Origin of the sequence: Bacillus manliponensis, assembly GCF_000712595.1 — a bacterium.
Classification (GTDB): Bacteria; Bacillota; Bacilli; order Bacillales; family Bacillaceae_G; genus Bacillus_A; species Bacillus_A manliponensis.
Map to the genome: position 1 here is coordinate 1 of NZ_JOTN01000006.1, position 57,671 is coordinate 57,671.

The window sequence follows — 57,671 nt, forward strand, 5'->3', positions numbered from 1 at the left end:
ACTTCAAACAGTCCGTAAGGGTGTTAAGTGGGGGGGAGTTCAAGCAAATAAGAAATATAAAAGAAGAAGATTATATACATATTCACGCTGTTATTAACGATTGGTGGGGCGGAAGAAATATGGCAAATATGCTCCCGAAATTGTTTTTTGTCCATTTTCAAGATACAGGCTTCATTGTAGAACGAGATGGTGAGATTGCAGGGTTTTTATGTGGATTTCTTTCGCAAACTTACAAAGATGAAGCATATGTACATTTCATAGGGGTGAATCCAAAATACCGGAGAGAAGGGATTGCTCAGCTATTGTATGCAAGATTTTTTGAAGTTGCACAGCAAAATAAACGAAGTATCGTAAAAGCAATTACCTCGCCAGTGAATAAAACATCGATTCAGTTTCATACGAGTATTGGATTTGAAGTTGAAATAGGCGATGATGATATAGAGAGTGTATCTGTACATACAAATTATGATGGTGAAGGTGGAAGCCGGGTGTTGTTTGTAAAGTATTTATAAGAATACAGCAGTATGTTCTATATACAGGTCTATAGAAAAAACACCTTTCCATAAAACGGAAAGGTGTTTTTTCTATTAATGAATATCACGTTTGTTGAAGTTTCCGCCCTTTACTTCTGCTACGTCATACACTGTAACAAAGGCTTTTTCATCAATGTCTTGAATGATTTCTTTCATTTTGCTTTCTTCTAAACGGTTAATAACACAAGTAATTTCTTTAAATTGTTCCTTTGAATAGCCACCATACACTTCATTATATGTTGCACTTCGGCCTAGACGCTCTCGAATTGTCTCGACCATTAATTCAGGTTCCTTTGTAATAATTTTAAACGTTTTAGAACCACTTAAACCAACTTCGACGATATGAATGACTTTAGAAGCGATAAAGTAAGCAAGCGCCGAAAGGATTGCTCCTTGAAAACCAAATACTGTTGCAACAAAGATAAAGACAAACGTATTTAAAAACAAGATGAGATCACTTGTTCCAAACGGTAACTTACGAGAAAGTAATACAGCTAACATATCAATTCCGTCTAATGCACCACCATTACGTAGTGCGAGTCCCATACCAAAACCGATAATAATACCACCAACAACGGTAACTAGTAATGTATCACCTTCAATAATAGTGGGTACTTCGTGCATAAGGACAGTACCAATCGCTAGTGAAGCAATACCAATAACGGAATAAATCGCAAAGGATTTACCGATTTGTTTATATCCTAACCAAACAAATGGGATATTCATAATAGCAATGAGAACACCTAACGGCAATCCAAGTAGCTGTGAGGTAACGATACTTACACCTGTTACTCCACCGTCAGATACATTGTTTGGGATTAAGACTGACTCTAGTCCATACGCTGTTATAAATGCACCAATGATAATCATCAATGCCCGTAACACGATTTTTAGTGTATTAGGTTTTTGTTGTTTATTTGTAACCATACATACTCCTTACTTTAAAATATTTTTTCATTTCATCACGATACATATGTAATGAGTTAGATTTATTTCCAGTCACTATTCTAACATATTATCGTTAGGATGGTTATTAGAAATATTTTTTGGAGATCTTTAAGTGGCTATACAAACTCCTTTGCCATCTCTACAAGTTTTAGAACATATTGATTATCTTGGGTTACAGGTTGTTGCGTAATATATATTTGTCTATAGTGTTTCCCTGGAAGGGAATGGAGCTTGATATCATCAAACGATTGTAAAAATAGTTTTGGACCAATGGAGATACCGAGTTGTAAATCAATCATTTTTCCAATTGTATTGCAGTCGCTAATGTAAGAATGTACATGATAGTTTATTTTGTTTGTATGAAAAAAGGATTCAATCTGTTTTCGATATGGCGCTGTTGGCATAATGATTTTATTTGTTTCGAAAAATTGATTTAAAGAAGAAGCATTGAATTCAGCTTCCATCTGGTTAGAGGTTGCAACCATCAGTTCATCTTGTAAAAAGGGTTTACATATAAATGTTGGATGTTCATTAACGGTAAAGCCGATATCGATTACGCCTTCTATCACCCACGCATCTATTTCATCATACGTTCCTTCAAAAACAACAATTTTCACAAATGGATATAAAGCGTTAAATTGCTGAATTACTTTAGGTAACAGGTGCTTACTAATACTTGCGAAAGCGCCAACTTTAATTGTTGTTGGTAAGTTTGACGGGTTTGTAAAATCTATGTTTAAAAGCTTCCGGTTTAATACGAGAATTTCATAAATATATTCATAGGCTTTCGCTCCGCTTTTTGTTAGTTGAATACTACGGGGTTCACGTATGAATAAAGTAATCCCTAACTCCTTTTCTAAGCTAGCGATGGCGCGACTCACAGCCGATTGTGTCATATTTAATTGTTCAGCAGCTTTTGTGAAGCTTCCTGTTTTTATAACTTCTTCAAATACTTCATATTTAATGATACTCATGAGTTTTTTTCATCCTTTGCATGAATATTATTCGTTTTATTTCGTTATGTTGTTTTCATATACTAACAGTAACATCGATGGGAAAAAGAAGTTGTCGTTTAACTTTGAAGGATATTAATAATATTTTAGCATTATATAAAAACATATTGCTAATATTTAAGAGGTGTATGATGAGAAATGTTATATTACTAGCAATTGGAATGTTTGCTTTAGGATTGGATGCTTATGTTGTGGCAGGGTTAGTACCTGGAATAAGTGAAACGTATCAAAAAAGTGCTTCGCAAGTAGGGCAGGCGGTAAGTATATTTACGTTGTTTTACGCAATATCTGCTCCTTTATTTGCGTCTATACTTTCCGGAAAATCAATAAAGAAAGTATTGTTAGTTTCTATGTTCATTTTTGGTGTTGCTAACGCTATAAGTGCAGTAGCACCTGATTTTTCTATATTTCTTATTTCAAGGGCGATTGCGGGAGTAGGGGCAGGTTTGTTCTCGCCGTTAGCAGTTGCAGGATCCACTTTATTAGTCCCAGGAAATAAGAAGGGAAGAGCGCTTAGTGTAACAATTGGAGGTATGAGCATGGGAACGGTGCTAGGTGTACCGGTTGGCTTGTACATTGCAACAGTTTTAAATTGGCAAGCTGTTATGTGGGGAATTGCTGTACTGAGCTGTATTGCGTTTGTCACTATTTATAAGATGTTACCGAAAATACCTGTAACGGCACCACCTACGATGAAAGAAAGACTAGCAATGTTTGTTGATAAAAAGGTTACTGTAACAGTATCTATAACATTTTTTGCAAGTATTGCAAGCTTAGGATTATATACATATATTTCGCCGTTTTTAGAAGAATTTACTGCTGCACAAGATGTAACGATATACTTATGGGCTTGGGGGCTAGGTGGACTATTTGGAAGTTTTATAATCGGATACGTTATTGATTACTTTAAGAAACTAAAAATCATTACATTAAGTATTTTAATTATATTAACAGTTGCAGTTGCTTGTATTCCTCTTGCAATATACATACCAATTATTCAATATATGCCTTTCTTTGTTTGGGGAGCAATGGGGTGGGCTGCACAAGCACCGCAGCAACAAATTTTAATGGAATATCAGCCGAATCAAGGAAGTGCAGCAGTTGCTTTAAATAGTTCAGTAAACTATTTAGGGAGTTCGGTAGGTGCGATGTTAGGTGGAGTAGTATTATCGCTTGGGAAAGGATCCTTGTTATTAATTTACTTTGCGATTTTGGCCATGGTGGTTTCATTAGTTTTGCAGTTGTATAGTATGAGAAGTAGCTTTGTTGTTTCAAAAACTTCTGGGATTCAGAAATGAAAAACAGCCTCCATACTTCTCCTACTTATCAAGATCTAAGATAAAAGTCTTTACATTCAAACCTAGTAACATATTAGATGTATCTAATATGTTACTAGGTTTTTCTTTCTATTACCTAAAACATTTTATCAGTTCTTTCAAACGCTGTAGCAGCCTTTTATAATTTTTTTAGATAAAAAGTAAAATGATGAAGCATGGTATAATGATAAAGAAAAGAATGATTTGAAACGCAAAGGTTTATTTAAGAGAGGAGCTTCACAATGTATTCTAATCTAGAACAATTAACAAAGCATCCTGTATTTTATCATTTTGCAGAAATTTCAAAGATTCCAAGAGGATCTGGAAATGAAAAAGAAATTAGTGATTTCTTAGTGGGATTTGCAAAAAATCGTAATTTAGAAGTAGTGCAAGATGAAGCTTTAAACGTAATTATTAAAAAACCAGCAACTGACGGTTATGAAAATGTTCCAGCAATTATTATCCAAGGTCATATGGATATGGTTTGTGAAAAGAATCAAGCAACCGTACATGATTTTGAAAAGGATCCAATCGAGTTACGAATTGTTGGGGACATGCTGTATGCAAATCAAACGACTTTAGGTGCAGATAATGGTATTGCGGTTGCATATGCATTAGCACTATTAGATTCGGCTGATATTCCGCATCCAGCTCTTGAAGTTGTAATTACAACAGAAGAAGAAACGACGATGGGCGGGGCTTTTGCAGTTGATGCAAAGCACTTTGACGGGAAAATATTTATTAATATCGACTCTGAAGAAGATCATAAATTATTAGTGAGCAGTGCAGGCGGAGCGAAAGCAGTTGAAACGATTTCTGTAGTTTGGGAAGAAGCTCCTGCTGAATTAGAAGCATACCGTTTATATGTTGGAGGACTAAAAGGTGGTCATTCTGGTATGGAAATTGATAAACAGCGGGGAAATGCTAATAAAGCTTTAGGGCGTATTCTGCATGATTTATCAAATGACATCTCTTTTAGCATAAGTGATATTCATGGTGGATTAAAAACCAATGCAATTCCGCGTGAAAGTGTTGCAACAATTTTATTGTCGGTAAATGATGTACAAAAGGTAGAAGAAAAAGTCGTAGAATGGACACGTATTTTCCAAGAAGAACTACGTGCTGTAGATCCTGATGTACATATTTCTCTTACAAAATTAGAAGAAAAAGTAGAAAAAGTATTTGCTAAAACAACACAAAGTCAGCTTATTTCTTCTTTATTCCTAATTCCAAACGGTATTCAAAGCATGAGCATGGATATTAAAGGGCTAGTAGAAACTTCAACAAATTTAGGCGTTATTGAAACACTACATAATGAAATTAAATTACGAAATGAAGTAAGAAGTTCTGTAAGTAGTTTAAAACAGCACATTATAAATGAGATTAAGCATATTGCAGAATTGGTTGGAGCAGAGTTCGAGAGGGAATCAGAGTATCCAGAATGGCCGTATAATCCGAACTCACCAATTCGTGATTTATTTGAAAAAGTGCATAAAGAAAAATATAACAAAGACGTTGAAATCTTTGCAGTACACGCCGGTATTGAATGTAGTGTATTTGTTCAAAAAATGCCTGAGTTAGATGCGATTTCATTTGGACCCGATATTTTCAACGTTCATACACCAGATGAGCACATTAGTATTTCATCAGTTATAAATAACTGGGGATTCTTTGTTGATGTAATGAGTGAAACGAAATCATTAGCTCAGTAAATATTTGTATAAAAACAGTCGTAAACCACCATTCAAACCACGTATATAAAAAAGCAGCACCTCTTAGTATGATAAACATACCCATTTAAGGAGGTGCTGTTTTTTATATGCCACCACAAAAGTTAACAATTGTCCTCGTTATATTACACGTCGAAAACTTTCTAAAAAAATGCATTATTTAATGGTTCTTCTTTTTTGTTGCCTCTGTCACTTTGAAATAAAGTCGTACCGTTAATGCCGATTGGTTTAACTAACAATTAGTGGGGATGGAGAAAACCCCCACTGATTGAAGTTTCACTTTATTAGAGAGTAATGAGGCTGTTTTTACCTATCTTTTTTTTGCTTTTTTCTGATATGCATACAATTTATTCACTTCACTTTTAAATTTTTTTAAAAGTGAAGTATTCTCCTCATTTGCATACCTTGTAGCATGATAGGTATCTACAAGAATATCCCAATTAATATCGGTATCTTCATATTGCTGCAGACGATCCATCCATGCTTCAAAAGTTTCACCACGTTCCCGGTTAAACGGTGGCTTTAACTTTTTCTCTAACTTAAAAATTTCTTTTCGGATTGCATTGTTAGGTGGCCCAAGTAAACGATTTCGTTTTTGCATAGTCGTATATTCTGGTGCTACAGTCGCTTCAGAAAAAACAAAAGGACTAAATTTGATCGAAGGGCGTTTTTTGTATAGTTTCCAAATGATATACGCAGTGATTAGAAATATGATAATGATTGTAATTACTTGTAATACGAGTGGATTATATTCCTTTTGATCAGGAAGTGGAGGGGTTTCACCATATCCAAGTTTACTTACGTATTCATCTGCCTTAGAACGATCCATTCCTAGTAAAATTTCTAAAATAGGATTTAGCACATAACCAAAACCAAATGCAACCCAATAGAGAATATACGAAAGAATTGTTCGCATGTATGGTAATAACGGTATGATTAGGAAACTAGCTACTCCAATTGCCGTAATAGAAATAACACGTAGCATTTGCTGGTTGCGGTTAAGGCTTGTAATCCATAATGTAAGCAAAATATGTAATGCAAATAGACCAGCTTCAAATAATGACGGGAATTTTGAATTAAGAAAAATAGAAAAGCAAAACCATATAAACCCTCCGCCAAGTTTTTGATATGGTGATGTATCTTCTTTTATATATAGTAGTAAGAAGAAAAATGGCAGCAACACCGAGCCGATTGTTGAAAATAGTGATAGTGTAAAGCAAGCAAATATTTGCAGTGCAAATAATAGTACGATATATAGTTTCTTATTTTGTTTTGCTTTCTGCATTGGTATGAAACAGATGTAGCTCGCAATTAAAAATAAGAAAATGTTAATTGTTTCTCCTTTTTCTGTTATGAGACAGAGAAAAAGAAGAAGTACGAAATCATTAACGTAACGTAGCCATGTTTTCAAGTCGTTCCACCATCCCTTCGTCGCGGACGAGATAAGTCGGCTGCATCGTATTTGGAAGTTCTTCTTTCGGAACGCCAACAAACAACATCGTTGAAGAACGTTCTCGTTGTCTCATTACGTAATGAAGAAAACTTTCCCGAGGTAACAACGTACTATCTTCTGAAATACGCGCTAGCTCTTCTAGTGCTTGTGTGTATTGCATTGTTCCATCATTTAAAGACAAATGCAGAGGACCACTTTCTGAAAAGACGCTAATAAATAGTTCAAACGGAATTTTCTTTTCTGTTGCGATTTGACATATATGCGTCGTATAAGAAATCATATCTTCAACGTTTTCCCTCCAGCCAAATCCTTTATTTGCTGCGAGTGATAAACAAATCGTCCAGCTATAATTTTTTACAGCTTCATATTGTTTTGCTTGCAGTGTTTGCATTTTTGCTGACGCTTTCCAATGAATAGAACGAAATGATTCTCTTTCGTATTGTTTCACACCAACAATAGATGTTTCATCATGAAAAAAAGAGAAGTTTGTTCTATAGGAACCAATTTGTAACTGCTGTATTTCTTGTAAGCCAACGACTTGTTTTGGAGAAGGGTAGACGATAATTTCTGATTTTAATTTGTGTATAACAGGTAAATGAACTTGAACGATATTAAAAGGGTCACTAATCACACATTCAAATTGTTCAAGCTGAAAGACGCCTCGTTTTGCTGCTGTAAATGTAAAATCCCACTTTTGTCTTGAACGAGCTTGTTGCATGAATGGAAAAGAAACGAAAGTTTTAGAGATTTGATCTATACCCGTCATTTTATGCATCGTTAAACTTGGATTTGTATGAAAAAAACATTGCCCATTTACAAGTGGCAATTTCGCATCGTTTTGTAGCGAAATTGATAACTTACCATCTTCTTCTGGAAATAAACGCGTCGTTTTCTTTTCGTTTATAATGTGAAAGTTCTCCTCGATGTAAGTAACGTAACGAAAAATAAAGAAAGCAAGCATATAATAAACAAGCAACGGATATAACAGAAGTGGTTGCGGCATGTAAAATGTAAATAATAATGCAACTGGAATTGTTAGTTTAATAATATGATTCTCAAATATTAATGGCACAGATACGATTCGTTGACTGTTCATGCTTGTTCAATCTCCACCGGTACATCAACAGTTGTTAAAATTGTTCCCATCAAGTCCCTTTTTGTTGTTCGAAGCGCACCTTCCATCGATAAAATAATGCGATGTGTCCATATGTAAGGGAGTAAAAATTGCACATCTTCAGGCGTACAAAAATTACGACCGCGCAGCAAGGCAAGAGCTTGAATGGCACGAATTAATGCTAACGTACCACGCGGACTAACTCCGTTTGCGATATAGTCATGGTTACGAGTTGCGTTTGCAAGCTGGATCACATATTCTTCTAATGCTTCTGAAACGTAAATGTTTTTTACATGTTGCTGAGTTTCCAGGATGTCATCTAGTGAAATGACTGCTTTTAGTTCATCTAACGGCCTATCTTTTCGAAAACGCCTCATCATTTGCAATTCTTCTTCCGGAGACGGATAACCAATAGCAATCGTCATTAAAAAGCGGTCGAGCTGTGCATCAGGAAGTGGGAAAGTACCTTGTGACTCAATTGGATTTTGCGTTGCGATGACAAAGAATGGCTTCGGTAATGGTGTTGATTGTTTTTCTAATGTCACTTGTCTTTCTTCCATCGCTTCTAATAAACTTGACTGTGTACGTGGCATCGCCCGGTTAATTTCATCAGCTAACAATAAATTTGTCATAACAGGTCCAAGGCGTAGTTCAAACTCACTTGTCTTTGGATTAAAGTATTCAATACCAGTTATATCACTAGGCAGTACATCTGGTGTAAATTGGACACGAGAAAATTGTCCGCCAATACTTTTCGCAATCGTTTTTGCAAGCAATGTTTTTCCTGTTCCAGGGACATCTTCTAGTAATACGTGTCCATCTGCTAAAAGAGACACTAATAGAAGGTCAACTACATTTTCTTTTCCAACAAAAACAGAAGCTATATTTTCTTTTAATTTATGTATCATATGAACCTTCCTCTCTAGGAAAACAGTATATCTCTATATTTTAGCAAAATATTTCGAAAAATTTAATTAATTTTACCTTAATTTTGGAAATGGAGATTAGAAAAGGCTATAACATAACAAAAACGGTTATCAAAGACGATGACCGTTTTTGTTTTAGAGCTATTACGAAAAAGATTGATTTTGAGCGGGTTTAATAAATTGCTCTGGATTTTCAACGAGTCCGCATGCACCGCATTGTACACGATATGTAGGACCTTGATAAGCTAAGTGAAACGCACTCAAATTATCATTTGTATATTCTTCTTCAACTTGACCTGATTGAGGATTTAGTTTCACTGGTTTCGCATTTTGCTCAATAATGTTAAAGCGCGTTCGATTTGTTTTACAGCTTGGACAAAGCATGGGTTCCATTATGACACACCTCCATTTGTAGCATTTGTGAAGAGAAGAAATTTTATTCAGTAAAGGAATAAAAGGGAAAAAGCATTCTCTTATTGAAATATATTAGGATATTGTATGGAAAAGGGAGAGGTATCGTATGGAGAAATTTCCAACATTAGAAACAGAACGTTTACAGTTACAAGAAATTACATTGTTAGATGCGGAATCAATGTTTCATTATTTTTCAAAAGACTCCGTACTTCGCTATTTTGGAATGGAACCATTTCATCATGTGGAAGAAGTAGAAAATATCATTCGTCACTTTCATACGAAATATGAAGAAGGTGCTACGTTTCGCTGGGGTATCGTTTTAAAGGGGACGAATACATTTATCGGATCATGTGGCTTTCATCTTATTAATTCCCGTCATAAAAAGGCTGAAATTGGCTACGAATTAGACGATGCATATTGGGGAAAAGGTTATGCAGCAGAAGCACTGCAAGCAATTTTAACGTATGGATTTGAAACGCTCGATTTTGAAAGAGTCGCAGCAATTGTTTACACAGAAAATGAAGCTTCACACAAATTGCTGAAAAAGTTTGGATTCCAAGAAGAAGGGTTGCTTCGAAAAAATATGATTCAAAGTGGTATCGCGTATGACACGGTTTTACATGCGTTGTTAAAAGAAGAGTGGAGGGAGAGAGCTTAGAGAGTTTCTAAGCTCTTTTTCAATGTTCATACTGTTGTAGTATTACCTTCTCCCATCGATTACAAGATTTACCCTTTCATTCGGCCGATGTTCTTTTACATACATATCTTCAGCAACCATCCAGTTGTCTACCCACATAGAACGTGCTTCTTCGCCATCTCTTTCTAATCCTCTTAACAGTCGTATATTTCTTGGACAATCGACCCAAATTGTAAAATCATAGTAGTTGGCTAGTTCGTTTCGGGTGGCATAGATACCTTCGATAACGACAATTCCACCTGTTTTGACAGTATGATATTCAGCTAAAGTATCGGTTTCCCAATCGTATCTTGCATAGTAACCATCCTGTTCATTATGAAGTGGTTCAATCACTTGGGAAAGTAGACGTTGCCAATCAAAATCTGCACCAATTAGTTTTTCAGCTGGAGGTACTGGCTTAATTTGTGAAGAGGGTAAATAGAAATCATCCATATGTACAATTGTTACATCTTCACAACAGTGTTGTAACTGCTTAGCAATCGTACTTTTTCCAGAGCCGCCACAACCATCTATACCAATAAGTAAAGTAGACTGCTTTCTTGGAGTGTTTTCGATAGATTTTATAAATTGTGCGAGCGTTTGATTCATAATGGCACCACCTTCTTGTTTGTTACGTCATAGTTCTATTTTAGAAGAGAAGAGTCCTTTTTGGTTATAAAATTCTAAAAATATTGAATTTTATATTTTATAAATATAGAATGAAAATAAAGATATGTGAAGGAGTGATGAAATGGATGTTTTGAATATAACAAGTAGGAAAAGAGAGTCATACAAAGTGCAAATCAAGTATTCGTTACTATGGGAATGTGCACTAGGTATCGCAGCAATTACAAATAAGAGGTTCATTACTACACTTGAAAAGCAACAAGCGGAGTGGGAAGAAATAAGGGAATCTTTTGATGGGGATATGTTGGAGCAATTGAACTTGGTGGAGAAACATAATACGTGGAAAGCGCTATTACAGTTGTTGTATGAGAAAGACTTTGCAGAGTTGTCTCATTTTATTCGTTATATACGTGAGCTTTCAGGAAGCCAATTGAAATATATTTGCATTCCTTATACTGGGGTTCAGCAACAAGAGATAAGAAGAAGGGCAGCAGATGGAGAAGAAGATGCGATTGAGCAGTTGAAGGAGATAACAAATAATAATCCTTTTTTTCCTACTTACATTGAGTATATATGTAAAATTCATGAAAATGATTTAAAAGAACACTTAATCGCGGTAATGTCGGGTTGGTATAAGGTAGTGATTGAGTCAGAAGCTGAAATGTTATGTGAAATTTTAAAAGTAGATTATGAAACAAAGGAGAAAATGAAAGACAAAATGGCCCCTGAAGAGTTTGTAGAATGGGTAACGGGTGGTATCTCCTATATGCCAGAACCGAGTGTGCACAGTGTATTGCTTATTCCGCAGTATACATATCGGCCATGGAATATTGAAGCGGATATTGAAGGGACGAAAGTGTTTCATTATCCAGTAGCAAATGAAAGTATAGCGCCCAATGACCCTTATAAGCCAAATTACTTTGTCGTGCAAAAATATAAAGCGCTAGGAGACGAAGTGAGACTTCGGATTGTGAAACTATTATATGAACAGGACCGAACATTGCAACAACTAACAGACAAGCTAGATGTTGGAAAATCAACAATTCATCATCATTTAAAAATTTTAAGGGCAGCAAAATTAGTTGATATTGGGGAATCAAAATACATATTGAAAAAGAAAGCGTTACAGTCTTTAGGGAAAGAATTAGATCTTTTTATTAATAGATAAATTGGATGTAAAGCGCACCATAGAGAAGCATAGGGAAAATAAAAGAGAAGTTGGTGCTACAGTGAATGAAACAGTACTAAAAAACCGTTCTTTTCTATTCATGTGGATTGGAAGTGCAATCTCAGAATTAGGTGGTGCGTTCGGAACTTTTTGTAATTCAATTCTCATATATCAACTTACAGGATCGAAGCTAGCACTAAGTAGTATGTGGTTACTATATTTCATCCCGTCACTTATTTTACAGTTAGTTGCAGGACCTTTTATTGATAGATGGAGTAGAAAGTGGATTATGATTGTTTCCCAATGGACACGAGGCTTCGTTTTTTTGCTACCGCTTATTATGTTAATTACAGATAATATGCAGACGTATTACATTTTTATCGTCCAGATAATTGTCGGTCTTATTACACCATTTTATGTACCAGCTAATCAAGCCATTTTGCCAACAGTTGTGCCGAAAGAGCAATTGCAAGAAGCAAATGCTTATGTAGACGGCACAGTTCGCCTCATGATGTTTCTTGCCCCCGTTTTAGGCGGGATGATGATAGAACTAGCAGGAGTTCCATTTACTTTGTCTCTTGTTTGTGTATTTCTATTTGTAAGTGGAAGTTTACTTCTATTTATAAAGGAAAATAGAATGGTAGAAACAATTCGGAAAAGCTGGTTACATCAGTTTATGGAAGGTTGGGCGTACTTTTTTAAGCAGCCAATCATTGTTTGGCTCGGTTTCTTTCTAGCATTTGTCCAATTTGGAGTAGGAGTAACGATGGTTACTAATTTACCTTACGTACAAGATGAATTAGGTGCAAGTTATGCAGCATATGGATATTTCATGGCTGGATTTCCGCTTGGTTATGTAATTGGATCTATCATTGTAGGGAAAATGCAATATGAAAGCCGGCGCACTATCATGCTTGGTGCGTTAGTAATCGGCGGTTTGACATATATTTCATTAGGGTTAAATGAGAATATTTATATAGCAATTTTCATAGAAATAATCGCTGGAATCTCTTTAGTTTTTTTCAATGTTCATAGCATGACAATCCACCAGCAAATAGTTCCAAATGAATTGATGGGAAAAATATTTTCAGTACGCTTGTTCATTATAAGAAGTTCGATGCCTCTAGGTATATTAATTGGAGGTATATGTAGTGAGCAGTTTGGGGTTAGGGTGTTATATATGATAATTGGAATTATCATTTGTACTGTTTCCGTGTTAGGTATCGTATTACCATATTTTAAATTTCTTGATCAACCCGTTCAAAATAATTTCGAAAAAACAAAATTTTAATTGAAAATAATTATCATATTCATTTATAATGAAAGACAAGTAGAATAACTTGCGACTAAGGGGAGTTGAAATAGATGTTCATTGAAACAAAAACATTTACAGTAAAAGAAGGTACTTCTGATCTTGTTGTACAACATTTCACAGGTGAAGGAATCATTGAAAAGTTTGATGGATTTATTGACTTAAGTGTTCTTGTGAAGAAAGTAAGAAGAGGCGATGAAGAAGTTATCGTTATGATTCGCTGGGAGTCAGAACAAGACTGGAAAAACTGGGAGACAAGCGAAGAGCACTTAGCTGGTCATAGAGCGAGCAGAGGAAAACCAACTCCAGATCATATTATCAACGTAACGCACGGTGTTTATTATGTGAAATCTTCAAAAGGTGCTTATCAAAAATCATAAATAAATAGAATCTGCGGGACAGTCATCCAGTTGGATTTTTAAATTAACTGTAACTAAACGGGTCATCTTTTTTGTATGCACAAAAGATGACCCGTTTTATTTTAAATTCATCGTAAAAAACGGTTGTTTTTGATAGAATATAATGGTTGGTTTTTTTCAGGTATAAAAAATATATAAGTCTATAATGTATCCGTGTTAGAAAACAGAAGGTGAAGATTAATCCAAAGGGTGTGAAGCAGTCAATTGTTTGCAGTATTATTTTTTATTATTAGTGTTTCAGCAATATTTTTTACGATAGTACTATCATTTGTACAGCTATTCAATAAAAAAGAACAAGAGTGGAAGGCATTTTATCAATCACTTCCAATTCTTTCATTCTTACTAGTTATGTATATATTTAACGTGTTGTTTGGGCAAGGTGAAACTATAGTTTACATACTTTTAGCGATGCTAGTAGTCCCAGCTTTTTATATGATACACGCCGTTCTCGGGATAATTGGTTTGTGTATCTCTATAAAGAAAGGGAATGTATTATCAATGAAAGAAGGATATCCGTTACTATTTGTCACTTCAGTATTAACATTTGTATCATTTATAGTACCTATTGTGATATTCCTTTCATTCTTACTATCCTGTTCAATAATAGTAATGAACAAAATGAAAGCGAAAGCAAAATGAAGACCAAAAGAGCAAGAAAGAATGCTCTTTTGGTCTTCATTTTATTATTATTTATTAATTAAAGGAAAGGGAGTTTAGAATCAGCCTTCTTAATTTTCTTTATTTCTAATGTCATTATATAACTCCAATCCCTCTTTCACATTATAACTCTTCTTTACAATACTATGGATCGCTTGAATCATCGCAGCTGGGTGTTCGGATTGCCAAATGTTTCGGCCCATATCAACGCCAATCGCACCTTCTTGCATCGCTTGATACGTAATCGTTAGCGCATCTTCAATGGAGTCTAGCTTTGGTCCACCAGCAATGACGATAGGGGCAGGGCATGTGCTTGTGACTTTTTCAAAGTTTTCACAGTAATAGGTCTTCACAATATCAGCACCCATTTCAACACAGACGCGTGAGGCAAGTGCTAAAAAGCGGGCTTCTCGTTTTTGTAATTCTTTCGCGACTGCAGTAATGCCGAGTACTGGTAATCCGTAGTCATGTGCTTCGGATACGACATTTGCGAGGTTTGATATCGTTTGTGTTTCATAGTTAGAACCAACAAATACAGAAACACCAACGCCAACAACATTATGTCTAATTGCTTCTTTAATAGGAGTAACAATTGTTTCATTGGCAAGGTCGGCACCAACAACTGTTGGTCCGCCAGATACACGGAGAACCATCGGTGTTTTGCAATCTTCTGGAATACATGACTGCAAAACACCGCGCGTTAAATAGAGAGAATCTGTATAGGGAAGTAAGTGCTTCACTGTTTCACCTGGCTTTTCTAATCCGTGAATGGGCCCTAAAAAGTAACCGTGATCAATGGCTAACATAACCGCTTTTCCATCTGGTAAAATCGTATTTAATCGATTTTGAAATCCCCAACTCATTATCTATCACTCCTTATTTGGATTTTCTGTTTGCACCGTATCTTTTTTTTGTAAGTGTGGTGACTTAATAAATAACGCTTTAAAGATTTTATTAGAACGATTAATGAGGTAATGAGATTCATGTGGACGCACTTGTAATACATCACCTTGTTTAATCGGAACTCTTTCGTTGTTAACATAAAAATCAATTTCACCTTCTAACGCATAAAAAACTTCTTCACAAGTTGTATGGTAATGGTTTTGAAAGTCTTGACCAGGTTTAATGACAACGACACCAACATCAACGTTAGGTCCTTGTATTAAATACTTTGGTCCATTGTCACCAAAACGATAGGAAAAGTCATTTTCATTCACTTTTAACATTATTTCACTCCTTTCTATGTAACAAGTTACAGTGCACCAGGAGCAATCCACATATGTGATGTGAATCTGTTATCGGCTAATGCTAGTTGTTTTTCATATACAATGCGCCAGTTTTCATATAGTTGCTTATAAGTGTTATAGTTTTCTCGATTTGGTACATAAGTTGTTTCCCACTGTACAAATTCTTCGGCAGCTTCTTCCATTGAGTGAAAGAGACCAGCGCCAACTCCAGCTATAATAGCTGTTCCTAATGCAGCAGCTTCTTTCACAACAGGGACTTTTACTGGTACACCGAGAACATCGGCAACAATTTGTGACCAAAGTGTCCCTTTTGAAGCACCGCCAGCAAAGACAACTTCTGAAGGGAATGTTCCGGTTAATTCTTCAATTAACTTCAAATTTCCTAAAGTTACAAACGCTGCGTTTTCTTCAATTGCTCGAAATAACTCTTTCTTTCCACATTTCTCAGCATCTAAGCTTAAGTTTAAAAAAGAAGGTGCAGCGTGTCGCCATGATATATAGTTCATCGTATTTGAAAAGGTTGGGATAATTCCATATGATCCGGCAGGGACATGTTTTGCTTGTTCTTCTAACAGCGTATATGCATCTGTTCCAAGTTTTTTTGCTAACTGTTTTTCTTCTTGGCAAAACGCATCGCGAAACCAACGCATAACAAGACCGGGGAAGAAAGCGATTGTTTCATATTGCCAAAGGCTTGGAACTACGTGGCAGTTTACGCGAATTTTTGCGCTTGGATCCGTTTTTGGCGTTGTAACATTTACTTCTTGCTGCCAAAAGCTCCCGCCTGAAATAAAAGTTTGCCCACCTTTCACGATTCCAGATCCAAGCGAAGCCATTTGCGCGTCACCACCGCCAGTAATGACAGGGGTTCCCTCATATAAGCCAGTTTCTTCGCTCGCCTTTTTTGTTATAGAGCCAATGACTGTCCCGGCTTCATTGACTTTCGGTGAAAATGGAACGTATAAGTTACATTGTTTTGCAAGTTCTCCGTCCCACTGGCGCTTATTTAAATTGAAAATACCTGCCGTACAGCCGTTAGACGGATCAATTTGTAACTCTCCGCACAGTTTATATAAAATCCAATCGTTTAACATCGTCATGTAACGCGTTTTTTCATAAATATGAGGTTTATGTTTTTGAATCCAAAGTAACCGTGGTAATGCTCCTAGCGCAAATGTTTGCCCTGAAGTGCTATATAAATCTTTCTCAAGGTTTTCCCGTATTTGTTTTAGTTCGCTTACTTCAGCTGAAGCGCGTCCATCAACATTGGCGCATGCCCATAGTTCTTGTTTGTTTTTATCATATAAAACGAAACCTTCGCGCATGCTTGTTGCACTAATTCCTTTAATCGCCGATGATGTGAGGTTGCTTATTTGAAGAACTTCTTTTGTACACTCTTGTATAAGTTTCCAGTTTTGCATTACATCAAAATTCATAGAGCCAGGGTAACGAGAGTCTGTTTGATGAATCCATTCTCTTTGACTTACAGCGAGCTGATTTCCATTCAAGTCAAAGAGGACAGCCCGAATACTACCAGTACCAGCATCGTAAGCTAATAGTGCACTCAATTATGTGTCACCTTCCTTTCTTAATAACGAAAGTGCGGTTATTTCGTCTGTAATTAACGTATGAATGTAGCCACCTTTAAGAGCTCCATATATTGCGTCTACTTTTTCCAATCCTCCAGCAACGCCAACAACATGTTTCATACTTTGCAAGGATGAAAGTGAAATGCCGATTAACCGGTCGTGATGGGGGATGTGTAACTTGTTGCCGCTTTCATTGTAAAACTGTCCAAGAATGTCACCGGCTCCAGATTGACTACGAATGTAAGTCATTTCGCCGAGCGTCATTTTTTCTTCTTTTATAATGGTTGCTTCTTCTGACAAGCCACCAATTCCAACAACCGCAATATTTGCGAGTGAAGCGAGATGAAGCATTTCTTTAACGGATGGTTCCGCATGAATACTATCAGCCATTTCGGTTGTAGAGGTTAAAAAAGGTGCGGGAATAATGTGTAGTTGTCCTTGTACATGATTTAAATAGCTTTGTTTCGTAGGGAAATAATGATTAACTCCCCCAGTGAGCGTTGCGACAGAAATTTGCATAGAAGGATCGAGATTTAAGTTTTCTAGTACTTTTGAAATTGTTTCGCCCCAGCCAATTCCAAGCAGCTCTCCTTGTTTTAAATGAGATTGTAAATACTGAGCAGCTGCTTTCCCTAATGAATCGGAAAAACTTGTTTTTGGAGTAGGAATAATAAAGGAGTCCATGAGGTGAAAGGCTTTTATTAATTCACGTTCAATACTTAAACAATGGAGACCAGCTCCTTTAATATGAAAGGAAACAATCCCTTCAGCACGAGCTTTATCTAATAAACGGACAACTTTATTTCGTGAAATATGAAGCAATGAAGCAATTTCTTGCTGCGTTAGTTGATCTTTATAGTAATACCAAGCAACTTTTGTTAATAAATTTTCTTCAAAATTGAGCTGTACCATGCTCTTCATTCCTTTCAACATTTGACCGTTGCTTAAACATATGTGTACATTTTTTTCTTTATGCTGTAATTTTGTTGAGAAAAATCAGTTCTAGATATGAAAAAAGAGATATACAATGCTACAAAACAAGTAGAACAAAAAATCAATTCTTGAAAATTTGTTCCGAAAAGAGAGGTGATCGCATATGGAAGCACCGCTACTGCAAGTGAAAGGGATAACAAAATCATTCTCAAAGCAGCCTGTATTAAAAGGAATTTCGCTTTGTGTAGAAGCGGGTGAAGTCTTTGCATTAGTAGGAGGGAACGGTGCAGGAAAGTCCACGCTTATGAAAATTTTAATGGGGCTATATATGTACGATGAAGGTGAAATGCTTGTAAAAGGAAACCCAGTTCGGTTTTCCAAACCAGTAGAGGCGCACCGACAAGGGATTTATTTAATTCCACAAGAGCCGCTTATTTTTGCAAATATGACAATTGAAGAAAACGTATGCATTGGAATCAAAAAGAATAAACAAGAACTTCGATTAAAGCTTCGTGATTTAATAGAAGAGCTTGGATGGGACTTACAACTGCATATACGAGCGAGTACTTTATCGATCGCCCAGCAACAGTTAGTGGAAATATTAAGAGGACTTATAAGAGAAGCAGAGATTCTTATTTTAGATGAACCGACATCGACATTGACGGCGCATGAAATTAAGAGTCTCTTTACTGTGATAGAAAAGTTAAAAGAAAAAGGAATAGGCATGATTTATATTACTCATCGTTTTTCGGAGATTTTTACAATTGCGGATACAGTGGCAGTGTTGAGAGATGGCATTATTTCAAGTCAAGGAAATGTGAGTGATTATACGTATGACATGTTAGTCGCCGGGTTATTACCACAAGGGTATGAACAACCAATGTATAAAAAAAGCGAGCATACTGAATCCTTCACCCACAAAAGAATACTAGCGGTAAATGGATTATCTAGTCATCTCTTTCAAGATGTTTCACTCCATGTGCAAAGCGGGGAAGTAGTTGGGCTTGCTGGTGTTATTGGAGCTGGCCGAACAGAAGTAGCCGAAGTGTTATATGGGATGATGAATGCAGAGAAGGGAAACGTACAATTAGAAGAAGAGGATATTACGAATTGGTCGATAAAAAAGAGGGTGGACGCAGGAGTTGTTTACGTACCAGAGGACCGAGCTGGGCACGGTATATTTTCCATTGCCTCTGTTATGCAAAATATAAGCTCTGTTTCTTTATATAAACTTAGTACATTCTTTTTAAGTAAGAAAAAAGAAAGCGCTTTAATAGATGAATATATAAAGAGATTTTCGATTGTTGTTCACAATCCAAACGATGAAATCTCTTCTTTATCAGGTGGAAATCAACAAAAAGTTGTATTAGGAAAGTACCTTGCTAGCAATCCGAAGTTTATCATTCTCGATGAGCCAACGCGCGGCATTGATGCAAAAGCGAGATTGGAAGTGTATGAAGTAATCGAGGAGTTAAAACGAGCAGGATTAGCGATTTTACTGATTTCTTCTGATACAGAAGAAGTGATTCGGCTCGCAGATCGTATATATGTGATGAGAAATGGTAACATTGTATCGCATTTAGAAGGGGAGCAAATGACTCTTGATAAAATTACACGTCTTGCGTACGACGGTGAAGAGGGAGAAGAGATATGAAATACATTACATACATCCTAAAAGTGCGCGAGTTTTCTATTATTGGCCTACTCATTCTTTATATGTTATTTGTCAGTACGATAAACCCAGCCTTTTTCAAGTTTGATTCTCTTGCTCTCATTATGAAATCGAGCTTAATATTAGTTATTTTAGCAATTGGCCAATCTTTCGTTTTATTTACAAGAAATATTGATGTATCAGTCGGATCTACGATGGGGTTAAGTGCAGCTGTTTGCGGAATGCTTTTAACTGAGCAATATAGTGTAGCGAGTACGATTATTTTTGTGCTGCTAGTAGGCGCTGGAATTGGATTGATTAATGGAATAGGTGTAACGAAATTTCGTGTACCTTCTATTATTATGACACTTGGTATGTTAGGTGTTATTAGAGGCCTTATGCTTATTTATACAGATGGGAAGTGGATTGAAGATATTCCGAATTCTTATAAGAAACTATCATCCGTTACTTTATTTGGATTACCAGTAATGGTGTGGATTGTAATTATCATATTATTCATTGCTTATTGTGTCCTTACAAAAGTACCGTTTGGCCGATATTTTTATGCAGTAGGAGATAATGAGGATGGTGCTAGGTTAATCGGTATACCAGTAAATAGAGTGAAGATATTAGCATTTATCCTCTCTGGTGTAAGCGGGGCAATTGCAGGTTGCCTGTTTGTTATGAATGTTGGCTTTGTTCCAAATCAGACAGGAACAGGAATTGAACTGCAAGTTATCGCAGCTGCTGTTCTTGGTGGTATTCATTTGAAAGGTGGCGTTGGTTCTGTTTTTGGGGCAGCTCTTGGTGCGATCTTTTTAGAAACGATTAGTAGTTCACTAGTGTATTTAAAAGTACCTGCGTTTTGGAACAGTGCGATATCAGGATTTTTACTACTTCTTATTATTATATTAGATAGTTCTTTACAAAAGTGGAACGAGCGAGAGCGCTTGAAGCAGCGGGGGGTGAAAGGATGAAGCATGCGAGCATTTTATTTCGGTGGGAAGGTGTATTGCTCTTATTACTAATAATAGAATTTTTCTTATTCAGTTTTTTGAATCCGGATTTTTTTAATATCGAAAATATATTGTTTAGTATGAATGACTTTATTTTTATTACAATCGCTGCTATTCCGATGACACTTGTCATTGTAACAGGCGGAATTGATGTTTCCGTTGGTTCTATTATGGGACTCACTTCTATTATTATCGGTGTACTTTGGATGAACGGGATTCCTATATTGTTAGCTGTTATTATCGCGTTGTGTATGAGTACATTAGCAGGTCTTTTAAATGGACTTATTATTCAATTAACCGGTGTGGAAGCACTCGTTGTAACGCTTGGCACGATGTTTTTATATGCCGGAGTAGCTCTCGTTATTTCAGGGGGATCTAATGCAACAGGATATGAAGGGATTAGCGGATTACCAGACTCGTTTGTACAGCTCGCAAATGGAACGTTTTTAGGGGTTCCGAATTTACTTTGGATCCTTGTTGTATTAACGGTATTATTTTCTATTTTATTACACCAAACAAAATACGGAAGATATGTCATGTTAACTGGTGTCAATGAAAAAGCAGCGAAATATTCCGGCATTGGAACGAAAAAAGTAATTGTATTGGCGTATGTACTTTCTGGGTTAGGAGGTGGATTAGGGGGAACGTTTTTAACCGCGTACTTTGGTTCGGCGCGGTCGGACTTAGGAAATGAAGCAATCTTACCAGTTATTACAGCAGTTGTGTTAGGTGGAGCGCTCATTACAGGTGGAAAAGGGAGCATTATTGGAACGGTTCTTGCGAGTATTTTTATTGGAATTATGCAGTATGGACTGCAAATGTCGGGACTTACAAATGAACAATCAAACGTAGCGGTAGGTGTTGTTTTAATCCTTTCTGTCATTATGAGACATGTAAAGTTAGGGGATAGATTTGAAAGAAGAAAATGGGGACTATATGAGGGGGAAAAGCAATGAAGAGAAAATTGAGTATCGTAATTGTAATGCTGATGTGCCTTGTATCGTTCATGGCCTGCTCGAATAAGGAAAGTTCAAAAGAGAAAGAAGCAAAAGAAGCAAAATTTGCATTTATTCCAAAATTAACGGGAGTTGGTTTCTTTACATCAGGTGGTGAGGGAGCAACTGAAATGGGCAATAAACTTGGCGTAAAAGTAAAATATGACGGTCCTTCAGAAGCAAGTGTATCCGGGCAAGTAAAATATATTAATAACTTTATTAACCAAAACTATGATGCAATTATGGTATCATCAACTTCCGTTGATGGACTATCACAATCGTTACAGCGTGCGAAGAAAAAAGGAATTACCGTATTAACGTGGGATTCTGACGTAAACCCGAAAGACCGTTCGTTTTATATTAGTCAAGGAACACCAGATCAACTTGCAAATTTATTAATTGAGATGACATCTTCACAAATTGGTGACACTGGTAAAGTGGCATTCTTCTATTCTAGCCCAACTGTAACAGATCAAAATCAATGGGTAACAAAAGCAAAAGAGATTATCGCAAAGAAATATCCAGGATGGGAAATTGTGACGACGCAGTACGGGGAAAATAATGCCCAAAAGTCATTGTCAGTTGGAGAGAGTATTTTAAAAACATATCCAGACATTGACGCTGTCATTTGTCCAGATGCAACAGCCTTACCAGCAATGGCGCAAGCTGCTGAAAACTTAGGCGTAAATCAAAAAGTTGTTGTAACAGGATTTTCAACGCCAAATGTGATGCGTGATTACGTGAAGCGTGGTACGGTAGAGCAATTTGGATTATGGGATGTGAAACAACAAGGGGCACTTGCGACATATGTAGCAAACGAAATGGTTGTAAAAGGGAAGAAACTAAAGGTTGGCGATAGCTTTGAAGTGCCAGGAATCGGGCAAGTAAAAGTAGAGCCAAACGCAATTCAAGGCTATGACTATGAAGCAGAAGGAAATGGAATTATCGTTTTACCAGAGCGCGTTGTCTTCACGAAAGACAATATTGATAATTACGATTTTTAATACTTTTTGATTGAACTCGTCTATGATGTAGGCGAGTTTTTGTTTTATAATTTTTAGTACAAAGATAAGAAAGAGGGTATTGATATATGATTTACCGTAGAAAAACGTATAAAGTGGATCATAGCATTGTGGCTGAATTTAATCGGCATTTTAACGAAAACTTATTGCCAACACAAGTAAAGTACGGGGCAAGATTAGTAGGAAGATGGATGAGAAAAGAAAGCGATGAAGTAACTGAGATTTTTGCAATGTGGGAATATGACAGTCATGAACAGTATGAAGAAATTGAAGCGAAAGTTAGGAGTGATGAAGCACATATGAAACGTGTGCAAGCTTGGTATGAGAAAATCGGTAGAGGAAATATAAAACATCTTTTTAAGGAAATAAAAAAAGAAGAGTTTTTTGAGAATACAGTGATACGAAAGTAGTATATGTATGTCATTCTTTCTATAGAGGTACAGTACCTCTTTCTTTCATATAATAAGTTTAATATTATATATGAAAGGTAGATGGGAAATGCTATTTCACTATCATTTTTGGACTCCTTATGTAGAAGAGACAGAAGGATTTTATAAAAGCTGTGGATTTCATACTTCAAAAAGAATTGGAAAATATAACGGAGAATTTCAAACGTTTCATCCACCGCTAACGTGGGATGACTTTCGGGATAAGAATATTGTATTTCGTATCATTGAAGTAAGAAAAGGAAATGTAAATATTACGTTTGGTTATGGAAAACGTGTTAAGTTTGATCACATTGGCTTCCTAATTTCAAAAGAAGAATATCACAGTATTTGTGAACGGGCGGGACAATTGCAGTGGAAAGTCAACATCGGTGAGCGAAGAACTTTTATTCAGACTGCTTACGGTTTTCGTATTGAACTGCAAACACATTTTGATGTGATAGATGATAATGAAGATATAACAAAATTACACCAGCTTGTGATCGTAACAAAGAAAACAGGATTAAAAGATGACCTTACATTATTATTTGAGAAGGAAATTCCGGAGATTCAACATAGACTTGGTGATAAAGTGACGATTAAACAGGCAACCTTAAATAAAGATGCTACCACTTTTATAACGGATCCTAATGAAGTGGCAGTATTTTTATAATCAAAATAGATGAAAGATTCCTATTTTTGTAATAAAATAAATCTGAATAATCAGTCTTGTTTGAGGGGGAATTTGCATGCTAACGAAATCTGCAATATCAACTCTATTTCGTAACTTTTCAGTTAGGGAATGTAAAGGATCTAGTGAGTTATATGAGCATTTGGCGCTGAAAATTTCAGAAGATGAGACATTACTTCAGTTAGCCTCTTATTCGAAACCGGGACAACCAGCACCAAATCTACTATTTGGTGCGGTACATTATTTGTTATTGAAAGGACATGATCATCCGTTAAATAGATATTATGAGAGTGTTACAGAAAATGCGGAGAAAAATATGAACGATACTTTCGAACATTTTAAAGATTTTTGTCAAATTCATCGAAGTGAAATCATTACGATTTTGCAGACAAAGTTAGTACAAACAAATGAAGTGAGGCGCTGTGCTTATTTGTATCCGAGCTTTTGTTACATATACAGCAAAGTAAAAAGGCCGCTAGCTTTAATTGAAATCGGGACAAGTGCTGGTTTACAGCTGTTTTGGGACGAATATCATTATTCATATGGAACGGAGGAAATGTATGGCAATAAGGATGGAAATGTTCATTTACAAAGTGAAGTAAAAGGGGAAGAAATGCCATCATTTTCACAAACAATCCCACCTGTTATCGAGCGAATTGGACTTGATTTACACGTTAATGATTTACGCGACGAAGAAGATTACTTTTGGTTACGTTCGCTCATTTGGCCAGAGCATAAAGAAAGATTGCAGATGTTTGATCGTGCTGCAGCACATGTAAAAGATAAGGAGTTTACGTTAGTAGAAGGTGATGGTGTTGCTTTGCTTCCGGAAGTCGCAAAACATATTCCAACAGAAGCGGTTATTTGCATTTTCCATACACATGTCGCTAATCAAATCCCCGAAGATGTAAAACAAAAGTTAGTAGAACAAGTAAAGGCAATTGGTGCGCAGCGTGATGTATGCCACTTATATAATAATATGTGGGATAGAGATCTCCATCTTGATTCCTTTATAGATGGGCAGGAATATAACGAAACAGTTGCAGAAACAGATGGCCATGCGCGTTGGTTCCATTGGAAGGTAGCAGGGGAATCATTCTGTTAAATAGAGGACATTCGGAAATGAATGTCCTTTTTCATGAAAAGTGAGGGGGAACAATGTTGTTTCAATCAGGAAAAATAAGTGTGCAACATGTAACACTTCAAGATGCTGAGAGGCTATCAAACTGGTTAACAAATCCTGAAGTGTTAGCATTTTATGAAGGGCGAGATAAACCGCAGTCTTTAGAGCAAGTTCGTGCGCATTACATACATGATGATAAGAGTCATGAGCATAGATGTATTGTAGAGTACGAAGGAAATGCAATTGGCTATATACAACTGTATCCAGTTGATGAAGAGTGGAAAGCATTGTATGGATACGAAAAGGAAGAACATGTATGGGGAATGGATCAATTCATCGGTGACGTAACGTATTGGAATAAAGGGATTGGTACAAAACTTGTGGAAGCGACTATTACGTATGTAATAGAAGAGATAGGTGCAGAAGCAATTGCGATGGATCCGAGAGTGAGCAATGAACGGGCGATTCGTTGCTATGAAAAGTGTGGGTTTCAAAAGATAAAAATATTAAAAGAACACGAGCTGCATGAAGGGACGTTAGAAGATTGTTGGATGATGGAATATCGGAAGAGGTGACGTATGAAAGCGCTACTCGTTTTAGATATGCAAAAAGGTTTGTTAAATCAAAAGGAGGGAGTATGAAATGAAAAAAGCACTTATCGTGATTGATGTACAAGAAGCGATGTACACATTCCCAGTATATAATGGAGAAGTTTTACTTGAAAATTTGCAATATGCAATTGAGCAATGCCGAACGCATAATATTCCAGTTATATTTGTTCAGCATAATGGAGAAGAAGGACATCCGCTTGAAAAAGGAACAGACGGGTGGGAAATTCATCCTCGTATTGCTCCTTTACAAAATGAAACAATTGTGGAAAAAACAACGCCAGATTCTTTCCGTAAAACAAGTCTTGGAGATGTATTACGTGAACAAGAGATTGAACATCTTATCATTTGCGGTATGCAAACAGAGTACTGCGTAGATACAACAGTTCGCAGAGCGTTTAGTGAAGGATTTAAAGTCACGCTTATTCGTGATGGACATAGTACATTTGACGGTGATCATCTGCAAGCGGGTGATATTGTGGCACATCATAATAGAGTGCTAGCTTCGTTTGCGGATACAGAAAATGTAAAAGAGGTACAGTTTCGTTAATATATCGGGGAATGAAGCGGAAGTAAAAAGAGCATTTGCAAAGGATTATTTTATTCATACACCAGAAGCACTATTTCGTGAATGGTTTTCCATAAATGGTGGGGAAACATTTGGGTATAGTAGATTAGGCTACTATATAGGTGATTTGTTATTTCAACATGAAGTAGAGCGTGTTGGAGGAAAGAATGCAATCATCGCATGGAAGAATGGTGGTTTTGAAGCACGTGCTATGGATTAGTTATACGATAGTGAACATGCATTTAGAGGAGGCTAATGATGAAGTCATTCAGCATATGGTCATTAAGGTGTATTGCTTTAGGGACACTTCTCTTTGGAGTGAATTGGATAATAGAGGGATATGTTGAACCCATTGTTTTTATTGGGATTATTTGTTTGGTAGCAGGGAGCATATTGAGTTTTATCGCAATCGCCAAACAGGAAGAAGGAAGGTTAAAGTTTGTTTCACCCTTATTTTTTTTCCTTGCTCTGTTTTTTATAACTTGGTATGAACCTTTCCAAATCATTCGCATTGTGACTTGGCTTAAAAATCTAGGTTGAATTCATAGCTGTAATCATGAACAATAAAGGGTTTCACAAGCAAGAGGTCCTTTGTATTGACAAAAGCTTGGAGCGTTTCTCCAAGCTTTTGTTATGTCAAAGAAGAAATTTATTTTATCCTCTTGTTCATTCCACTTACTTCTCATCTTTTTCGTCTTTTTTAATATGCTGCTCTTCCGCAAACTCTGTTCCGTAAGCTAATTTTTGCTTAAATAGTATTTGCTTTCTTGCATTTGTATGTCTCATGAAAAGTTGGGTTAGTACATAGCGATGAACAAAAACTTCAGCTAATGTGAAAATCATTGCCGATAAAATACTGCCCCAAGCAATTTGCATATAATTGTTTAGAAGAATGTTTCCGAAAATCCATACGCTTGAGTATGTGAGTAGGAAGTCAACCATTAAAGCTGTTCTCATCCCTGTTCGAGGTAAAACGACGCGGTCTACAAGCATATAAGAGACAACCGTGACAAATAAGCTGAAGGAAAATACTTGTGTAATTGTCGCGTCAAAAAATAAATCTAGTCCAACTGCAAAGGCAATTAAAGCAGCTACAAATTTCGTTAAAAATATCAAGATGTTGTTCATGGTCAAAACCTCTTTTTTCTATTTAGTGTAAACAAGAAAAAAGAAATATATACATAGGCGCGGGATAAGTAAGGCAGTTTCTCAATTTCATATCTGATGTCTAAAAATTAAAAAAATGTTATAGTAGTAAGTGAATAACTTACATTTTTAGGTAAGGAGGGCTTGGAATGTGGATCACTTCAGAAGTAGAAGTACCAGATGAACTATTTGATAAGCTAGAGCAGAGAAAACTTGTACTATTTGTCGGTGCTGGAGTGTCTATGCAAGGGAATTCGAACTTACCAAACTTTGATGATTTAGTAGATGGTATTGCACATACTTTATATGTAGAAAAACGCGATATAACAGAACCGCATGATTATTATCTCGGGAAAATAGCGAAGGTGAAGGATGTACATCAAGCTGCAAAAGATTTTGTTGATGTGGAAAGTTCGAAGCCAAATCCGTTGCATCGTTCCGTTATTGAATTGTTTTCGAATGATAATGATATACGTGTTGTGACAACGAACTTTGATAAACATTTTACAACGTTGCTTCAAGATATAGAGAAAGATGTAAATATATATTACGCCCCGGCACTTCCAACGGGTAGAGCATTTAAAGGATTAGCGTATATACATGGAAATGTAGAACAGGAAAAAGAGCACCTTATTTTAACTGACGGTGATTTTGGAAGGGCTTACTTAACGGAAGGATGGGCAAGGAGATTTTTAGTCGATTTATTTTCTAACTATACCGTTTTATTTATTGGATATAGTCATAATGACCCAGTTATGAAATATTTAGCAACGGGTTTACCACCAAGCACGCAACGCTATGCGTTTGTAGCAGAGGGGGATAATACATATCATTGGGAGCACTTAGGAATTAAACCGATTGTATATCCAAATAAAACAAAAAACCACCATTCATTGGCAAAAGCGATGGAAAGATGGGCGGAACTTATGGGAGATAATTATATTACGAAACGGACACGTATTCGTGATATTGTTACCGCACCACCATCTTTAGAGCAAGAGCAACTTTCGTATATTAAACAGTCTGTGAAAAAAATTGAAACCCTTCGTTATTTCGTTGAATTTGCAAAAGATTATGAGTGGGTAGAATGGCTTGAGAAAGATGGGCAACTGCGCAGTTTGTTTGTAACAAATTATGAACATAATGAAAAGGAACAAATATTGGCTGATTGGCTTGTTACACATTTTTTAATCACCCATCAAAAAGAGTTTTTTCAACTTATTTATAAAAATAACTCTCATCTATCCCCCTTGTTATGGCATACGATTTGTGCATATGTAACGGACTTAGATGAATCAATGAAAGATGATACGTTTGCAAAGTGGGCGTTATTATTATTGGAAACGGCTGAAAAAACAGCTCCTTTTATTGAAAAGCTTTCAAAGTTACTGAGTCAGTGTATGTATCCGAAACATAAAGAGATTAGTATATTACTATTAAATTTTATTGTAGATGGAAAGTTAAAGCTGAGAAAAATTCGAAGATGGGAAAATGATCGTCAAGACGCGGTGGAGCTTGAAGAAATGAGTTATATATCTCCTGACATGTTTGCCTATGTGCAAAATGTTTGGGAGCAAAATATGAAACCATATCTTTCTTATTTTGCTCTTCCTATTTTGCAAATGGGGTTAGAGAAATTAAACATATTTATGATGAAACAACGTATTTTACGAAAGAAAAGTGAATATACGTCCTCTGATTATATGCGCAATAAACATGAGATTGGCTTATTGATGGGGATTGTAAAAGACTGCCTTGCTTATATATGCGCACATGATGAACAACAAGCAAATTATTATATTTCTAGCCTCATCCATTTTGACGAACCATTGCACAAACAGCTTGCGGTATATGGGATGAACCAGAGTTGTTTTACGAAAGTGTATGTGAAGTACGAATGGTTAATGAAGCATCGTTTATTCTTTGATCAATCATGTAAGTATGAAGTGTTTCAACTGGTGCAAAATCATTATAAAACATTAGCAGAAGCCGAAAAAGAAACGATTGTTCAGTATGTGTTAAAGCAACTAGACACGGAAGATGATGAAGTTTGTTATGTATTAGAATGGATGCATAAGTGTGATGAACATAGTGCATGTACAAAAGAAGCATATATGATGATGAAAGAAAGGTGTCCGCAATTTTCTTCAGAGCAATATAATTCATCTGGAGAGAAACAAGCGATGCATCATATTATATGTGATGTAACACCCGATGGGTTGTTACATATGAAGGAAGAAGCAGTATTGCAACAAATTTTAACATATACAAAAGAAAATATGGCTGAGAAAGATCACTTTTTAGAGATGCTTACGAAAGCTTGTAAAACAAATATAGATTGGAGTATTTCTCTCGCATATGAGTGTATGAAATATAGTGAGGTAAATAAAGAAGTGTGGTTTGTTTTTATTCGGCAATGGCGTAATAATCGGCAGTTAACAAGTGAACAGTTACAGAAAGTTTTACCGTTATTACAGCAGTTTGTAAGAGTACCGTCCTATCACTGGTTATTAAGCACATTCCTTTACGAAGTTAGCAATCGCATCGAAGAGTTTACAGCGGAAGTGATTCGAGCAGTAAAACTGCTTAGTTTTTCTGTATTCCCAAACATTATGAAAACTGAGGAGGGAAATCGTGAAGAGCAGATGGATTACTATACCGAAGCGATGGGGCACTCAGTGGGGAAAATTACATCTGCTTTATTAAAGCTGCTAGCATACGATCATTTATATGACCGTAACATTCATGCGTATTTATATTTGTTTGATGAGCAAATGAAAAAAAAGTCTTATTATACGAATCTACTAATTGCACGGCTTACGGCGGATTTAACGTTCTTATATCATATTGAAAAACAATGGTGTAGAAAACATTTGCTTCCGCATTTAGATTTGCAAAAAGGAACAGACGAAATGAAATATGCGTGGTCAGGATTTGTGCACACGCAAATTAATTTACCGTTATTTATGCAAACGAAGCACTATATTGCTTATGCAGTGCAGCATTTGTCATTATTACATGACCATACGAAAACAATATTTTTAAAGTGGGCTAGTTTCCTCTTTTTAAAATGTATTTTATATTGGGAGAAAGAAACAGGCTGGGTATATCCTTTGTTTGTAGCAGATAATGAAGAGGATAAACTTACTTTTATGACATGTATACGTGATTATGGAAAAACGTTAAGTGAAAGAGAACAGCATAAACTTTGGAGGGATTGGCTGGCGGAATTTTTAATTGAACGACCGAAAATAGGAGCTGTATCTGGAAAAGAATACATGATGTTTCTTCGTTTTGTTTTTTGTATGAAGGCCATTACATTAGACGGAATTCAATTGATATTAGAGTATTTACCATTACAAGTTATGCAAGTAGAGCAGGAAGATATTAAGCAGTTATTTACTGATATATTATATAAAAAAGATGAATTCCCTGACCATAGCAAAGTTTATGCAAGGTTACTTTTAATGTTATTAACAACTTTACAGGATGGTCGTTTTTACGAGGAAGAAGTTGTTACATTAAAACAACTGTTATATGAATATAATTTGGAGAGTGGCATGTTAGAAGCAATTCAAAACGAAATGATTCGTATTGGAATTGTAACTTCTCATTCAAGTGAAACAAATTAATTTTTTGTTGGAATTAAAATTCTGAAATTTCTAAAGAAAACAATTGACATTTTTTAACGGAGCATTTTATAATACAAATCATATTAAGGGAAATGCAGAGAAGGGATCACAGTAGTATTTTTTCTTCTGTATACAGAGAGCTGATGGTTGGTGTGAATCAGCACAAGAAGAAATACGAATTTCAATCCTGGAGCACCTTTTTCGAACGGTTTTGTAGGAAAAGGCGGTCATATGATCGTTAACAAAAAGAGAGGTAGACATATATGTCTGCAACTAGGGTGGTACCGCGATACTTATCGTCCCTACTGATTCGATCAGTAGGGACTTTTTGTATATATAGGGCAATGAACAGAGAACTGGTAAGGTGTGAGAGCCAGTATACAAATGAGAAATCGTTACCATATTTTCAAGAAAGAACAAAGGGGGATTATGGAAAATGGCGAATCACGAGTTAGATCAATTACGAAAACAAGTAGATGACATTAACTTGCAGTTATTACAATTATTAAATAAGCGTGCAAAAGTGGTGCAACAAATTGGAGAACAAAAGAAGCTGCAAGGAACAAAACGATTTGATCCTGTGCGTGAACGTGAAGTGTTAAATATGATTGCAGACAATAATGAAGGACCATTTGAAACATCAACGCTGCAGTATATTTTCAAAACGATTTTTAAAGCGAGCTTAGAATTGCAAGAAGATGATCACCGAAAAGCATTGTTAGTCTCTCGTAAAAAGAAACAGGAAAATACAGTTGTTGAAGTAAAAGGGGAGTTGTTAGGAAACGGTGTACAAACGTTTATTATGGGGCCTTGTGCAGTAGAAAGTTTAGAACAAGTTCGCCAAGTTGCAGAGGCGATGAAAAAACAAGGTTTAAAACTAATGCGAGGCGGAGCATTTAAACCGAGAACATCTCCGTATGATTTCCAAGGGCTAGGTGTGGAAGGGTTACACATTTTAAGGCAAGTAGCTGATGAACTTGACTTAGCTGTTATTAGTGAAATTTTAAATCCAAATGATGTGGAAATGGCACTTGATTATGTTGATGTCATTCAAATAGGTGCGCGCAATATGCAAAACTTTGAATTATTACGTGCCGTTGGAAAAGTAAACAAACCAGTGTTATTAAAGCGTGGATTATCAGCAACGATTGAAGAGTTTATGAATGCAGCAGAATACATTATTGCACAGGGCAATGATCAAATTATTTTATGTGAGCGCGGTATTCGCACATATGAAAAAGCGACGCGTAATACGCTAGATATTTCAGCAGTACCGATTTTAAAGAAAGAAACACATTTACCAGTTGTTGTTGATGTCACGCATTCAACAGGGCGCCGGGATTTATTATTACCAACTGCAAAAGCAGCACTTGCAATTGGAGCAGATGCAGTCATGGCAGAAGTGCATCCAGACCCAGCAGTTGCTTTATCAGATTCGGCGCAGCAAATGGATATCCCACAGTTCCATGCATTTATGGAGGAATTGAAAGCTTTTACAAATAAGGTGAAATTATAATATGTGTGAGAAATGGTTTATATTTATTGTCCCTGCTGGTAAAACCAGTGGGGATTTTTATTGAAGGCACATGAAGTAAGACTAAAAGTGATTAGAAATATTTGCCGAAGGAGAGCCTTTAAGGTTATTATAGACATATTAAGTCTTTAATTAAAGTGACCCGCATATCATAAAGTATGCAAAATTTGCAATTAGGGGGTTAGTGAGTATGGTAAATACATGGCATGAACGTTTTAAGTGTAAAGAATATTGGTATGGCGAGGAAGCGAATATTTTCATTCAGCAACAAGCTTCTCAATTAGAAAAATCCCAAAATGTAATTGCCTTTGCAGAAGGAGAAGGAAGAAATGCTGTTTTTCTAGCAACACGAGGTCATGAGGTAACAGCAATTGATTATGCAGAAAGTGGTTTGCAAAAAACAAAAACGTTAGCGCAAAAGCATGACGTCGACGTGCATACAAAAAAGATCGATTTGTTAGCGGATAACGTACCACATGAAGAATATGAAGCAGCAATAATGGTGTTTGGACATTTTCATAAAGATGACCAAAAAACGGTTTTCGATAAGATGAAGCATGCTGTAAAGCCTGGTGGAATGATTATGCTTGAAGTGTACTCTGAAAATCAAATGGATTACGGTACAGGTGGCCCAAAAGATATTGATATGCTTTATGATCCAAGCGACATTCTTACTTGGTGTGAAGGGCATAAAGTAATCCATTTCTTCTACGGAGAACAAGAGCGAGTGGAAGGAAAAGGACACACTGGATTAGCTCATGTTATTCAGCTTGTGTTAACGAAATAAAGTCTTCTGCACCATAGATAGAAAAAGAACTAGCAAAAGTAACGTGTTTGGTTCAGAGGAAGAAAATATTAAATAGCAACACAATGGGAGGTAAAGATCGTAAATGATTTGGTACCTCCTTTTTTATTGTTATATCAATGTTTCTTTCGCTTTAGCCTTGGAATTAGCATATAAATTCGTACATCAATTAGCAAAAGTACAAAAATTATGTGCCTTTGCTAATTTTTGTGCTAAATGCAGTACTAATTGGCTGGACAGTATTTAGTTAACAGGATTTGATAAGGAATAATAAGTGGGGAACAATATTCGGAAATGTAAATAAGAGGTGAACTTATTGGTTAAACATTATTTTATCTTAGTTGGATTTTTATTATCTGTTATTACTCCTTTCCAAACAGTTAGCGCAGAAAAGGTTTCAAAATGGGAAGATTGGTATGTAACAACAGAGAATATCGTTTCAGATATTGTATTTCCTGCCATTGATAAAAGGGTAATAGAAGAATATGGAGGAAAAGAATCTTCTGGTTTTGGTTGGCGTTGGGAAAGAATAGTTGGTATCACTTATAATAGTAATCATTCTTATGATGTTGCTGTAAAAATCCAAGTTTCTTCTGATAATAAATCATTTAGCTATGCAGAGGACTTAGTGAAAGTAAGAGTGTATCCATCTTGTGACAGCCCTAAAATTGGTTGCAAACACGATTTTAAAGTAGAAATATTAGATTACAAGCATTTGTCTCAATAAGAGATTTTTTGAAATATACGATACCTATATGATAAAAGGGTAGCTAAATCGCTATCCCTTTGGTTTACTATTTGTTTTACTTTTTGCTGTTTTCTCTCTATCAATTGAACCTGTTATTAGAAAAGGTGAGTTCTTTTTGTTTGTTGTAAACTATAAAAGTTTGAATTTTTCATGTATTTAGATTATGTGTGATATAGTAAGTATGATATATACGGTTTTGAAAAGGTTTATAGGGGGAAGAGGAAATGACGGTCATTCGTTTAGCAGAAGCGCATTATAAAGAAGCAGTCCATTTATCTGAATATGCGTTTCAGAATAAAGTCTCAGCAGAAGAGGTTGAAAGACGCAAGGAACATTATAAAAAATATCATGAGCTGTTTGGAATATTAGATGAACAGAAGCTTGCGGCGAAGTTACATCTCGTTCCGCTAGAAGTATATATTGGGGAACAAAAGTATAAAATGGGCGGAATTGCAGGAGTTGCAACATATCCAGAGTATAGAAGAAAAGGATATGTAAAAGAACTATTACAACATACACTGAAAACGATGAAAGATGAAGGTTACAGTATGTCCATGCTGTATCCATTTTCTGTATCATTTTACCGTAAGTACGGCTGGGAGCTATATACAGATCGCCACGTATACACGCTAACAAAACATGATTTAATGAAACATGCAGATGTAAAAGGAACAGTGAGACGTTTTCAAAAAGAAACACATCACGAAGACATTGAGCTTGTATATGAACAGTTTGCAAAGCGCTATGAAGGAATGTTAGTACGAAGTAAAGATTGGTGGATGCATTCAGTATATGATGATCTTCACGCAGCAATTTATTATACAAAGCAAAATGAACCAATTGGTTACATATTATATGAAATAAAAGACTACAAAATGAAAGTAGAGGAATTTGTACCATTAAGTCGTGAAGCAAGAAGTGGATTATGGAACTTTATATGTCAACACGACTCTATGCTAAATGAAGTAGAGATGATTGTTCATGAAAAGGAACCATTACCATATACATTACAAGAGCCGCGTATTAAAGCAGAAAAGAAGCCATACTTCATGGCACGTATTGTTGATGTAGAGAGGTTTTTACAGCAATATTCCTTCGAAAGTGGAAGTGAAGGAACAGAAGTGATTTTACATATTACAGATTCATTTGCAGACTGGAACAACAAAACAGTTATATGTAAAAACGGAGAAGTTGTTGTGTTACATGAAGACGAAGCCAAGCAGTTACAAGATAAAGGGTTACATGTAAACATTAATACATTATCAACAATGCTGCTTGGCTACAAACGCCCGTTAGAACTTTATGAAATTGGAGCTATTGTAGGGGAAGAGGAAATTGTTCAACAGTTAGAGAGTCTTATTGCGCTGCGTCAGCCGTTTTTATATGACTTCTTTTAAAACGAGAGAGACCTTTATTCGAAGGTCTCTCTTATTTTATGTATTTTTCTTTCGGTAAAACTGTTTTGCTCGTATGAAAGTGTTTGAGAAATATATAATCTAAGGTTGTTTTAGTCTTGAGTTTTGTTTATCGAAATATAATAGAGATGGAACAACGAAGTAAATAAGGAATGATTAATGACGTGTGAATGACGATATTTAAAGGGGATGTTCATGTGCACTCATATGTAGTTCGTTTTAAAGAAATCGATAAAACAAAGCTCATCGAAGTTGGTGGGAAAGGTTTAAACTTAGGAGAATTATCGAGAGTTGAAGGAATAGCGGTACCAGATGGGTTTTGTGTCACTACTCATGCATACAAAAGTGTGATTAAGGATAACGAGGCGTTTCATATATTGCTGGAGGAGCTCTTACATCTAAAGGTGGAAGAGCGAGAGCGTATCAGTGAAATTAGTAGCAAAATTCGTAATGTAATTGAAGCGGTAGAAATTGATCCACATATTGCGGAAGAGGTCTCTTCTTATCACTCGCAGCTTGGTGAGCATCATGCTTATGCTGTACGTTCCAGCGCCACAGCTGAGGATTTACCGCAAGCTTCTTTTGCTGGTCAACAGGATACGTATTTGAATATTATCGGAAAAGAGGCGATTTTACATCATATCCGTAAATGCTGGGCATCGCTATTTACAGATAGAGCCGTCATCTATCGTATACAAAACGGATTTGATCATAGGCATGTATACTTGTCTGTTGTCATCCAGCGCATGGTATTTCCACAAGCTTCTGGAATCATGTTTACTGCCGATCCGGTTACCTCCAACAGAAAGACATTGTCCATCGATGCTAGCTTTGGACTAGGAGAGGCACTCGTCTCTGGCTTAGTGTCTGCTGATAACTATAAGGTGCGAGAAGGAAACATTGTGAATAAAACAATTTCTACTAAGAGGATAGCCATCTATGCATTACAAGCAGGTGGTACAGAGGAACGGGAAGTGGCGCCAAATCAGCAAACGAAGCAGACCTTAACGGAGGAGCAGATTTTGGAGCTGGAGCAAATGGGGAGAAAGATCGAGAAGTTTTTTTCCTATCCTCAAGACATTGAATGGTGTCTTGTTGATGATACACTTTATATTGTGCAGAGCCGTCCAATCACTACTTTATTTCCAATTCCGAATGCATACGACGATAAGAATCGTATCTATGCATCTTTAGGTCATCAGCAGATGATGATAGAGCCTATTAGGCCGTTAGGGATGTCATTCTTTCAGGCTTTATCAGGTGAAATTCCACTTTATAAAGCCGGTGGAAGGCTGTTTATTGATTACACACATGATTTGGCTACACCTGTTAGTCGGAAAATTTTGCTCAATACGATAGGGAAGAGCGATCCTTTAATGCAGAATGCTTTCAAGAGTTTAATAGAGCGAAAGGATTTTATAAGATTTTTGCCACGTGGTAAGAAAGTGCTTAGTATGCGTAAAGAAGGGCTATCTTGGGGAATATTTTTTCAGGCTATCAAGATTTGTTACAAAAACGATCCAACAATCGTTCAGCAATTCATTTCTCGCCACGAGACTTCTATAAGGGATATGAAGCAAAATATTGCCAAGGTAGCTGGTGATGAGGTGTTTACCTTTATTGTAGAGGACATAAAGCAATTAAAAAAAGACATATTTGATTCGCGTGGCATGGGATCAATTATGGCAGGGATATATGCAAGGAGCTGGATTAACAAGAAAATGGAAAAATGGTTGGGTGAAAAGAATGCAGCTGACGTGCTTTCCCAATCAGTAGAAAACAACGTCACATCTGAAATGGGGCTTGCGCTTCTTGATGTCGCAGATGTAGTTCGGCAATATCCAGAGGTAATAGAATATTTTCATAATGTCCAGTCTGAGAATGTAAAGCATGAGGATTTTTTTGAGAAGTTAGTTCAATTGGAAGGCGGCAATGCTGTTAGTAGCGCTATAGAGATGTACCTTGAGAAATATGGCATGCGCTGTACAGGAGAGATTGATATTACTAGAACGCGGTGGAGCGAACAGCCGACTGTACTTATTCCTATGATTCTCAGTAATATTAAAAATTTTGAACCTCATGCAAGTAGCATGAAATTTGAACAAGGACGTCAAGAGGCAGAGGAAATGGAACAGAAGCTTTTAAACCGGTTGCAGCAATTACGAGGAGGCTTACGAAAGGTCAAAAAAACAAAGAAGATGATTAGCGTCTTACGTAATTTTATCGGATATCGAGAATATCCGAAATATGCCTTCATTAATCGGTACTACATTTATAAGCAAGCCTTACTGAAAGAGGCTGAAGGGCTTGTGCAAAAGGGTATCATACGGGAGAAGGAAGATATTTATTATCTCACCTTTGAAGAGCTTCAAGAGGTCGTATGTACAAATAAGTTGAATAACAGTATCATTACGGAGCGAAAAGAGGAATATGAGGTTTATGAGAAGTTGACCCCGCCGCGGGTAATAACATCAGAGGGAGAGTGCGTTGTTGGAAAAGTCAATACCGACAATTTCCCTCCAGGTTCCTTAGCAGGTATTGCAGTTTCATCCGGCATTGTCGAGGGCCGCGCACGTGTCATTTCAAAAATGGAGGAAGCTAACTTAGAAGAAGGGGATATCCTAGTTACTGCTTTCACCGATCCTAGCTGGACACCGCTATTTGTATCTATTAAAGGTTTAATAACAGAAGTTGGAGGTGTAATGACGCACGGAGCTGTTATCGCCCGGGAATATGGCCTTCCAGCAGTTGTTGGTGTGGATCATGCAACGAAAGAGATTAAAGATGGGCAGCGGATTCGAGTGAATGGTACGGAAGGGTATATTGAGATATTATGAGATTTCTATACTAAATAAATTATGAATCAACCTAAATTTCAGGTGATAATATAGAAGTACGAGAGGGAGAGGTATATGAGAAACCGTGATGAAAATGATAATTTGATTGATCAGATCATCAAAAATTCTAATATCGATGAAGAAATAAAGAAAAACCCTGGATACGGAAAACCACTTCCGAAAAATCTCTTTAACGGAGATGTATATAGTAATTTTTTAAACACAGCCAAAGATGCAGGTTATTTACCCATTTGGATAAGTTTACAAAAGGAAATACGGGAGAAAATTTCTTTAACATTGAAAATGATTGAGAAAGGTATTATAGCATCCAATATAAAAAGCTCAATTGATGAAATAAATGAGAAAATAAAAAAATATAATGGTTCTTGTCCACCAAATATGCAGCGAAGCAAGGTAAGTTTAGAAAATATCAGGGGACAATATAAATTTTGGGAATAGAGGGATTGTTATGGATTTATTCATCGGTATTGCATTAGTTCTTATCATTTTCTTTTCAACTCATATGATTGAAAAACATTTGAAAAGTATAAAAGAGCAAAACGATACAATTATAAAGTTGTTAACAGAAATTAACAAAAAGAAAAGTTAGTTATTGGATAAAAAACCCTACCTAGTATAGGCGGGGTTTTTTATCTATTATATCCTTCGGCACTTCTCGCTCACCCACCACATCAGCTTTGACTTCTCCGTTTTCCATATAAATACGCTCAATGATGGGGATCGTGACTGTATCGTTCTTCTCTTTACGTTTTTCTTCTAGATTAATAATGTTGCTCATGTTATCCCTCCTTTGTTAATTATACAAAAGATAGATACGTTTTTACTATTTATTCATTAACCATAAAAGACAAGAGACAGCTATTACTGGTAGAATAAATGGTCTTACTATATAAGAAATAGCATTTCTTATCTCCTCTACTGCGAATGATAATAAGGCTAATGCACCCACGATTACAAAAGCTAAAATCAACCATATTGGCTCGATACTTCCTAATCCAGGGAATAAATCTATGTGAAAATCCATAATCTTATCTTCTCTAAATCTCCTCATCTTTATAATTCGTTATATTTTTGGATAAAAAAACACCCTCCCGAGTGCTCCCGTTGACTTGAAACCACCAGTAATATGTATGATTCGTTGAGATTATATTAGGAAAGTGTTTAGTGATATGTCTTTTCATCCAACTCATAAAGAATTCATCTTCCTTATAATCTGTATTAGTCATAATAGGGGTACCGTCACATGCCCATCAAGCTAAAATTTTATAGTACCCCTAGAACGAAATTTTGTACTAACTTGTAACAAAAAAGCTCATTTTTTCGTTTGGGGGTATTTACTTTTCTTAACTTGATGGCGATGTGACGCTATCCCATTATGTAAAAGATAAAATGAAAAATAATAATTCCTTGTTCAACTAACTCATGCATTAGTTGAATAACCTAAGGCTGCTTCGGTAGCCATTTTTTTGTGCCAGCTGGCAGTTTAGTTTTCAATATGTGAAAAGGGGTTTCTAAGTGATTAATTGAATATATATTTATTGTTTACTAATTTTGGGGAGGTAAACTTTACTGTATTGCTGTATATCAAGTTCTTAATGAAGATAGACTAGGAGCTTCGCACGGTTCTATAATAACTTGTAGTGATGCTGTGACGGGATCTCCTGTTAGTGAGATAGGGTATTATAGTAACGTGCCTGAAGAGGTTGATATGGTGACATATCAACAAACTGAGGTGGTACCACGAAATTGCAACTCTCGTCCTCAAGAATTATTTCTTTGGGGTGAAAGTTTTTAATTATATAAGTTTCATTCTGTCATAATTTAAAGTTTTCGAGAGGAGAAATTATATGCATCCTATTTTATTAGATGTTCCGTTACAAATAGAAACAGAAAGACTAATTCTTCGAGCACCACTTCAAGCTGGTGACGGGAATGTAGTATACCAAGCTATTAAAGATTCAATTAATGAGTTAAAACAATGGTTGCTTTTATTCCAGTCAATTCCTACTGTTGAAGAAACGGAAATCATCCTGAGAAATGCATATATAGATTTTTTGAAAAGAGAAAGTTTTCGTTATCTTATCTATCATAAGGGCACTAATGATTTTATTGGAACTGCTAGCCTTCACAGAATTAATTGGAAAATTTCTAAATGTGAAATTGGATACTGGATTAACACGCAATTTAGTGGCAATGGATATATGACAGAAGCAGTAAGTGAGTTAACAAACCTTGGATTTCAGTTACTCAAATTTAGAAGGATTGAAATACGATGTGAATCTAATAACACTAAAAGTCGTACGATCCCTGAAAAACTAGGTTTTGAGCTTGAAGGGATATTACGTAATGAAGATCTTTCAGCTGATGGTAAAAAACTAACTGATACCTGTATCTATGCAAAGATAAATTAGATTAAAATTTAAAAATTCCTTGTACAACTAAAACATGCGATAGTTGTACAAATATCTTAAGGTCGGTTTCCAAATTTGGAAGGTGGCTTTTTTGATTTTTTATAACGAACGCTTTCATAGCTTTTAAGGGGGCACACGGCCCAAAAAAGAAAATTGTACGTAAATACAGTAATTGTAACTGAAATGTGAATAAAAATGGATGCTTTTAATCGTGAATTTATTAGCGTTGTCATCATTGAGTTGCTAAATTATCAGTTAGCGATGGGAACACTGAAACAAGCAATGAAAGGAAGAGAAGTAAAAGGTGTCATGCTTCATTCTGACTAAGGAAGTATCTATATAGGGGAGGAACTGCAAGCTTATAATAAAGAAAAAGGCATTGTCACAAGTATGTCTCAGAGAGGAAACTACTATGATAATGCCGTAATTAGATATTGATTTAGAAAGTGCATTTAGAAAAAAGCACGAGATAAACAAGGAGAGGATTTTGAGTTAGTAAATTATAATAAAAAGAGCATGTGAGCTTTGTTCGATATTCAAATAAGCGATATATTAAAAGGCTGTATTATGCGAGGCGGAAATCAATGTAATGTCGTTTATGAATTATGGAAATTTGATTTAGTATTAATAGAATGTAGACTAGTAAACAAGCCATTTTTTGTTTTTGACCATAGAATATGATGAATCCTTTTATAGAGAGGAGGCAATCATATCTATGAGAAATGGTTGTTGTTTCAACGGTAGATTCTGGGATGATTTAATGTTCTGTAGACGTAGACATACATGTTTTGATGGATGCCATTGTAGACACAGACATCACTGTAATTGTAGACATCGTCATCGCCAGCACAATCATAAGCATGAACATAATGGCTGTCCAAATTGGTAAGTTTTTTGAAAGAGTGCTTTGAAGAAGAGCACTCTTTTTTGTTCGTCAAAAATGTGATACATCCTGTCATAGGGAAAATAAGAATTCAACATATTTTATGCCTATGCATATTCAAAAAATTATTAATAAAGCTTCTAATAAAATGAAATATTCCCCAGATACAGTGCGTGCGATTTTTGGAATTATTAATGTGTCATTATGGTAAAAAGGTTACTTTGAATTACTTTAATAGTATTTGTTCTAACTCAGTATAAAACTTTGCTCATCTCTTTACTTATTCGTCCCTTATAAGTACATTAATAATAGCTCGTGCATGATCCCTTACTTTTTTATCCCTATTATTATAAGTTATTAATGCCTTCCACAGCGCCCAACCTTTAGCACGATTCCAAGTTTCTTTATCCAAATCCATATTTTGAATAAATACTTGTCTACTGTCCTTATCAAAAAATGTCCACGCCATAGCTAAATCACAAGAGGGATCACCAATACCTAAAATGCCAAAGTCAATCACACCTGATAAATGTCCATTTTGAACCAGTAAGTTCCCAGGAGCGATATCACCATGTACCCATACAGACTCTTTTTCCCATTTACTTGAAAGTGCTCGTTGCCAAATCGATTTACATTTTTTTATATCAACTTTTCCTTTAAGCTCATTAAAAGCTTCTTTTGTTTCATAATCATAGACAGATAATTCCCCTCCGCGATAAAAGTTATGAGAGCCTGCAATCGGTCCGTTTGAAGCATCAATACTTTCAAACTCCTTTAAAAAGTTTGTTAATTCCTTTGCGAAAACATATAAATCAATATTATTTTGAGTAACCGTTTCTCCTGGTAACCATTTATTAATTGACCAAGCGTAAGGATAAGTAGGGGTTGGCCTTCCTTCGGCTAATGGCTCAGTAATTGGAAGGGATAAGCTTTTAGCTAGAATAGGCAACCATTCGGCCTCTTTCTTTACTTGCGGCTCATATACCTTTTCGCTAGGTAATCTAACGGTCATACTATCTCCTAAATGAAAAGTACGATTATCATGCCCACCATTTTTAACAGGTTCAATTAATAATTCTTTCCATTCGGGGAACTGTTCTGAAATTAATTTTTTTACTAGCTCTACATTGATATTCATAAATCCTCCTATAAAATATTTTATTATTACTATTTATATCCTAATAAACTTAATGGCTATATCAGTTCCATTATATGAAGTCCTTTTATTAAATTAATCTCTTTAAAAAGTTAAAATTTTTTCAAAGCGGTACGCATTTTTTATGAACAGTACAACTTTTTTAGAATCTAAAACTTAGGCGGCGTGTCGCTTTTTTTGCGTTCTTTATGTCGAAAAATGTAGTACAAACTAATTAGAAATGAATAATTTGAGGATTATACGTTTACGTATGTAATGACAGAATATATAGTAATCACTTGATGGATAATATAAAGTTGTTTTTCGTTAAGGCATTACGATATAATGGGTATATCCTAAAATACGTGAGTCGCAAGATACATGTTTCGTATAAAAAGGTGAGAAAAAGCTGAAAGCAGCGGTATTACTAGGAGGAACTACATGATTACAGTAAGTAACGTAAGTTTACGTTTTGCAGATCGTAAGCTTTTTGAAGATGTTAACATAAAATTTACGCCAGGTAACTGCTATGGTTTAATTGGTGCGAACGGTGCAGGTAAGTCTACATTTTTAAAGATTTTATCTGGTGAAATTGATGCGTCAACTGGTGATATTAGTATTACACCAGGTGAGCGTTTAGCGGTTTTAAAGCAGAACCACTTCGAATATGAAGAGTTTGCAGTGTTAGAAACTGTTATTATGGGTCATACACGCTTATATGAAGTTATGCAAGAGAAAAATGCAATTTACATGAAAGAAGATTTTAGCGATGAAGATGGTATGCGCGCTGCAGAATTAGAAGGCGAGTTTGCTGAACTGAACGGTTGGGAAGCTGAATCTGAAGCGGCAATCCTTTTAAAAGGTTTAGGTATTGGTGAAGATCTTCATGATAAGAAAATGTCCGAATTAACAGGTGCGGAAAAAGTAAAAGTATTACTTGCACAAGCACTATTTGGTCAACCAGACATTCTTTTATTAGATGAGCCTACCAACCACTTAGACTTAAAAGCGATTCAATGGTTAGAAAACTTCTTAATGAACTTTGAAAATACAGTTATCGTTGTATCCCATGACCGTCACTTCTTAAATACAGTATGTACGCATATGGCAGACCTTGACTTCGGTAAAATTCAACTTTACGTTGGTAACTATGACTTCTGGTATGAGTCTAGCCAGTTAGCGCTGAAGTTAACGCAAGATGCAAACAAGAAGAAAGAAGAGAAAGTAAAAGAGTTACAAAACTTTATCGCACGCTTTAGCTCGAACGCATCAAAAGCGAAGCAAGCAACTTCTCGTAAAAAGTTATTAGATAAAATTACATTAGATGATATTAAACCATCTTCTCGTCGTTATCCATTCGTTGGCTTCACACCTGAGCGTGAAGTTGGAAATGATTTATTAACAGTACAAGGTCTTTCTAAAACAATCGATGGTGAAAAAGTATTAGATAATGTAAGTTTCACTTTAAATAAAGGTGATAAAGTTGCATTTATCGGACGTAACGATATTGCGATGACAACATTATTCAAAATTTTAATGGGTGAGATGGAGCCAGATAGCGGTTCATTCAAATGGGGTGTAACAACATCTCAAGCATACTTCCCAAGAGATAACTCTCAGTACTTTGAAAATAGTGAGTACAACTTAGTGGAGTGGTTACGTCAATTCTCTCCACAAGACGAGTCTGAAAGCTTCTTACGTGGATTCTTAGGTCGTATGTTATTCTCTGGTGAAGAGGTTAAGAAAAACGTTTCTGTTCTTTCTGGAGGAGAGAAAGTACGTTGTATGTTATCAAAAATGATGTTAAGCGGTGCAAACGTATTAACACTTGATGATCCAACAAACCACTTAGACCTTGAGTCAATTACAGCATTAAACAACGGTTTAATGGCATTTAAAGGTACACTTCTGTTCACATCACATGACCATCAGTTCGTAGAAACAATTGCGAACCGTATCATTGAAGTAACGCCAAATGGTATCATCGATAAAGAAACAACATACGATGAGTACTTAGAAAATGCAGATATTCAAAAACAAGTTGCAGAAATGTACAATAAAGGTAACTAATGTTGAAGGCAAAAAACTTTTCTTATGATGAGAAAAGTTTTTTGCTTTTCTTTATACTTATGAATAGCGTAATTAATATATATTTATGAAACAATTAAAAGGAGTTTTCATATATGAGAATTAATCAAAATCAGAAACAATTTCAATTAGAAGTAGTGGGGTATCAATATCCATATGCTGAAGACAAATATGACCGTAACTGGCTGCGTGTGAAAGTACATGTAGTGGAAGGTGAAAAGAAGTATGAAACGGTAGACCCATTTTTATTAGCAGAAGATATATCACACATGATTGAGTGGTTTCAAGTACTACCAAATCCGACATATACAGAGCTTGATTTTATAGAACCAAATTTATGTTTTGCATATGTAGGTGAGAAGGGTGGATTGTTTGAGATAGATATTCAGTTAACGTTAGAAATTACACCACCTTGGGCAACGAACGATACGCACGTTATGAAATTTTTTATAACAGAAATAGAGCGAGAAGAAATTGTACGATCATTACATAGACAAGGTGAGAAATTTCCGGAACGTACAGAATAATAAGGAAAATTAGCAATTCTCCTTATAACTTACGTATAGGACTAATAAGAGCAATAATAACTTCAATTAACTTCGTACATGCTGCTAAAGCAAATATCATAACTGGATGAAACTCAGAGATGAGTCCTCCCACTAACGCTCCTAATGGCATCGCTAGACGAGTAAGTACTCGTGAGAATCCTAAAACTCTTCCTTGTATATGAGTCGGTACGGTTTCTTGCCGAACTGAGGCGACAATCGTATTCCAAGCTATATTACAAGTCATCGCAATTCCAAATGCAATACCAGGGGCGAGCCAGTAGTTGCTCCATATGGCATAAGTCAATCCAATTGCTCCTATACTTAGCAAAGTAGGAATCAGAACACCGCGCCGAATATGTTGTTCAAGTGGGACAGCAATCACACTTCCTAAAAGGCCACCGACACCTATTAAAGTATAATTCCAACCGCTTTGTTCGGCAGATAAGTTTAATGTTGATGCAAGATAAAACATCAATACACCTAACACAGCGCTAGCTCCGAAGTTACCAATCATCGCTTGAAGAGATAAAGAGAGATTGAGATGGTCCTTTAATAACCACATAAAACCTTCTTTCATATTGTTTTTAATACAGTATAAGAAGTTACCCACTTTTTCTTTTGATTTGTTTGTGTTTAATGGAGGTAAAAGTAAGACAGCAATGAACGTAGCTCCAAAGTAAAGAACATTGATCCAAAGCGCATTAAACCCACCCATTTTAGCAATGATGATACCCGCCAACGCAGGGCCTGCTAAGTTAGCAATTTGATTTACCATTTGATAGGCTGAATTGGCTCTTGTTAATGAGTGACTGGCAATACGCGGAATAATTGTTATGGTAGCTACGTCAAATAGTAGAGAGAACAGCTAAAATAAATGAAACAATATATAGATGCCAAATGTGCAGTAGATTTAGCATGTGGAGAATTGGAATGAGCGTGACAAAGATCATACACCCTAAATCAGCGATCCACATTAATTTGCGGCGATCAAAACGATCTACTATGATTCCTACAATTGGACCAAATAAAACAACAGGTAATACCCCAGCAGCAAAAAGTGAACTCATAACGATTGCCGATCCAGTTAGTTCATAAGCAATCCAAGGAAGTGCAAAAGTATAAAGGGCGTCGCCAATTCGAGAAAGTAACAAACTGAAAATGAAAATAATGTAATGCTTTGGAAAATGTGTAATGGCTGAAATCCGGTGCTTATGTACTTGCATCGATGAGCTGAAATGTGTTTCTTTTTTCATGGTTTATGTAATCTCCTTTTCAGTAGGGGAATATGAATAATTTGATAACTGTATAATTCTAGAAAAATGAAAGGAGTCCTATTTTAAATGTTGAGTGGAGGATATGTGAATGAAGAAAAAAGGAGAGAGTTTGGATGAGGCAGTAAAGAAAAGAGACGCTGAATTTGACCAAAAAATAAAAAAAATGGATGAGCAGATAGAACAGTTGAAAAATGAAATTCTAAAGAGCAAGGATAATAAAGAGACTTAAAAAAACAAACAGCCCGGATATGTCCAGGCTGTTTGTTACAGGCGATCATCTTTCCAGAAGTTCACTGGGAAGTGAGCGTTTTCGCTATAGCTTTCAAATTCATAACCTTTTGCTGCTAATCCTTCAATAATTGCTGGTACGGCAGCAACGGATTGTTCATGAATATCATGAAGTAAAATAACTTCAACTGGCTTTGTTGCATTTGCAACAACATGTTCAGCAATTTTTGCAGCACCAACATCAACGGGAGCTTTATTATATTTCCAATCTAGAGAGTCGATTGTCCAGTCCCATACTTTTAAGTCGTTTTCTACGACTTTGTTACGTAATTCTTCTGTTAAGCCCGGCATTGATCCGTATGGTGGACGTACTAGTTTTGGCTCAGTTTTAATTACATCTGTAATTATTTGTTGATTTTCTTTCATTTCTTCAACAAATTGACCTTGTTTGTACAGCTTTCCATATTGGTGTGTCATACTATGCATACCAGTATAGTGGCCTTCTTTTAGTTGGCGTTCAACTAGTTCAGGGTGCTGCTTTACTCGGGGGCCAACTACGAAGAAAGTAGCTTTCGCATCGTGTTCTTTTAACATGTCGAGGAGCTCTGCTGTTGGCTTTCCAGGACCATCATCAAATGTTAAATAAGCAACTTTTCTTTCTTGACCGTTGTAGTACTTTGGTGTTTCTTTTTGTGTAATTGTAGTTTGCATTTCACTCACAAATTGAATTGGCTGCGCTTCTTCACTAGCTTCTACAATATGTATTGTTCCGAGAAACCCTTGAAACAAAAACAAGATGCCGATGCATAGTATCGCTGCGCGTTTCATAAAAGTAATCATGTAACCCTTGTTGTGCATAGTCTTCCTTCTCTCTATCTAGTATTTCTACACTACTATATTAGCAAGTTTATACAGGTTTGTGCAAAGAAGTTTTATAAAAATGTGGAAAAACGAAAGTTATCATGTAAGATTTTTTAGTTTCATATTTGTAGGTGATTTTTAATATATCTATTTATAAAGATTGTTTTATGTATTATGGCATAGAAAGGAATGAACATAATGAAATTCTTTTCTTTATTAAATAGGAAAATAAGTCGTTTGATGCAAAGAAAAAGTATTGTAATAATGGGAGGGAACTTTCAAAAGCAATGGTTTCATACAGGTGAAAGAGAAGAAGAGAGGGAAACAAACGATGCTGATGTTGAAAGGTATTTTCGTCCATCGTGTCTATCAGTTTTGAATAATCGATTTGATTATGCATTTTTTGATCCTTACTATGATAAAAAACATAATCAAGTTGTTCTTCCTCCATCATTAATGAATTCCCCAGAAGATACAATTTTGAACTATTTCAGTATGCTTCGAGAGGCTGTTAATTTTACTGATGAGAAAACCGGAGGATGCGGAACAGTTGGAATGACTCGAATACCGTACCCAGTTGCTTACAATTTTTTCACGAAAGAATATCAAAAACGGATGCCGTATCAAAAATATTTACGTTCTTTTGAGGGAATTGGTCATACAAGTTTAATTAAGCTAGAGAAGTTACGTCGTGATGCTAAATATCCCAATGCAGAGCGTTATTTTATTGAAATTGAAACTATCGAAGGGTCGAATAAAGGAGTCACCTATTTCGCTTATTATTACGGATATGTGTATATCCAAAAAGAAAATGGTTCTTATAAAATTGCGAATATCGACTTGTATGGTGAAGACTTTTTATGTGCACCATATCACCTTTGGCAACATAATGCAGAATTGGTTGTTGAAACGATGTATGGAGAATGGTGCAAACTTGTAAAAAAACAGTTTCCAACAAAACAAGAAGGATATGAAAAACAAATTGATTTTACTGGAACGGATGGAAGTACGTATCGATTTATTTTTTTTCAACTAACAAATGATACGGATGTTTTAGTAAAGCAATATAAAAGAAACGTGAAAGGAGAATGGGAGGAAGTTGAAATTGATCCAGAGAAGTGTATTAGATAACGATTTTTGAGGAGAAGCAATATGAAAAAATGGTTAATAGGTATAGGGGTGATTGAAGTATATCTTAATTATTCTTTAACGGTTAAAAACATAAATTCCTTTTGGGTTTATAAAAGGGATTTATGTTTTTTTATTGAAAGAGTCTGAGAGCTCTCTATTCTAGGGGCTCATATAAGTGAAGAGGGGGGCTCTACATATATGAAAGTTAGAAAATCAGCTCGTGCCATTATATTAAATGAAAATAATGAAGTTCTTTTGTTTAAATTTATATTTCGGAATGTAGTTGAAGAAAAAGTATTATGGGTAACCCCAGGGGGTGGTTTAGACAATCATGAAAGTTTTCAAGGAGCGCTATTAAGAGAGTTGGAAGAAGAAACAGGTATAACAAACTTCGAAATAGGTGAGTGGCTTTGGACAAGGGAGCTTAAAATAAAAGGAAAGCATGAAGATTTTATCAGCTATGAACGCTATTATTTAGCACATTCCAAAGAGATGAACGATGTATTCACCCTAGAAAAAATGACAGAAAATGAAAAAAGTAGCTTAATCGATTTTCGTTGGATTAGTATAGAGCAATTAAAGAGAATGAATAAGGAAGAAGTAGCGCCACCAGATTTGGCGGAGTTAATAGAAAATATTAGCGGAAAGAGTTGTTATTATCCAATCGCAATTAAATAAAACCCTCTACTGTTTGAAGGTTTTATCCCGCTATTTGCGGGCTGTAAGACTCCCACCTCAAAGCTTAGAGGATTCGGAGAAGTGTAGGTGGGAAATTAACAGCCCGTAAAAGCCTGATTGGTCGGGCTAACAATCAGTGGGAGACGGAGCCCCCCACTGATTGAATTTCACTTTATTTAAAGAAAAAACATAAAATTTCACATACCGTATTAATAATAGAAAAAGGAAAACAGAAAATAAAAATAGAATATATCGTGATGGACTTTTGTATGCAAGAGTGGTGTTATAATGAAAGCGAGGTGAAAGTGACATGCCAAATGAAAAATTAAAACAAGTGATGAAACAACTAGAAGAGTATGGAACAGAACAAAACCGTAAAGTATATAAGCGCCACGGAGCAAAAGAACCGTTATTTGGAGTGAGTTTTGCCAATTTAAATACATTGAAAAAAGAAATTAAAAAAGACCATGAGTTAGCAATGGCACTTTGGAATACAGGTAATATGGATGCACAGACGCTTGCGACGATGATTGTAGATCCAAAGCAGTTTACATCAGAGCAATTAGATGAATGGATAAAAGCTAGTGATTATTACTGCTTAATCGATGTGCTGATGTCGCCTGTAAGTAAATCGTCTCTTGCGATGGAAAAGATGAAAGATTGGACGAAAAGTGAAGATGAGTGGATCGGACGAGCAGGCTGGACATTACTAGCTCATATTGCAATGAAAGATAAAAAGCTAGAGGATTCTTTTTTCCTTTCATATTTAGAAACGATTGAAAATACAATTCATGAAGAGAAGAATAGAAAGAAACAAGCAATGCATAGTGCACTAATGGCGATTGGACTTCGGAATGATGAACTAGAGAAACAGGCTATTTGCGTTGCACAAAAAATCGGGAAAGTACATATTGACCATGGAGACACGTCATGTAAAACACCTGATGCAGAAGCGTATATTAAAAAGGGAAGAGATAGAGAACGAAACAAAAAAGAAAAAGTAAAGTAATGGGGGAAAAGAAATGAAAGCAATAGAAGCGGCTAAAAATATCGTTGCATCACAGTTTGAAAATTGTGATGCAGCTCTTTTAGGAGGCAGTATTGCACGCGGGGAAGGAACGAAAACATCGGATTTAGATATTGTTATTTTTGACGGCTCTAGAAATTCACCGTACCGTGAATCTTTTATTGCGCAAGGCTGGCCTGTCGAAGTGTTTGTGCATAATTTTACTTCGTATAAAGATTTCTTTGCGAGCGATTGTAAAAGAGGACGTCCTTCTTTACCAAACCTTGTTTTTGAAGGGGTTATATTAAAAGATACAAATAATATCATACCGTCTATAAAAGAAGAAGCGAAAGAATTACTACAAAAAGGACCGGAACCTTGGTCTGAAGATATAATTAGCCAAAAGCGTTATTTCGTTACAGATGTACTAGATGATTTTATTGGAGCAACGAAACGAGAAGATGAGCTGTTTATTGCAAATCATCTTGCGACAGTATTACACGAGTTTGTATTACGAATGAACAATTGTTGGCTCGGCCAATCAAAATGGTTTATGAAAAGTTTACGAAAGTATGATGAAACATTTGCTATGCAGTTTGCGGAAGTGTTTGAAACATTCTACCAGACTGGTAAGAAAGAGCAAGTGATTGCATTTACAAATGACATATTAGAAACATATGGTGGCCGATTGTTTGATGGCTTTGTTGTAGGGAAGTGAAGGGATGAAAATTAATGTAACCGATGTTCAACAACTTGTTCCGTCTTCCGTAAAATTAGGATTTTATTTGTATGATACAAACACAAAAGAATCACTATGTATAAATGAAAATGAAACGTTCCCACTCGCGAGTGTAGCAAAATGGATTGCCAGTAGTATTGCATTTCAAGCAGGGATAGTGGTAGAACCAGTTGTAATTGAAGAAGCGATTTATAAACATTCAACAGAAGCATATCTGTCCATTTTAGAAAAAATGAGCAGCCAAGAAATAAATAAAGAGCTTCAGCAGCGAGGGCTTGAACTTGTAATTCATAAAGATAATACAAGTATTACGAATAACTACGGAACACCAGCAAGTATTTTTCAATTGATGCATTCTTTATATGAGAGTATGGATAAAAGTAATCTTATATTTCAAGCGTTAAAACAACAAGAAGACTTTGATGGTTTTAGATTTTCTGGCCCTTATGAATGGTTACATATGACGGGTGGCCTTGCCGGTGTTTGTAATGATGTTGGTTATTTATATATAGAAGATAGAGTATTGCTATGTATAGGATTGCTTCAAACAAATGATACACATATAGAATGGCAGACACTAGAGAGAATACTACAACATATAGGTGCTCTCATTGTAAAAAAGTATACCGAGGAGCGAGTGTGAAATGATTTTGCTGAATATTCAATTAAGAGAGTTGGTTTTAGAAGATACAGAAGATCGGTATCAATGGTCATTAGATAAAGAGGTAACGAAGCATTTAGTTGTACCAGATCAATATCCACCGTTTACACGTGAAGACACAAAAAGATGGATTGAAATGTGTATGAATCGTACAAATGGTTATGAACAGCGAGCAATTGTAACGGAAGAAGGTATACATATTGGCTGGGTGGACTTAAAAAACTTTGATAAAGTCAATAAAAACGCAGAGTTAGGTATTGCAATTGGTGATAAACGATATTGGGGAAAAGGTTATGGTATAGCAGCTTTATATGAAATGATGAAAATAGGATTTCAACAGTTTCATTTAGAAAAGATATGGCTACGTGTTGATGCTGATAATATGAAAGCTATAAAAAGTTATGAACGTGCTGGTTTTGTATGTGAGGGGCTTATGCGGAAGGATTGGTTACGACAAGGACAATTTGTTAATCGTTATCGTTTTAGTATGTTAAAAGAAGAATTCATGAATATGCAGTGGTGTGATACTAATGTACACTGTTAAAAATAATACGATATCCAATGAGGTAATAAAACTGTGGCAAAAGGTGTTTGTTCCAGATGTAGATTACTTTTTCTTTGAAGAAAAACCCACCTTTTGTGAAGTGACTATGAAAGATACGTCAACGATTCCATTACATATGAAAACATCATTTTTAACATGGAGTGTTTATAAGAAGGCACGCTATATGACGGTTATGGAAAATCAATTTTTTTGTAGCTTAAATGAAAACATACAAAAGCAAATTTTACGAGAGCAAGTACGACTAAATCGAGGTTTTGTTTTTGAAGTAAAGGAATTAGAACTGTTGCTGCAACATGAAAATGAAGAGGAATGGAAGCCGCTATTACAAACATATTCATTCTTGTATGAAGGGAAGAAACTGCTCATTTTACAAGGATTTGTATGGAGACAGTTTCCAGAAAGAATTAGAATCTGTATATTAATTTATATTGCGGAAATGTTTATAGAAGAAGATTCGGTAGAAGTATCGGTGCCAGAAGAAGTGTTACATATCAAACCTTATATAAATACCTTTATTGGAACAAATGGACCTAACTGTTTAGGTACCACACTAGCGGCAATTGAAACAAATAAAGAATTCTTTGAAACACATATACATGAATGGGTCCAACCAAAAGAGTTTAAAGAAGTTTTGCATAACAAGAACTATAAAATAATAGAGAACCCAACCATTCAGCAAGGTGATGTCCTCGTTTGGGAAGAAAATGAAACAGCTGTACATGCTTGTTATACATTAACAGATGATATTGTATTCAATAAAAATGGCCAAACAATGTTCAATCCATATCAATGTGTAACAGTAAAGCAGGTGATACATAACTGGAGATATGTTGAACAACAAGGTGGTCGATTCGTTATATATAGAAAAGGAGAGCAGGCGAATGCAAATCTATCAGTTTGACAAAGAAGTTGGTAAGAAAATCGCAATGTTTCAGTCTAATTTTGTTATGTCTAAAGTTGTACAAAGTAATGGTGCATTACATGTTGGATGTATGCATCTTCCAGAGAACGGGATTGTTGGCTATCATGAAGCTGTTACAGATCAACTTTTCATTGTTGTGCAAGGTGAGGGGTATGTATGTGGAAATGATAAAGTAAAAGTTCCCATTCAGGCAGGCGAAGTTGCATTTTGGAAAAAAGGTGAAAAGCATGAGTCAAGCACAGAAACAGGTATGATGGCAATTGTTTTAGAAGGGGAAGATATAAAAATAAATATGCCTATACGCTAATGAGGAGATAGAAAATGAAAAACTTTTTTATAGAGTTTCATGGTTATAAAGCAAGCGTCTGTGAATGGGGGGATAAAAATAACCCTCAAATTATCTGTTTTCATGGTTTAGGAAGTACAAAATTAAGTTTTATAGAGATAGCTGAACGACTAAAAGATAAATATCATATTATATCATTTGATCTACCTGGACATGGGAAAACACCAAGTTTTGAGAAAGATGAAGGTTACAGTGCATTCCATTTAACAAATTGGATAGTAGCATTACTTGAACAGATTGGAAAAGAAACATTTCATATACTAGCCCATTCATGGGGAGCAAGCGTTGCGCTTCATTATGTAGCAGAGTGTCCGGAAAAAGTTAATAAAATGGTTCTGTTAGATGGTGGTTATCATCATGGTGAAATGAATAGAACTTATTTTGCGGAGCTATATAAAGATGCAAAAGAAGGAGAGTGTCCACCGCGATCATTAGAAGAAGAGATTAACCATTATGAAAAAGATTTTGATGAATATATATTTGCTAGTAAAGAAGAATTTATTCAATTAGAAAAAATGGCATATAGTAGATGGTCACCATTAATAGAACGTGCGGTTTATGACCTAATGAGAGAAGAAGATGGTAAAGTGAGATGGCATGCTACCGGTGATACTGCTAGAGGTGTAATTAAATTTCAATATACGGTGTATAAAACGTTGAAGCATCATAAGATTAAAAGCGATACACTATTATTATATTGTGATCTTCCAGATGGTTACTTAAAAGTAAGAGAATTACATATTGAGGAATTTAAGAAACATATTGATATTACGACTAAGTTGTATAGAAATACAGGACACTTAATGCATTGGGAGAGGCCAGAAGAGATTTCTGAGGATGTTGTAAATTGGTTAAGATAAAGAGGAAAGTACGGTGTAGAATGTAGACCGTACGTTTTTATTTTAAATGGTATAGGAGGTTATCGGTATGCAAGATAAAGATTCAAAAAAAGGACTCGTTGCTTTTGTTGTATCTATTTTGCTTGTTAGTAGTATTATCATTATGATTATCACGGCAAATTTGAAGACTGATAACATTATTTTATTTATCATTGGCGGGATTGCTTCGATATTTACAACAATACATTCTTTTAAAGCTAGATATAAGTATTATCAGTATGCTAGTTTCATGATTTCGTTAGGCTTTTTAATCATTATTTTCTATAATCTTTTTAGTTAAAGGATGATTAAGTTAATCGTAATAATTAGTTCCTTCAAATTCTTTAGGATAATCACTATCTTCTACAATAAAAAGCCCCTAGCTAAATATAAAAATCATTACCTTATGAAACCATCATACGAAAGTAGCACAATACTTTCCCTCCGACAACGGATGTTCCTCAAATAAATACGTCATAAACTGAATGTAACAATATAAAAAGTGAGGGATAAAAAATGATTACTCATTTTAAAGATATCGAGTTACAGACACTTTCAATTGAAGGAACAAAACAAATATATGCAGATATTTTACAATTCCCAATTACAAAGAGAACGGACACATATATTCAGTTTCAAGTTACTTCGTTCACAACGATTAGTTTTACTGAAGTGTTAGAATCAATCATTCCAAATCATTTTGCCTTCCAAGTACCGACGTCTTCTTTTGAAGAAGTAGCAAATTGGTTGATGAAATCAGGTGTTCATATTTTAAAAGATACAGAAGGAGAAACAATTATTTACCATTCTCCTGTGAGTAAAGCGGTATATTTCAAAGATAACGATGGTAATATTTTAGAGATTATTACACGGGATTATGTAAATGAAAATGTATTGCCAAAGTGCGGTCCACTGCAAGTAATGTATGTACGAGAATTAGGTTTTCCTGTGACACATGTTCCGACATTTCGAGAGTGGTTAAAGGACAAGTTTTATATGAAAACAATTCAAGATGCGGAAACGTTTAACTTTGTTATTGGAGGAACAGCGCATGCAGTCGTAGTGAAGGAAGGAAGACCGTGGATTCCAATTGGAATGAGAGCATTAAGTCCAAATATGAAAGTAACGTTTGGAACGCCGGATTTGGACTTTATAAATGAATTACGTCAGGATAAAACCGCTATTTTGATAGATGACGGAGTACTATTTACACAAGGGACATATACTCTTGAAATAGAGTACACACCAGAATTTTCCGAAATCATTTTGAGTCAATTAAACTTACCGTTATCGCAAAATACTAAAGTTTAAAGGAGAATAAAAATATTTGTCGAATCTGCCTACATAGGTAGATTTTTTTATGCTGAAGGGGTGTAGTAACATGATTCGTATGTTAAATAAACAAGATGCAGAAAACTATTGGGAGTTACGGTTACAAGCGCTTCAAACAAATCCAGAAGCGTTTGCTACAACATATGAAGAAGCAATAAAACGAGAGAATCCAATTGAAGCAACAGCACGAAACTTGGATTCTGAAAGTAGTTACACATTTGGTACTTTTAACGAAGATAATCAGTTGATTGGTGTTGTAACACTTGTATTATCCAATTTACAAGTCTTTAAACATAAAGGATCAATTATGGCAATGTATGTAAATCCGTCTCAGAGAGGAAACGGCTATGCTAAGCAGCTATTGCAAGCTGTTATTGAGTATGGAAAAGAATTAGAGCTTGAACAATTACATTTAACAGTTGTGTCTACGAATGATGCAGCGAAAAAATTATATAGTTCATTGGATTTTTGTACATATGGTCTTGAAAAAAGAGCGCTGAAATTTGGAGATGTGTATAGCGATGAAGAGCATATGGTGAAGTTCTTATGAAGCATACATGATTAATAGTTATTCATAATTATATTATGTAAACTTTTTTATGGAAAAGGAGAAAGAGATTTATGAAAGATTTACATCTACAAGCAGATATGAACCCGGTAGTTGCATTGTTATACGCAACTGTATCTGATACATATGAAAGGTTAAAACAATATGTTGCTCATGCAACGCAAGAGGAAATTGACTATAAAGGACCTGATGGTGATTTGAATAGTATAGGTCAGTTATTACGTCATCTTGCAGTTGTTGACTTACACTGGGTATATCGCTTGAAACACGAAGATGTTCCACTGCAGTTGCAGCAAAAATATGGACCAATGATAGGAGAGGATGGAAAACTACCTCCAGTTGCAAATATTTCTTTAGAGCAGCTTCTTCAAGAGTATGGTGAAGTACAAACGATGTTTTATTTACAGTGCAAGAAATTGACGGAAGCAGAGTTAAAGCGCGAAGTATTTTATGAAAAAGGAGAAAGCGCCACAATCAGATGGGGAATATGGCATATTGCCGATCATAGCCGTTATCATCAAGCGCATATTGGATGGATGCGGAAGTTATATAAAGAAAGGGTTAACAAATTACAAAATATATAATGTTGTAAAAAGGCTTACCTCTTATGTAGATAGGCCTTTTCACATGAACAATAAGGTGTAAGTTTAAAATAAAGTTTGATAATTTGTAAACAAGTTTGAAATGGAGCGCTGCTTTTGGGAGCGACAAGACATAGATTGGGCTATTGTAACGGAAGAAGAAATAAACCAAACGATGGCACTGAATATTAACTATGTTCGTGCATATCAAGATTTACATAATATTGAAGGATTTGAGCTAATCACAGAAGCTTAATTAGATGATTTAGTTATAGAATATATTGCTAGAATGATTAGGAACATGGACAAGTAAGTCATTGAAAAGCATTGAAAGTCAAGGTATTACTTGTCAGTGGACATTACGAGGGGAGATATTAATGAAAATGAATGAAAAAACATATCTAAGCATAGAAGAGATTATTTCATTACCAACCGTATCAAGTACAAACATAAGTGATGATGGCAAAAACGTAGCTTTTGTCAAGAAGACGGCTAACTGGAAAGACAATAAATATAGGAATCAT

The 57,671-nt window shown here is 35.7% G+C and carries 61 protein-coding genes, 2 pseudogenes and 1 other annotated feature (1 of these 64 running past the window's edge); of the genes and pseudogenes, 46 read left to right on the forward strand and 17 right to left on the reverse strand.

The window, feature by feature from the left end; translation table 11 throughout:
* The first annotated feature begins 20 nt into the window (after positions 1–20).
* The gene (locus BAMA_RS08780; RefSeq protein ID WP_034638615.1) at positions 21–512 is read left to right on the forward strand and encodes a GNAT family N-acetyltransferase; all 492 of its coding nucleotides are present in this window, start codon (positions 21–23) and stop codon (positions 510–512) included.
* A gap of 75 nt (positions 513–587) precedes the next feature.
* Here the strand turns inward: BAMA_RS08780 and BAMA_RS08785 are convergent, their stop codons facing one another.
* Entirely contained in the window at positions 588–1,460 is an 873-nt protein-coding gene (locus tag BAMA_RS08785) for a YitT family protein (protein ID WP_034638403.1), read from the reverse strand.
* A gap of 137 nt (positions 1,461–1,597) precedes the next feature.
* Positions 1,598–2,455 carry a LysR family transcriptional regulator gene (locus tag BAMA_RS08790; RefSeq protein WP_034638404.1) on the reverse strand — a complete coding sequence of 286 codons (858 nt, stop codon included), beginning with the start codon at positions 2,453–2,455 and terminating at the stop codon, positions 1,598–1,600.
* A 170-nt stretch (positions 2,456–2,625) separates the two neighbouring features.
* On the opposite strand from BAMA_RS08790, the gene BAMA_RS08795 reads away from it, so the two are divergent.
* Positions 2,626–3,792 (forward strand): MFS transporter, encoded by a 1,167-nt coding sequence (locus tag BAMA_RS08795; RefSeq protein ID WP_034638406.1) that lies wholly within the window; start codon positions 2,626–2,628, stop codon positions 3,790–3,792.
* Positions 3,793–4,052: 260 nt separating this feature from the next.
* Complete coding sequence (locus BAMA_RS08800; RefSeq protein ID WP_034638407.1) at positions 4,053–5,522, forward strand: aminoacyl-histidine dipeptidase; 1,470 nt, start codon at positions 4,053–4,055, stop codon at positions 5,520–5,522.
* A 328-nt stretch (positions 5,523–5,850) separates the two neighbouring features.
* Here BAMA_RS08800 and BAMA_RS08805 read toward each other — a convergent pair whose 3' ends face one another.
* The 4 genes from BAMA_RS08805 to BAMA_RS08820 all read right to left on the reverse strand — a co-directional run bounded on the left by BAMA_RS08805 (position 5,851) and on the right by BAMA_RS08820 (position 9,426).
* On the reverse strand, positions 5,851–6,951 hold the full coding sequence (locus BAMA_RS08805; RefSeq protein ID WP_034638408.1) for a DUF4018 domain-containing protein: 1,101 nt from the start codon (positions 6,949–6,951) through the stop codon (positions 5,851–5,853).
* Positions 6,926–8,089: a DUF58 domain-containing protein gene (locus BAMA_RS08810; protein ID WP_034638410.1), complete on the reverse strand. Its 1,164-nt coding sequence runs from the start codon at positions 8,087–8,089 to the stop codon at positions 6,926–6,928. Before BAMA_RS08810 ends, BAMA_RS08805 begins: the two co-directional genes overlap by 26 nt.
* Complete coding sequence (locus tag BAMA_RS08815) at positions 8,086–9,015, reverse strand: AAA family ATPase (RefSeq protein ID WP_034638412.1); 930 nt, start codon at positions 9,013–9,015, stop codon at positions 8,086–8,088. The genes BAMA_RS08810 and BAMA_RS08815 overlap by 4 nt, the downstream gene beginning before the upstream one ends.
* Positions 9,016–9,177: 162 nt before the next feature.
* Entirely contained in the window at positions 9,178–9,426 is a 249-nt protein-coding gene (locus tag BAMA_RS08820) for a hypothetical protein (RefSeq protein WP_034638413.1), read from the reverse strand.
* 127 nt (positions 9,427–9,553) lie between these two features.
* Here BAMA_RS08820 and BAMA_RS08825 point away from each other — a divergent pair, with 127 nt between their 5' ends.
* Positions 9,554–10,105 carry a GNAT family N-acetyltransferase gene (locus BAMA_RS08825; protein WP_034638414.1) on the forward strand — a complete coding sequence of 184 codons (552 nt, stop codon included), beginning with the start codon at positions 9,554–9,556 and terminating at the stop codon, positions 10,103–10,105.
* A gap of 42 nt (positions 10,106–10,147) precedes the next feature.
* Here BAMA_RS08825 and BAMA_RS08830 read toward each other — a convergent pair whose 3' ends face one another.
* Complete coding sequence (locus tag BAMA_RS08830; protein WP_034638416.1) at positions 10,148–10,732, reverse strand: uridine kinase family protein; 585 nt, start codon at positions 10,730–10,732, stop codon at positions 10,148–10,150.
* A 142-nt stretch (positions 10,733–10,874) separates the two neighbouring features.
* Here BAMA_RS08830 and BAMA_RS08835 point away from each other — a divergent pair, with 142 nt between their 5' ends.
* The 4 genes from BAMA_RS08835 to BAMA_RS08850 all read left to right on the forward strand — a co-directional run bounded on the left by BAMA_RS08835 (position 10,875) and on the right by BAMA_RS08850 (position 14,288).
* Complete coding sequence (locus BAMA_RS08835; RefSeq protein ID WP_034638417.1) at positions 10,875–11,918, forward strand: ArsR/SmtB family transcription factor; 1,044 nt, start codon at positions 10,875–10,877, stop codon at positions 11,916–11,918.
* 61 nt (positions 11,919–11,979) lie between these two features.
* Positions 11,980–13,209: an MFS transporter gene (locus BAMA_RS08840; RefSeq protein WP_034638616.1), complete on the forward strand. Its 1,230-nt coding sequence runs from the start codon at positions 11,980–11,982 to the stop codon at positions 13,207–13,209.
* A 74-nt stretch (positions 13,210–13,283) separates the two neighbouring features.
* Positions 13,284–13,610, forward strand: a complete 327-nt coding sequence (locus tag BAMA_RS08845; protein WP_034638418.1) for an antibiotic biosynthesis monooxygenase family protein — start codon at positions 13,284–13,286, stop codon at positions 13,608–13,610.
* A gap of 243 nt (positions 13,611–13,853) precedes the next feature.
* Positions 13,854–14,288 (forward strand): hypothetical protein, encoded by a 435-nt coding sequence (locus tag BAMA_RS08850; RefSeq protein ID WP_034638419.1) that lies wholly within the window; start codon positions 13,854–13,856, stop codon positions 14,286–14,288.
* A gap of 89 nt (positions 14,289–14,377) precedes the next feature.
* On the opposite strand, the gene lsrF is transcribed toward BAMA_RS08850, so the two are convergent.
* Genes lsrF through BAMA_RS08870 form a run of 4 tightly spaced genes read right to left on the reverse strand, consistent with a single transcriptional unit; the run spans position 14,378 to position 18,072 of the window.
* The gene (lsrF, locus tag BAMA_RS08855) at positions 14,378–15,169 is read right to left on the reverse strand and encodes a 3-hydroxy-5-phosphonooxypentane-2,4-dione thiolase (RefSeq protein ID WP_034638421.1); all 792 of its coding nucleotides are present in this window, start codon (positions 15,167–15,169) and stop codon (positions 14,378–14,380) included.
* A 6-nt stretch (positions 15,170–15,175) separates the two neighbouring features.
* The gene (locus BAMA_RS08860) at positions 15,176–15,532 is read right to left on the reverse strand and encodes a cupin domain-containing protein (RefSeq protein ID WP_034638422.1); all 357 of its coding nucleotides are present in this window, start codon (positions 15,530–15,532) and stop codon (positions 15,176–15,178) included.
* 26 nt (positions 15,533–15,558) lie between these two features.
* Positions 15,559–17,121, reverse strand: coding sequence for an autoinducer-2 kinase (lsrK, locus tag BAMA_RS08865; RefSeq protein WP_034638423.1), 1,563 nt, complete (start codon positions 17,119–17,121; stop codon positions 15,559–15,561).
* Positions 17,122–18,072: a sugar-binding transcriptional regulator gene (locus BAMA_RS08870; protein ID WP_200874673.1), complete on the reverse strand. Its 951-nt coding sequence runs from the start codon at positions 18,070–18,072 to the stop codon at positions 17,122–17,124. It lies immediately after the preceding gene.
* Between the two features lie 166 nt (positions 18,073–18,238).
* Here BAMA_RS08870 and BAMA_RS08875 point away from each other — a divergent pair, with 166 nt between their 5' ends.
* From BAMA_RS08875 to BAMA_RS08920, 10 genes are all read left to right on the forward strand, one after another.
* A complete protein-coding gene (locus BAMA_RS08875) occupies positions 18,239–19,729 on the forward strand; it encodes a sugar ABC transporter ATP-binding protein (RefSeq protein WP_034638425.1) in 1,491 nt (496 codons plus the stop codon).
* On the forward strand, positions 19,726–20,703 hold the full coding sequence (locus BAMA_RS08880) for an ABC transporter permease subunit (RefSeq protein WP_034638427.1): 978 nt from the start codon (positions 19,726–19,728) through the stop codon (positions 20,701–20,703). The genes BAMA_RS08875 and BAMA_RS08880 overlap by 4 nt, the downstream gene beginning before the upstream one ends.
* Positions 20,700–21,698, forward strand: coding sequence for an ABC transporter permease (locus tag BAMA_RS08885; protein WP_034638428.1), 999 nt, complete (start codon positions 20,700–20,702; stop codon positions 21,696–21,698). Before BAMA_RS08880 ends, BAMA_RS08885 begins: the two co-directional genes overlap by 4 nt.
* Complete coding sequence (gene lsrB / locus BAMA_RS08890) at positions 21,695–22,741, forward strand: autoinducer 2 ABC transporter substrate-binding protein LsrB (RefSeq protein WP_034638429.1); 1,047 nt, start codon at positions 21,695–21,697, stop codon at positions 22,739–22,741. Before BAMA_RS08885 ends, lsrB begins: the two co-directional genes overlap by 4 nt.
* 86 nt (positions 22,742–22,827) lie before the next feature.
* Positions 22,828–23,169 carry an NIPSNAP family protein gene (locus BAMA_RS08895; protein ID WP_034638431.1) on the forward strand — a complete coding sequence of 114 codons (342 nt, stop codon included), beginning with the start codon at positions 22,828–22,830 and terminating at the stop codon, positions 23,167–23,169.
* Between the two features lie 88 nt (positions 23,170–23,257).
* Entirely contained in the window at positions 23,258–23,857 is a 600-nt protein-coding gene (locus BAMA_RS08900) for a hypothetical protein (RefSeq protein WP_034638432.1), read from the forward strand.
* A gap of 76 nt (positions 23,858–23,933) precedes the next feature.
* Positions 23,934–24,980 (forward strand): DUF2332 domain-containing protein, encoded by a 1,047-nt coding sequence (locus tag BAMA_RS08905; protein WP_034638433.1) that lies wholly within the window; start codon positions 23,934–23,936, stop codon positions 24,978–24,980.
* A 53-nt stretch (positions 24,981–25,033) separates the two neighbouring features.
* The gene (locus BAMA_RS08910; RefSeq protein WP_034638435.1) at positions 25,034–25,573 is read left to right on the forward strand and encodes a GNAT family N-acetyltransferase; all 540 of its coding nucleotides are present in this window, start codon (positions 25,034–25,036) and stop codon (positions 25,571–25,573) included.
* Positions 25,574–25,640: 67 nt separating this feature from the next.
* The gene (locus BAMA_RS08915; protein ID WP_034638436.1) at positions 25,641–26,156 is read left to right on the forward strand and encodes a cysteine hydrolase family protein; all 516 of its coding nucleotides are present in this window, start codon (positions 25,641–25,643) and stop codon (positions 26,154–26,156) included.
* A gap of 276 nt (positions 26,157–26,432) precedes the next feature.
* Positions 26,433–26,714 carry a hypothetical protein gene (locus BAMA_RS08920; RefSeq protein ID WP_034638438.1) on the forward strand — a complete coding sequence of 94 codons (282 nt, stop codon included), beginning with the start codon at positions 26,433–26,435 and terminating at the stop codon, positions 26,712–26,714.
* Positions 26,715–26,849: 135 nt separating this feature from the next.
* Here the strand turns inward: BAMA_RS08920 and BAMA_RS08925 are convergent, their stop codons facing one another.
* Positions 26,850–27,302, reverse strand: a complete 453-nt coding sequence (locus BAMA_RS08925; RefSeq protein ID WP_034638439.1) for a YndM family protein — start codon at positions 27,300–27,302, stop codon at positions 26,850–26,852.
* 167 nt (positions 27,303–27,469) lie between these two features.
* Here BAMA_RS08925 and BAMA_RS08930 point away from each other — a divergent pair, with 167 nt between their 5' ends.
* The 8 genes from BAMA_RS08930 to BAMA_RS24880 all read left to right on the forward strand — a co-directional run bounded on the left by BAMA_RS08930 (position 27,470) and on the right by BAMA_RS24880 (position 38,901).
* Positions 27,470–30,952 carry a DUF4020 domain-containing protein gene (locus BAMA_RS08930; protein ID WP_034638440.1) on the forward strand — a complete coding sequence of 1,161 codons (3,483 nt, stop codon included), beginning with the start codon at positions 27,470–27,472 and terminating at the stop codon, positions 30,950–30,952.
* Positions 30,953–31,040: 88 nt separating this feature from the next.
* Positions 31,041–31,259 (forward strand) — a binding site (T-box leader).
* A gap of 129 nt (positions 31,260–31,388) precedes the next feature.
* Positions 31,389–32,468, forward strand: a complete 1,080-nt coding sequence (locus BAMA_RS08935) for a bifunctional 3-deoxy-7-phosphoheptulonate synthase/chorismate mutase (protein WP_034638441.1) — start codon at positions 31,389–31,391, stop codon at positions 32,466–32,468.
* A gap of 208 nt (positions 32,469–32,676) precedes the next feature.
* Positions 32,677–33,273 carry a class I SAM-dependent methyltransferase gene (locus tag BAMA_RS08940; RefSeq protein ID WP_034638442.1) on the forward strand — a complete coding sequence of 199 codons (597 nt, stop codon included), beginning with the start codon at positions 32,677–32,679 and terminating at the stop codon, positions 33,271–33,273.
* A gap of 325 nt (positions 33,274–33,598) precedes the next feature.
* Positions 33,599–34,018 (forward strand): hypothetical protein, encoded by a 420-nt coding sequence (locus tag BAMA_RS08945; protein ID WP_235184438.1) that lies wholly within the window; start codon positions 33,599–33,601, stop codon positions 34,016–34,018.
* 245 nt (positions 34,019–34,263) lie between these two features.
* Entirely contained in the window at positions 34,264–35,436 is a 1,173-nt protein-coding gene (locus BAMA_RS08950; protein WP_034638445.1) for a GNAT family N-acetyltransferase, read from the forward strand.
* A gap of 215 nt (positions 35,437–35,651) precedes the next feature.
* The gene (gene ppsA / locus BAMA_RS08955; RefSeq protein WP_034638446.1) at positions 35,652–38,291 is read left to right on the forward strand and encodes a phosphoenolpyruvate synthase; all 2,640 of its coding nucleotides are present in this window, start codon (positions 35,652–35,654) and stop codon (positions 38,289–38,291) included.
* A gap of 75 nt (positions 38,292–38,366) precedes the next feature.
* Positions 38,367–38,750, forward strand: a complete 384-nt coding sequence (locus tag BAMA_RS08960; protein WP_034638448.1) for a DnaJ family domain-containing protein — start codon at positions 38,367–38,369, stop codon at positions 38,748–38,750.
* A 10-nt stretch (positions 38,751–38,760) separates the two neighbouring features.
* A complete protein-coding gene (locus BAMA_RS24880) occupies positions 38,761–38,901 on the forward strand; it encodes a hypothetical protein (protein ID WP_200874670.1) in 141 nt (46 codons plus the stop codon).
* 21 nt (positions 38,902–38,922) lie between these two features.
* On the opposite strand, the gene BAMA_RS24885 is transcribed toward BAMA_RS24880, so the two are convergent.
* On the reverse strand, positions 38,923–39,090 hold the full coding sequence (locus tag BAMA_RS24885; protein WP_200874671.1) for a hypothetical protein: 168 nt from the start codon (positions 39,088–39,090) through the stop codon (positions 38,923–38,925).
* A 45-nt stretch (positions 39,091–39,135) separates the two neighbouring features.
* Positions 39,136–39,336 carry a hypothetical protein gene (locus tag BAMA_RS08965; RefSeq protein ID WP_034638449.1) on the reverse strand — a complete coding sequence of 67 codons (201 nt, stop codon included), beginning with the start codon at positions 39,334–39,336 and terminating at the stop codon, positions 39,136–39,138.
* A gap of 823 nt (positions 39,337–40,159) precedes the next feature.
* Between BAMA_RS08965 and BAMA_RS08970 the strand changes: the two genes are divergently transcribed.
* On the forward strand, positions 40,160–40,723 hold the full coding sequence (locus BAMA_RS08970) for a GNAT family N-acetyltransferase (protein ID WP_034638450.1): 564 nt from the start codon (positions 40,160–40,162) through the stop codon (positions 40,721–40,723).
* A 195-nt stretch (positions 40,724–40,918) separates the two neighbouring features.
* Positions 40,919–41,152: pseudogene (locus BAMA_RS25155) on the forward strand (IS3-like element ISBt2 family transposase); the annotation flags it as partial.
* 734 nt (positions 41,153–41,886) lie between these two features.
* On the opposite strand, the gene BAMA_RS08975 reads toward BAMA_RS25155, so the two are convergent.
* Positions 41,887–42,744 carry an aminoglycoside phosphotransferase APH(3') gene (locus BAMA_RS08975; RefSeq protein ID WP_034638452.1) on the reverse strand — a complete coding sequence of 286 codons (858 nt, stop codon included), beginning with the start codon at positions 42,742–42,744 and terminating at the stop codon, positions 41,887–41,889.
* Positions 42,745–43,182: 438 nt separating this feature from the next.
* Between BAMA_RS08975 and BAMA_RS08980 the strand changes: the two genes are divergently transcribed.
* The gene (locus BAMA_RS08980) at positions 43,183–44,811 is read left to right on the forward strand and encodes an ABC-F family ATP-binding cassette domain-containing protein (RefSeq protein WP_034638453.1); all 1,629 of its coding nucleotides are present in this window, start codon (positions 43,183–43,185) and stop codon (positions 44,809–44,811) included.
* 113 nt (positions 44,812–44,924) lie between these two features.
* Positions 44,925–45,356, forward strand: coding sequence for a WapI family immunity protein (locus tag BAMA_RS08985; protein ID WP_034638455.1), 432 nt, complete (start codon positions 44,925–44,927; stop codon positions 45,354–45,356).
* Positions 45,357–45,378: 22 nt separating this feature from the next.
* On the opposite strand, the pseudogene BAMA_RS08990 reads toward BAMA_RS08985, so the two are convergent.
* Positions 45,379–46,600, reverse strand: a pseudogene (locus BAMA_RS08990) (MFS transporter).
* Positions 46,601–46,739: 139 nt separating this feature from the next.
* Between BAMA_RS08990 and BAMA_RS24480 the strand changes: the two are divergent.
* Positions 46,740–46,880 (forward strand): hypothetical protein, encoded by a 141-nt coding sequence (locus tag BAMA_RS24480; RefSeq protein ID WP_157405974.1) that lies wholly within the window; start codon positions 46,740–46,742, stop codon positions 46,878–46,880.
* 35 nt (positions 46,881–46,915) lie between these two features.
* Here the strand turns inward: BAMA_RS24480 and BAMA_RS08995 are convergent, their stop codons facing one another.
* Positions 46,916–47,737 carry a peptidoglycan-N-acetylglucosamine deacetylase gene (locus tag BAMA_RS08995; RefSeq protein WP_034638456.1) on the reverse strand — a complete coding sequence of 274 codons (822 nt, stop codon included), beginning with the start codon at positions 47,735–47,737 and terminating at the stop codon, positions 46,916–46,918.
* A 243-nt stretch (positions 47,738–47,980) separates the two neighbouring features.
* Between BAMA_RS08995 and BAMA_RS09000 the strand changes: the two genes are divergently transcribed.
* The 15 genes from BAMA_RS09000 to BAMA_RS09065 all read left to right on the forward strand — a co-directional run.
* The gene (locus BAMA_RS09000) at positions 47,981–48,871 is read left to right on the forward strand and encodes a hypothetical protein (protein WP_157405975.1); all 891 of its coding nucleotides are present in this window, start codon (positions 47,981–47,983) and stop codon (positions 48,869–48,871) included.
* A 198-nt stretch (positions 48,872–49,069) separates the two neighbouring features.
* A complete protein-coding gene (locus tag BAMA_RS09005) occupies positions 49,070–49,549 on the forward strand; it encodes an NUDIX hydrolase (protein WP_051758907.1) in 480 nt (159 codons plus the stop codon).
* A 310-nt stretch (positions 49,550–49,859) separates the two neighbouring features.
* On the forward strand, positions 49,860–50,558 hold the full coding sequence (locus BAMA_RS09010; protein ID WP_034638459.1) for a DNA alkylation repair protein: 699 nt from the start codon (positions 49,860–49,862) through the stop codon (positions 50,556–50,558).
* 13 nt (positions 50,559–50,571) lie between these two features.
* Positions 50,572–51,273, forward strand: a complete 702-nt coding sequence (locus BAMA_RS09015) for a nucleotidyltransferase domain-containing protein (protein WP_034638460.1) — start codon at positions 50,572–50,574, stop codon at positions 51,271–51,273.
* A 4-nt stretch (positions 51,274–51,277) separates the two neighbouring features.
* Positions 51,278–51,937 carry a serine hydrolase gene (locus BAMA_RS09020; protein ID WP_034638461.1) on the forward strand — a complete coding sequence of 220 codons (660 nt, stop codon included), beginning with the start codon at positions 51,278–51,280 and terminating at the stop codon, positions 51,935–51,937.
* Between the two features lies 1 nt (position 51,938).
* On the forward strand, positions 51,939–52,499 hold the full coding sequence (locus tag BAMA_RS09025) for a GNAT family N-acetyltransferase (protein ID WP_034638462.1): 561 nt from the start codon (positions 51,939–51,941) through the stop codon (positions 52,497–52,499).
* The gene (locus tag BAMA_RS09030) at positions 52,486–53,421 is read left to right on the forward strand and encodes a hypothetical protein (RefSeq protein ID WP_034638464.1); all 936 of its coding nucleotides are present in this window, start codon (positions 52,486–52,488) and stop codon (positions 53,419–53,421) included. Before BAMA_RS09025 ends, BAMA_RS09030 begins: the two co-directional genes overlap by 14 nt.
* Complete coding sequence (locus BAMA_RS09035; protein ID WP_034638465.1) at positions 53,402–53,749, forward strand: cupin domain-containing protein; 348 nt, start codon at positions 53,402–53,404, stop codon at positions 53,747–53,749. Before BAMA_RS09030 ends, BAMA_RS09035 begins: the two co-directional genes overlap by 20 nt.
* Before the next feature lie 14 nt (positions 53,750–53,763).
* Entirely contained in the window at positions 53,764–54,648 is an 885-nt protein-coding gene (locus BAMA_RS09040) for an alpha/beta fold hydrolase (RefSeq protein ID WP_034638466.1), read from the forward strand.
* Positions 54,649–54,715: 67 nt separating this feature from the next.
* Positions 54,716–54,967 (forward strand): hypothetical protein, encoded by a 252-nt coding sequence (locus BAMA_RS09045; protein ID WP_034638468.1) that lies wholly within the window; start codon positions 54,716–54,718, stop codon positions 54,965–54,967.
* 215 nt (positions 54,968–55,182) lie between these two features.
* The gene (locus BAMA_RS09050) at positions 55,183–55,977 is read left to right on the forward strand and encodes a VOC family protein (protein WP_034638469.1); all 795 of its coding nucleotides are present in this window, start codon (positions 55,183–55,185) and stop codon (positions 55,975–55,977) included.
* 70 nt (positions 55,978–56,047) lie between these two features.
* A complete protein-coding gene (locus BAMA_RS09055; protein ID WP_034638470.1) occupies positions 56,048–56,548 on the forward strand; it encodes a GNAT family N-acetyltransferase in 501 nt (166 codons plus the stop codon).
* 71 nt (positions 56,549–56,619) lie between these two features.
* Entirely contained in the window at positions 56,620–57,150 is a 531-nt protein-coding gene (locus BAMA_RS09060) for a DinB family protein (protein ID WP_034638472.1), read from the forward strand.
* A gap of 100 nt (positions 57,151–57,250) precedes the next feature.
* Positions 57,251–57,403, forward strand: a complete 153-nt coding sequence (locus BAMA_RS24485; protein WP_157405976.1) for a hypothetical protein — start codon at positions 57,251–57,253, stop codon at positions 57,401–57,403.
* Between the two features lie 121 nt (positions 57,404–57,524).
* On the forward strand, positions 57,525–57,671 hold the beginning of the coding sequence (locus BAMA_RS09065) for a S9 family peptidase (RefSeq protein WP_034638473.1). It continues 1,827 nt past the right edge of the window; 147 of the gene's 1,974 nt are visible here — the first part of the coding sequence; the start codon lies at positions 57,525–57,527; its stop codon lies beyond the right edge, outside the window.

Bases quoted from the DNA above. Each gene is read 5' to 3' on its own strand.
- BAMA_RS08900 (WP_034638432.1), top strand. From the start codon at position 23,258: ATGCTATTTCACTATCATTTTTGGACTCCTTATGTAGAAGAGACAGAA.
- BAMA_RS08995 (WP_034638456.1), bottom strand. From the start codon at position 47,737: ATGCACAACAAGGGTTACATGATTACTTTTATGAAACGCGCAGCGATA.
- BAMA_RS08785 (WP_034638403.1), bottom strand. From the start codon at position 1,460: ATGGTTACAAATAAACAACAAAAACCTAATACACTAAAAATCGTGTTA.
- BAMA_RS08810 (WP_034638410.1), bottom strand. From the start codon at position 8,089: ATGAACAGTCAACGAATCGTATCTGTGCCATTAATATTTGAGAATCAT.
- BAMA_RS08820 (WP_034638413.1), bottom strand. From the start codon at position 9,426: ATGGAACCCATGCTTTGTCCAAGCTGTAAAACAAATCGAACGCGCTTT.
- BAMA_RS08835 (WP_034638417.1), top strand. From the start codon at position 10,875: ATGGATGTTTTGAATATAACAAGTAGGAAAAGAGAGTCATACAAAGTG.
- BAMA_RS09045 (WP_034638468.1), top strand. From the start codon at position 54,716: ATGCAAGATAAAGATTCAAAAAAAGGACTCGTTGCTTTTGTTGTATCT.
- BAMA_RS08965 (WP_034638449.1), bottom strand. From the start codon at position 39,336: ATGGATTTTCACATAGATTTATTCCCTGGATTAGGAAGTATCGAGCCA.
- BAMA_RS08920 (WP_034638438.1), top strand. From the start codon at position 26,433: ATGAAGTCATTCAGCATATGGTCATTAAGGTGTATTGCTTTAGGGACA.
- BAMA_RS08980 (WP_034638453.1), top strand. From the start codon at position 43,183: ATGATTACAGTAAGTAACGTAAGTTTACGTTTTGCAGATCGTAAGCTT.
- BAMA_RS09005 (WP_051758907.1), top strand. From the start codon at position 49,070: ATGAAAGTTAGAAAATCAGCTCGTGCCATTATATTAAATGAAAATAAT.
- BAMA_RS08950 (WP_034638445.1), top strand. From the start codon at position 34,264: ATGACGGTCATTCGTTTAGCAGAAGCGCATTATAAAGAAGCAGTCCAT.
- BAMA_RS09010 (WP_034638459.1), top strand. From the start codon at position 49,860: ATGCCAAATGAAAAATTAAAACAAGTGATGAAACAACTAGAAGAGTAT.
- BAMA_RS08905 (WP_034638433.1), top strand. From the start codon at position 23,934: ATGCTAACGAAATCTGCAATATCAACTCTATTTCGTAACTTTTCAGTT.
- BAMA_RS09055 (WP_034638470.1), top strand. From the start codon at position 56,048: ATGATTCGTATGTTAAATAAACAAGATGCAGAAAACTATTGGGAGTTA.
- lsrF (WP_034638421.1), bottom strand. From the start codon at position 15,169: ATGAGTTGGGGATTTCAAAATCGATTAAATACGATTTTACCAGATGGA.
- BAMA_RS08845 (WP_034638418.1), top strand. From the start codon at position 13,284: ATGTTCATTGAAACAAAAACATTTACAGTAAAAGAAGGTACTTCTGAT.
- BAMA_RS24480 (WP_157405974.1), top strand. From the start codon at position 46,740: ATGAAGAAAAAAGGAGAGAGTTTGGATGAGGCAGTAAAGAAAAGAGAC.
- BAMA_RS08985 (WP_034638455.1), top strand. From the start codon at position 44,925: ATGAGAATTAATCAAAATCAGAAACAATTTCAATTAGAAGTAGTGGGG.
- BAMA_RS08975 (WP_034638452.1), bottom strand. From the start codon at position 42,744: ATGAATATCAATGTAGAGCTAGTAAAAAAATTAATTTCAGAACAGTTC.
- BAMA_RS08830 (WP_034638416.1), bottom strand. From the start codon at position 10,732: ATGAATCAAACGCTCGCACAATTTATAAAATCTATCGAAAACACTCCA.
- BAMA_RS08970 (WP_034638450.1), top strand. From the start codon at position 40,160: ATGCATCCTATTTTATTAGATGTTCCGTTACAAATAGAAACAGAAAGA.
- BAMA_RS08940 (WP_034638442.1), top strand. From the start codon at position 32,677: ATGGTAAATACATGGCATGAACGTTTTAAGTGTAAAGAATATTGGTAT.
- BAMA_RS24485 (WP_157405976.1), top strand. From the start codon at position 57,251: ATGGAGCGCTGCTTTTGGGAGCGACAAGACATAGATTGGGCTATTGTA.
- BAMA_RS09020 (WP_034638461.1), top strand. From the start codon at position 51,278: ATGAAAATTAATGTAACCGATGTTCAACAACTTGTTCCGTCTTCCGTA.
- BAMA_RS09050 (WP_034638469.1), top strand. From the start codon at position 55,183: ATGATTACTCATTTTAAAGATATCGAGTTACAGACACTTTCAATTGAA.
- BAMA_RS08915 (WP_034638436.1), top strand. From the start codon at position 25,641: ATGAAAAAAGCACTTATCGTGATTGATGTACAAGAAGCGATGTACACA.
- BAMA_RS09035 (WP_034638465.1), top strand. From the start codon at position 53,402: ATGCAAATCTATCAGTTTGACAAAGAAGTTGGTAAGAAAATCGCAATG.
- BAMA_RS08860 (WP_034638422.1), bottom strand. From the start codon at position 15,532: ATGTTAAAAGTGAATGAAAATGACTTTTCCTATCGTTTTGGTGACAAT.
- BAMA_RS09015 (WP_034638460.1), top strand. From the start codon at position 50,572: ATGAAAGCAATAGAAGCGGCTAAAAATATCGTTGCATCACAGTTTGAA.
- BAMA_RS09040 (WP_034638466.1), top strand. From the start codon at position 53,764: ATGAAAAACTTTTTTATAGAGTTTCATGGTTATAAAGCAAGCGTCTGT.
- BAMA_RS24880 (WP_200874670.1), top strand. From the start codon at position 38,761: ATGGATTTATTCATCGGTATTGCATTAGTTCTTATCATTTTCTTTTCA.
- BAMA_RS08800 (WP_034638407.1), top strand. From the start codon at position 4,053: ATGTATTCTAATCTAGAACAATTAACAAAGCATCCTGTATTTTATCAT.
- BAMA_RS08795 (WP_034638406.1), top strand. From the start codon at position 2,626: ATGAGAAATGTTATATTACTAGCAATTGGAATGTTTGCTTTAGGATTG.
- BAMA_RS09030 (WP_034638464.1), top strand. From the start codon at position 52,486: ATGTACACTGTTAAAAATAATACGATATCCAATGAGGTAATAAAACTG.
- BAMA_RS09000 (WP_157405975.1), top strand. From the start codon at position 47,981: ATGCAAAGAAAAAGTATTGTAATAATGGGAGGGAACTTTCAAAAGCAA.
- BAMA_RS08930 (WP_034638440.1), top strand. From the start codon at position 27,470: ATGTGGATCACTTCAGAAGTAGAAGTACCAGATGAACTATTTGATAAG.
- BAMA_RS08790 (WP_034638404.1), bottom strand. From the start codon at position 2,455: ATGAGTATCATTAAATATGAAGTATTTGAAGAAGTTATAAAAACAGGA.
- BAMA_RS08885 (WP_034638428.1), top strand. From the start codon at position 20,700: ATGAAGCATGCGAGCATTTTATTTCGGTGGGAAGGTGTATTGCTCTTA.
- BAMA_RS08925 (WP_034638439.1), bottom strand. From the start codon at position 27,302: ATGAACAACATCTTGATATTTTTAACGAAATTTGTAGCTGCTTTAATT.
- BAMA_RS09025 (WP_034638462.1), top strand. From the start codon at position 51,939: ATGATTTTGCTGAATATTCAATTAAGAGAGTTGGTTTTAGAAGATACA.
- BAMA_RS08825 (WP_034638414.1), top strand. From the start codon at position 9,554: ATGGAGAAATTTCCAACATTAGAAACAGAACGTTTACAGTTACAAGAA.
- BAMA_RS08895 (WP_034638431.1), top strand. From the start codon at position 22,828: ATGATTTACCGTAGAAAAACGTATAAAGTGGATCATAGCATTGTGGCT.
- BAMA_RS08935 (WP_034638441.1), top strand. From the start codon at position 31,389: ATGGCGAATCACGAGTTAGATCAATTACGAAAACAAGTAGATGACATT.
- BAMA_RS08815 (WP_034638412.1), bottom strand. From the start codon at position 9,015: ATGATACATAAATTAAAAGAAAATATAGCTTCTGTTTTTGTTGGAAAA.
- BAMA_RS08960 (WP_034638448.1), top strand. From the start codon at position 38,367: ATGAGAAACCGTGATGAAAATGATAATTTGATTGATCAGATCATCAAA.
- lsrB (WP_034638429.1), top strand. From the start codon at position 21,695: ATGAAGAGAAAATTGAGTATCGTAATTGTAATGCTGATGTGCCTTGTA.
- BAMA_RS24885 (WP_200874671.1), bottom strand. From the start codon at position 39,090: ATGAGCAACATTATTAATCTAGAAGAAAAACGTAAAGAGAAGAACGAT.
- BAMA_RS08880 (WP_034638427.1), top strand. From the start codon at position 19,726: ATGAAATACATTACATACATCCTAAAAGTGCGCGAGTTTTCTATTATT.
- BAMA_RS08875 (WP_034638425.1), top strand. From the start codon at position 18,239: ATGGAAGCACCGCTACTGCAAGTGAAAGGGATAACAAAATCATTCTCA.
- BAMA_RS09060 (WP_034638472.1), top strand. From the start codon at position 56,620: ATGAAAGATTTACATCTACAAGCAGATATGAACCCGGTAGTTGCATTG.
- BAMA_RS08910 (WP_034638435.1), top strand. From the start codon at position 25,034: ATGTTGTTTCAATCAGGAAAAATAAGTGTGCAACATGTAACACTTCAA.